Here is a 57,671-nt window from a genome sequence, read left to right on the forward strand (position 1 = left end):
CGCGAGGCGGCCGGGGAGGTACAGACGCCGCTGCGCGGTTCGGCAGCAGATCGCCTCTCCATCGGGGACCGGGTCTGGTTCCGGCACACCAAGTCCGGTGAGACCAGTGAGCACACAGCCGAGATCGTCATCGTCGACGACGGCACCGTCGTCGACTCCGTACCGACCTACCGAGGTGAGGGACAGTGTTTTCTGTGAGCAGTGGTCGAGGCACCGATCGCCGCGCCGACCGAGCTGGCCGGTGGGAGAACTGGGGTCGTACCCAGTCGGTCGTCCCACGCGAGGTGGTCGCGGTCGGAGACGCCGACGACGTGGTGGCCGCGGTCCGGCGGGCGCGGTCGGAGGCGGTCACCGTCAAGGCGGTGGGCTCGGGACACAGCTTCACCGGTATCGCGGTGGCGCCGGGCATCCAGATCGACACCAGTGCCATGACCGGCCTCGTGCACGCCGATCCGGCCAACCGACGGGTGACCGTCAGAGCCGGCACCCGACTGCACGAGATGCCCGCGATCCTCGAACCGCTCGGACTCGCGATGCCCAACCTCGGCGACATCGACCGCCAGAGCATCTCCGGGGCCACCTCCACCGGCACCCACGGCACCGGGCGGAACTTCGGCGGGCTGGCCACGCAGATCGTCGGGGTGCGGATGGTGACGGGGACCGGCGAGACGCTGACCGTGACCGACGCCGACCGCGCGACCCTCGAGGCGACCGCCCTGGGACTCGGTGCGCTGGGCATCCTCACCGAGATCACCCTCGCGTGCGTACCGGCGTTCGCGATCGAGGCCACCGAACGCGCGATGTCGGTGGACGACGCGATCGCCGGGTTCCTCGACGCCGTCACAACGCACGACCACCACGAGTTCTACTGGTTCCCGCACACCGATGTCGCGTTGAGCAAGACCAATCGCAGGCTGCCCGCCGACACCGCCGCCACCGGCCCCGGCCGATTGCGTCGGGTGATCGACGACGAGATCCTCAGCAACGGCATCTTCGGGGTGATGTGCGCTGCGGGTGCCCGTTTCCCCTCGGTGACAGCGCCGTTGGCGCGGGTGGCCGGCGCGGCGTTGTCGTCGCGACAGATGGTCGAGGCGTCGCACGACGCGTTCGTCTCCGCACGGCGGGTGCGATTCCGCGAGATGGAGTACGCGATCCCCCTGGCCGAGATCCCCGACGCGATCGGCGAGATCCGCAGGCTGATCGCCGACTGCGGGCATCGGGTGTCGTTCCCGATCGAGGTGCGCGCCGCCGCCGCCGACGAGCTCATGCTGTCGACCGCGTCCGGGCAGACCACCGGGTACATCGCCGTGCACCGCTATCACGGGGACCGACCCGACAACTACTTCACCGACATCGAGGAGATCCTGTTCCGGCGGGGTGGTCGGCCGCACTGGGCCAAGATGCACACCCGTACCGCCGACGACCTCCGCGAGGTGTACCCGCGTTTCGACGAGTTCCTCGCGCTCCGTGACGTTCTCGACCCCGACCGGGTGTTCGCGAACGACTACCTCACCACCGTGCTCGGAAGGTGATCACCGCGGAGTTCACCGCGGCGTGGCCCGTCGTTCGCCGAGGGCCCCTACTGTGCCGGGAATGCGTCTCCGACACCTCGCAGTCCTGCTCGTCGCCTTCGGTTGCGTGCTGTCGTCGATGACCGGCGTTCCCACCGCGTCCGCGGCGCCCGGGTTCGGTTCGTCGGGCGGAAATCCGACGGTCCGGGTCGCGACGTTCAACGCGAGCCTGAACCGGCCGGCCGCCGGTGCGCTGCTCACCGACCTGCGTTCCGGGGTCGACCCGCAGGCGCGGACCATCGCGCAGATCGTTCAGATGAATCGCCCGGACATCCTGCTGCTCAACGAGTTCGACTACTACCCCGATCAGGCCGCAGCGAAACTGTTCGCCCAGAACTATCTGGCGCGTTCGCAGCGTGGGGCCGCACCTATCGACTACCCGTACATGTTCACCGCCCCGGTCAACACCGGCGTGCCGACCGGGCGAGACCTCAACGGTGACGGGACGACCGACGGACCCGACGACGCCTATGGGTTCGGCGCCTTCCCCGGCCAGTACGGGATGCTGGTGCTGTCGAAGTACCCGATCGACACCGCACACGCGAGGACCTTCCAGAAGTTCCTGTGGAAGGACCAGCCGGGCAACCTCATCCCCCGGGACTACTACGGCGGGAACGCCGATCTGCTGCGCCTGTCGAGCAAGTCGCACTGGGACCTGCCGATCACCATCGGGCGTCGTACCGTGCACCTGCTCGCATCGCATCCGACGCCGCCGAGTTTCGACGGCCCGGAGGATCGGAACGGGCGGCGCAATCACGACGAGATCCGGCTCTCGGCCGACTACATCGCGGGCGGATCGCGTGCCGACTACATCTACGACGACTCCGGACGACGTGGCGGACTCGCCCCGGGGTCGTCGTTCGTCATGCTCGGTGACCAGAACAGCGACCCCGCCGACGGCGGCCCGCCCGGACCCGGTGTCGGAGCGATCAACCAGGTGCTGACGCTGCCCCGCGTCCGCGACACCCTGCCGACGTCGCGGGGTGCGGTGGCCGACAGCGCCGCGGCAGGCCAGACCGGCCATCGGACGCCGTCGAAGTACTTCACGGCCGACTTCTCCAAGCCGGTGCCCGGGAACCTGCGCGTCGACTACGTCTTGCCGTCGCGCGATCTACCGGTCACCGGGGCGCGGGTGTTCTGGCCCGCTCCCGGAGAACCGGGCCACGAGCTCCTGCCGCCGAGCACCAGCAGCGATCATCGCCTCGTCTGGGTCGATCTCCGCCCCTGACGCATTGGGCCCTCGTTCCTCCGTGTTGGGCCCTCGTTCGCCGCTGTTGGGCCGTCGTTCGCCGCTGTTGGGCCGACATCGCGATGTGTTGGGCCGACGACGCGGTCACCGTTCGACGAATGCCGCTACGAAGGCACGGGGCTCGTCCACTGTGACGTCGATGAAGTCGACCTCGACGCCGCGCAGTTCGACACCGGACAGATTGATTCGGACGGTCGTGTCACCGTGACCGAGCACCGCCGACCGTCCGTCCGCATCGGTTCTCAGTCCCGACAGACCAGTCCTGGCGGCGCGGAATGGTCTCACCGACTCGACGCACTCCATCGGTAGCGTGATTCCCGCGAAGACGGTGTTACGCAACAGCAGATCGTCACCACGGATCTCGTGCGGCAGTGTTCGGAACGACGCGAGGAGGCCTAGAATCCAGCACAACGCGTACACGCACGCGAAGCTGACCGCCGTAACCGAATCGGCGAATGCCGTCCGGCCGCGGAGTACGAGCCCATCGAGCCAGTGAACGCCACACCCGCCCCTCGACCGCGAGCGGTCTCACTTACCGGCGTGCATGGCGCGGCGCCGACCGGTGAGCAGGAAGTACCCGATGGTCACACCGGCGAACCACACGGCTCCGACCACGACCGCGATCCGACCCGACTCGCTGAAGAAGAGCAGGACGATCACCATCGCGAAGAAGGCAAGCGCGATCGCGGTGGTGATCGGTGCACCCGGGAGGCGGTAGTCCGACGCAGGCAACGCACCGGCGGCCACCCGCCTCCGATAGATGAAGTGACTGACCAGGATCGAACTCCACACGAAGATGATGCCGACCGTCGACACCGAGGTGATGTAGGCGAACGCGTGAGCGGGGTCGATGATGTTGACGACGACGCCGAGCACCATGACGCCCGCCGACAGCACGATCCCGGCGACCGGCACGTGGCGCGACGACAGCGTCGTCAGCTTCTTCGGGGCGTCGCCGCGCTGGGAGAGGCTGCGGAGCATGCGGCCGGTGGAGTAGATGCCGGAGTTGCACGACGACAGGGCCGCGGTCAGCAGGATGAAGTTGACGATGCCGGCGGCACCCGGGATGCCGATGTAGGCGAACACCTCGACGAACGGGCTGTTGCCCTCGGAGTAGTTGCGCCACCCGCGCACCGACAGGATGACGATCAGTGCGCCGACGTAGAACAGTCCGATACGGAACGGCAGGGTGTTGATGGCCTTGCGCAGGGTGACCTTCGGGTCGGCCGCCTCCCCGGCGGTCACGCCCACCAACTCGACACCGACGTAGGCGAACACGACGATCTGCAGGCTGAGCAACGCGGAGTTGAAGCCCGTCGCGAAGAAGCCGCCGTCGCCGTACAGGTTGGTCAGCGAGGGGCCGGCGTCCGGGCCGATGCCGGCGATGGGCAGCAGCACCAGGGTGCCGATCAGGATCATGCCGATGATGGCGACGACCTTGATCATGGAGAACCAGAACTCGGCCTCGCCGAACACCTTGACCGAGATCAGGTTCGCGACGAACAGCACCAGCAACACGACGAGCGCGGTGACCCACACCGGGATCGACGGGAACCAGTAGTTGATGTACTTGCCGGCGACGGTGATCTCGGCCATGCAGGTGGTGGTCCACACCGCCCAGTAGGTCCACCCGTTGGTGAACCCGAGGTACTTGCCGAGGAACTCGTCGGCGTACTCCGAGATCGAGCCCGCGACCGGTCGGTAGATCAGCAGCTCACCGAGCGCGCGCATCACGACGAAAATGGCGAGTCCGGCGACCAGGTACGCCAGGATCAGGGCCGGGCCGGCCTGCTCGATGGCGCCGCCCGCACCGTAGAAGAGTCCGGTGCCGATCGCACCGCCGATGGCGATCATCTGCACGGTTCGCGCCGACAGCCCCCGCTGGTATCCGTCCTCGACGACGTCGGTGGTCTCAGAAGTCATTGCGCGAGACTAACGCCGTGGTGACTCGGGTCACCCCGCGGGTCGTACGCCGGTGTAAACACCCTCGGGTCGGTACCGCAGCCGCGGCTCGTGATACTCCTCGATCGCGTGTGCGACCCACCCCGCGATGCGCGCGACCGCGAAGATGGTCTCGGCCGCGTCGTCGACCATGCGGTAGCGCAGGGCGATCGCGGCGAGCGCGAGGTCGGAGTTCACGAAGCCCCCACCCGAACCGCTGACACCGGCGCGAACCGCGTCGACCGCGGCGAGCACATCGCGACCGCCGCTGTCTCCGGCCAGGCCCTGCAGCAGCGCCTCCCCGCGTGGATCGCGGTGTCGGTAGATGACATGGCCGCAGCCGGGTGGACGGTCGTGCTCGCGCAGATACGAGGCAACCGCGGCGTCCGGGCCGGCGGCATCCGCCAGCACCGACGAGAGGAAGCCGTAGGCGAGGGTCGTCGCGCCGCCGTGCAGCGGGCCGTCGAACGCTCCCAGCCCGGCCGAGATGACCGCGTAGATACTGCCGCGTGCGCTCGCGGCGACCCGCGCGGCGATGGTTCCCGCCGCCAGGTCGTGGTCGGCCAGGAGCACCAGGGCCGCGTTGAGGAGTGTCACACGCCGTGCGGACGGCGCCATGGGGCTCAGCCGCGGCCACAATCGTCGGGCGATGGAGGCGTCGGCGGGCGGCGTCGCGCCGAGCACAGGGAGAGCGTCGACGACGGCGTCGAGAACGTTCAGCGCCCTCCTTGCGACGCCCTCGGTCTCCTGATCGTGTCGCTGCGGATCGCCGGCGCCGAGCAGGTCCACCACCACCCGGATGGTGTCGATTCGTCGACCCGGGACACGTGGCACACGGACCGCCGGGGTAACGCGTGACGAGGACACACCTGATGTACCCCAGAGCATCTGGGCGACATCGACGAAGTCGGCGGACCGGGCGAGGTCGGTGGCGTCGGTCCCCCGGTAGTACAGGTGCTCGCCCGCGATCAACGTGATCTCGGTGTGAATGCGTTCGACGATCCCGGCGGGCGGGCGTCGTTGGGTTCGGCGTCGAAACGCCTCGACCTCACCGACGGCGAACAGGCTCCCTCGGACACCCGCGATGCGCACGCTGTTCAGTTGCCCGCGGCTGACGTAGGCGTACACCGACTGCGCCTTGACCCCGAGAACCCGCGCCACCTGCGCGGTGGTCAGGAAGTCACGACCGTCATGACGCAGCGCCTTCGGCCACCGATGCGGGTGCCCGGATGTTGATCGGATCAACATTGACTCCTCTCATTCCACCGTCGAATGTAGGCCGAAAGTCAACGCATCACAGCGAATCGAGGCACAGCATGTCCGTGATCGAGGCCGACCCGGGGTTGTCGAACGTGTCGGTGGCCCACACCGAGATCGGCGATGTCCGTGGCGAGGAGGGTTTCTACCAGTACCGACAGTTCTCGGCGATCGACCTCGCGCGTCACCGCACGTTCGAGGAGGTCTGGTTCCTGTTCGTGTACGGTCGGCTCCCCGATGCCGCCGAACTGGCGGAGTTCTCCGCGGAGGTCCGGTCGCTGCGGGCGGTGGACGACGAGTTGATGACCGTGATCCGGGTGGTCGCGACGACCGGCAGCGATCACCGTTCGCTCATCGACCTGCGGACCGTGCTGTCGGCGCTCGGGCAGCTCGAAGGGATGTCGCCGTTGTGGGACAGCGACGAGTCCACACGGGCACGGCACGCACTGCGGGTCAGCGCGGTCACACCCACGATTCTCGCTGCGCTGCATCGACTCTCGACGGGTGTCGAACCCATGCCGGCACGTGCGGACCTGGACACCGCGGCGCACTGGTTGTACTCGATCACCGGCGAGGTGCCTGCACCCGAATACGCCCGCGCCGTCGAGCAATACCTGATCGCGACGATCGACCACGGGTTCAACGCATCGACGTTCACCGCACGGGTGATCGCATCGAGTGGCGCCGATCTGGTGTCGGCGATCTGCGGCGCGATCGGCGCGTTCTCGGGCCCGCTGCACGGCGGGGCGCCGGATCGGGCGTTGGATGCGCTCGACGAGATCGTCGCCGCAGGTGGCACCGCGGCCGCGGGCGAATGGGCGCGCGAGCAACTGGCGTCGGGCCGTCGCATCATGGGGTTCGGTCACGCGGTCTACCGAACCGTCGATCCACGCTCGGAGCTGTTGCGCGAGATAGCGATAGGTCTCGGTGGCGAATTGGTCTATCTCGCCGTCGACGTCGAGCGCGAGGTCGTGGCGGTCCTCGAGCAGGCCCACCCCGATCGGCCGCTGTACGCGAACGTCGAGTTCTACGCCGGGGTGGTGATGGACCGGTGCGGCATCCCGAGATCCATGTTCACGCCGACCTTCACCGTGAGCCGAGTCGTCGGATGGTGCAGCAACGTCCTCGAACAGGCACAGAGTCGACGGATCATCCGGCCGCGTGCGCGCTACGTGGGACCAGATGTGGTCGAACTGGTGAGGTGAGGACGGGCCGCTATCATCCGGCCATGGACTTGCCGCGCCGCGTCAGCGCAATTGTTTTCGACTGCGACGGGTTGCTTCTGGACACGGAGACGTGCTGGTCACGTGCCGAGGCCGCGCTGTTCGCTGATCACGGGTTCGAATTCGGTCCCGCTGAGAAAGATCTACTCATCGGGCGGTCAGTGCCTGCGGCGTGCGCGAACATGGCCCGTCATTTCAGCCGGCCGGGTGACGGCCCGGCACTGGCGGCCGACCTTCTCGCTCGCGTCGAGGCGGAGCTCGCCCGAGATGTGGATCCCATGCCTGGTGCCCGGGGTCTGCTCGACGCGCTCGGAGGGCGGGTCCCGATCGCAGTTGCGACCAACAGTCCCCGAGCCATGCTCACGGCAGCGTTGCGGTCGTCCGGTTTCGACCGCTACTTCGAGACCTCGGTCGCCGCAGACGAAGTCGATCATCCGAAGCCGCACCCGGAGCTGTATCTCGCGGCGTTCGCGAAGCTGGGTGCCGACCCGACCGATGGTGTTGCCCTCGAGGACTCGGCCACCGGCGTCACCGCCGCGAAGGCTGCAGGGACGTTTCTGATCACCGTACCGTCGCAGCCGGGCAAGAACCTGAGCGGCGACCTCGTGACGACATCGCTTGCGGATCCGCTCCTCGTGGCGTGGGCGACGAATGTCGCCGTCACCTAGTGCTGCTCACGGTGACGACCGGATGTTCACCCGAAAAAGTGTCGAAATTGTTGCGGCTGAGGGGAACCGCCAGTGTCGTACCTGCGTCTTATAGTTCGTACAGGCGAGACGACGAACGACGGGGGTGACCGTGAGCGCAGGGCTGCTGGATCTGGATGCGGCGATTGCCGACGACGTCACGCGCCCCGCGGATGAGGTCATCGAACTCATCGCCCACTGCGCAGCCACCGTCGCCGCCGCGCAGTTCCGGATGATGCATCTGATCAATCGGCTACACGACGTGCGCACCGACGACTGGGTCGAGGACATGGCCGAGCGATTCGCCGACGATCCCGCAACCCAGTTGACGCCCAACGGGACCGAGCAGACCATCGCCGAGGTCGGAGCCGTCGCCAACGTGCCCGTCGGTACAGCGCGCGCGACGGTGCAGACCGCGTTGCGAATGCACTCCAGGATGCCGTTCACCGGACAGGTGTTGGGGACCGGACGGATCAGCATGAGCGACCTGCGCCTCATCCTGGATCGCACCGCGGGACTGTTCGATGACGCCCAGTGCGATCAGCTCGACCGTCGATTGGCCGCCGAGCTGTCGGCACGCCCGCCGATGTCGCGGACGCGCCTGCGAGCTCTGGTGGATTTCTTGATCGGCCAGATCGACGCGGAGGCGTTGCGCCGTCGCCGCGAGCGCGCCGAACAGGACCGTTCGATGGACATCACGCCGGATCGCTTCAACCCCGGGATGTCCCGCCTGTCCGGCTCGCTGGCCGCCGCCGACGCCGCGGTCGTCAACGCCCGACTGACCGACATGGCACGGTCGGTGTGCAGCGCCGACCCGCGGACCATGAGCCAGCGGCGTGCCGACGCCCAGGTCGTTCTCGCTGCCACCGGACTCGGCCCCGACGCGACCCTGCCGTGCCGCTGCCCGCGATGCACGACGCCTGCCGACGACGCTCTCGACGCGCCGGCCACCGCGGACAACGCCTCGGCCCCCGGTCCGGCACCCGTGTCCTCGGTCGTGAACGTGCACGTCGTGGTGAATCTGTCGACGCTCGTGGGTCTCGACGAGCAGCCGGGATACCTCGACGGCCACGGCGTTCTCGATGCCGACGCCATCCGTCGCCTGCTGGCCGCGGCGAAGATCAGCATGATCAACCCCACTGATCCCACAGTCGGCGAGCATCGGTATCGACCTGGTTCGTCACTCGATGCCCTCTGCCGCGCCCGCGGCATGTGCTGCGATTTCCCGGGATGCACCGCGCCCGCGTGGCGGGGCGACCTCGACCACACGAACCGTTTCGACCGGCGCCACCCGGGATCCGGTGGCGCCACCGTCGGCGAGAACCTCAAACCCCTGTGCCGGTTCCACCATCGGATCAAGACCTTCACCGCCTGGCGTGACTTCCAGGGGGAGTTCGGCGCGATCGTGTTCGAGTCGCCGACCGGGCACCGGTTCCTCGGCAACGCGTTCGACGGCGCGGACCTGTTCCCGTCGCTACGCCTGCCGTCGCGACGAGCCCGTCCGCCCACGGCCACCGACGAGCGTCGACGCACACGGATCCTCGCCGAACGCGAAGAGTACGAGGCCTGGGCGAATCAGCCGCCACCGTTCTGAAGTAGCTCACTCAGCCGACGCTGCGCGAACCGGTCGTAGGCATCCGCATCGAACAGCACTGCATTCGCCTCACCCACGAATCCACTCCGCACGGAGAGGTCCCTTCGCTCGAATTCGGCCCCGACTGTCGGAAAGAACGTGTCGTTGTCGTCTCCAACATCCGGCACCTCGACCCAGGAGATCTGTCCGTCGCCGCGAACAGGGAACTGTCGGGTCTTGCGCCGATGGTTGGCGATCTTGGACTCGGAGTGGTGCAGCATCGAGCTGCGGTTGTGCCCTACCCCCATGAGCAGGATCCGGCCATGACGGCGAACTATCTCCTCGAACGGTGACCCCGGGCCCAGCGCATAGGCCATCGGTTGACGCTCGCAAATCGGGGCTGCATCCAGCCCGACAGCGGCGACCGATGCCTGCGGGTGCGGGCTGCGCCGGCGGCCCGGCCAGGCCAAAACCGCGGTCGGGATCGCTCCCATCGTCGTCGGCGTCCCAGCGGTGAATGGCTCCGTGATTGCGCCGGTAAACGCAGGTGTGACAAGAGTTCCGCCGTAACCGACGACGTCGAGGAGCGCGGCAACGACGGCAGCGGCACCGCCGTCCACATGACCAATTCTGGACAGCGACGAGTGACACAGCACCACGTCGTCTCGACGGAGTCCGAGCTCGATCAAATCGGTCGACATCTCGTCGCGCGAGATGCCCGAGGGCGCAACCACCACCGGAGCGTAGCGTCGGATCCGTGACAGCCGTATCCGATCTCGCGACCCTTGACTCGCTGATCTGCGAGTGCCGGGCGTGTCCCCGGCTGGTCGAATGGCGGGAGCGGGTCGCCCGCGAGAAACGCCGCGCCTACGCCGACGAGACCTACTGGGGACGGCCCGTTCCTGGTATCGGACCCGCGGATGCGTCATTGCTCATCATCGGGCTGGCCCCCGCCGCACACGGCGGTAATCGGACCGGGCGGATGTTCACCGGCGACCGCAGCGGCGACGTCCTGTTCGCGGCGCTGCACGCGGTCGGGCTGGCCAATCAACCCACGTCGGTCTCGGCCGACGACGGCCTCACGCTGCGGGGTACCCGCATCACCGCACCGGTGCACTGCGCTCCTCCTGCCAACAAACCGACGCCGGCCGAACGCGACGAGTGCTCGCACTGGCTGCAGCGCGAACTCACCCTGCTGACCCCGACCGTCAAGGCAGTCATGTCTCTCGGCGGGTTCGGGTGGCAGGCGGCGTTGAACGCGCTCGAGACGCACGGCCGCGCGATCCCCCGACCACGCCCCAAGTTCGGGCACGGCGTGCACGTCGACCTGCCGATGAGCGATCGTGGCGACGTCACCGCCGCGCCGATCCGACTGTTCGGGTCGTACCACGTGAGCCAGCAGAACAGCTTCACCGGCCGATTGACCCCCGCGATGCTCGAGGCGGTACTGACCGAAGCGTCCGACTTCGCCGGGTTGTGACGTTCCACATACGCGAGTCGGTGACAATAGACAGATGCCGTCCGACAGTCCCGGGTTCGACCCGATCGCCAAGGCGCGCGACAACTGGGAGGACGCGGGCTGGGGCGAGGTCGCCGACGGGATGGTCGCGGTCACCTCGGTCATGCGCGCACACCAGATCCTGCTCGCCCGCGTCGAGGCAGCACTACGGCCGTTCGACCTGAGCTTCTCCCGTTTCGAACTCCTCCGACTGCTGGCGTTCAGCCGCACCGGCTCGCTGCCGATCACCAAGGCGAGCGTCCGCCTGCAGGTGCACGTCACGAGCGTCACCCACGCGATCCGGCGCCTGGAGTCCGCAGGCCTCGTCACCCGGGTCCCGCACCCGACCGACGGGCGCACCACGCTGGTCGAGATCACCTCGATCGGCCGCTCCACCGTCCAGGAGGCAACGGTCACCCTCAACCGGACCGTGTTCGCCGACATCGGCATACCGCCCGAGCAGGCCCGCTCACTCGTCGAGACGATCGAGACCCTCCGCCGCAGCGCCGGCGACTTCTGACCGCGGCGCCGCGGTTCTAGCGCAGTGTCTCGATGATCGCGCTGAAGTCCTTGGCGCCGTTGTCGGCGGCGAACGCGCGGTACAACTCGGCCGCATGTGAACCCAGCGGCGCGGTGGCGCCGGTGGATTCGACCGCGGCCATGGCCAGCCCGAGGTCCTTGTTCATCAGCGCGGTGGCGAATCCCGGGGTGAAGTCGTTGTTCGCCGGTGAGGCCGGTAGCGGCCCGGGGACCGGGCAGTTGGTGCTGACCGCCCAGCAGTTCCCGGTGGCGCCGGTGATGACGTCGAACAGCGACTGCGCCGACAGCCCCAGCTTCTCGGCCAGGACGAACGCCTCGCCGATCGCGATCTGCTGCACGGCGAGCACCATGTTGTTGCAGACCTTCGCCGCCTGTCCGCTGCCCGGCCCGCCGCAGTGGATGACCTTGCCCGCCATGGGTTCCAACGCGGGTTGCACCGCGGCGAACGCGGCGTCGACGCCACCGACCATGAACGCCAGGGTTCCCGCCGTCGCGCCTTTGACGCCACCGGAGACGGGCGCGTCGACCTGCGCGAAACCGAACTTCGCGGCCAACGCGTTCATGTCCCGCGCGTCGTCGACGGAAATGGTGGAGCTGTCGATGAAGACCGCACCGTCCTGGGCGACGGGAAGGATCTCCGCGTACGCCGAACGGACCAGAGCACCGCTGGGCAGCATGGTGATCACGACCTCGGCGCGCTCGACGGCCTGGATCGCCGTCTCCGCGACGAGCACTCCGGTCGCAGCGGCAGCGTCCGCGGCGGCGGGGACGGGGTCGTATCCGGCGACGGTGTGGCCGGCGGCGACGAGGTTGGCCGCCATCGGGCCGCCCATGTTGCCCAGTCCGAGAAATCCGATGGTGCTCATCTGACGCCTTTCGCCAGCGCGCGGCCCACGACCACGCGCATGATCTCGTTGGTGCCCTCCAGGATCCGGTTCACCCGCAGGTCGCGCACGATCTTCTCCAGCCCATAGTCGTGCAGGTACCCGTACCCGCCGTGCAGCTGCAGGGCCTGGTCGGCGATCGCGTGACAGTGGTCGGTGACGAATCGCTTCGCCATCGCGCACAGCGTCACCTTGTCGGGGTCGTCGGCGTCGAGGGCGGCGGCGGCGCGCAGCAGCAGACCGCGGGACGCCTCCAGATCGGTCGCCATGTCGGCGAGCGCGAACCGGATGGTGGGCTCGTCGATCAGTTTGCCGCCGAACGCCTCCCGCTCGTCGAGGTAGCGCAGCGACCGGTCCAGAGCCTCCTGCGCGCCCCCCAGCGAGCACGCGGCGATGTTGAGGCGACCACCGTTGAGGCCGTTCATCGCGATGCGGAAACCGGTACCCACGGCATCGGGTCCACCCACGAGGTTCGCGGCGGGCACGCGCACGCCGTCGAAGATCACCTGCGCGGTGGGCTGGGCGTGCCAGCCCATCTTGCGTTCCTGCGCGCCGAACGACAGACCCGGCGTGCCGTTCTCGACGATGAACGTCGAGATCCCCCCGGCGCCGTCGGAACCGGTCCGCGCCATCACCACGTAGACGTCGGATGTGCCTGCGCCGGAGATGAACTGCTTCACCCCGGTGAGCACGTACTCGTCGCCGTCGGCGACCGCTTTCGTGCTCAGCGCGGCCGCATCCGACCCCGCCGCCGGTTCGGTGAGGCAGTAACTCGCGATCAGCTCCATCGACGCCATCCGCGGAACCCACTGCGCACGTTGCTCATCGGTCCCGTAGCTGTCGACCATCCAGGTCGCCATGTTGTGGATCGAGAGGAACGCTGCCGTCGTCGGATCGGCCGCGGCCAGTGCCGTGAAGATCCGTACGCCGTCGACCCGACTGAGCCCACTGCCACCGAACTGCTCGTCGCAGTAGATGGCGCCCATCCCGAGTCCGGCCGCCTCACGCAGTTCATCGACCGGGAAGTGCTTGCTCTCATCCCATTCCAGCGCGAACGGCGCGATCCGTTTCGCGGCGAACGCAGCCGCGGTGTCGACGATGACCTGCTCGTCGTCGGTCAACCGCTCATCGAGAATCGTCATTCGTCGCCCGTCACTGCATGGTGGGGATGGAGAACTCGGCGCCGTCCTTGATGCCGGACGGCCAGCGAGTCGTGATCGTCTTGACCTTGGTGTAGAACTGGATCGCCGCGGGTCCGTGCTGGTTGAGGTCACCGAATCCGGACCGCTTCCAGCCGCCGAAGGTGTGGTACGCCACCGGAACCGGGATCGGGACGTTGACGCCGATCATCCCGACCTGGACGCGGGCGCAGAAGTCCCGCGCCGCGTCGCCGTCCTGGGTGAAGATCGCGACACCGTTGCCGTACTGGTGATCCGACGCCAACGCCAGCGCTTCTTCGTAGTCGTTCGCCCGCACGATGCACAGGACCGGCCCGAAGATCTCGTCGGTGTAGATCGACATGTCCCGGGTGACGTGATCGAACAGGGTGGGACCGATGAAGTAACCGCCCTCGAGCGCGGCGTCACCGAACGTCAGATCGTCGCTCGCCCGGTCGCGTCCGTCGATCACGAGGTCGGCACCGGACTCGACGCCCTGGCCGATGTAGTCACGCACCCGCTCGAGCGCCGCCGCACTCACCAGCGGGCCGTAGTCGGCCTTCGGATCGAGACTGTGCCCGACCCGCAGGGCGTTGACGCGGTCGATCAACCGGTCGCGCAACCGCTGTGCGGTCTGCTCACCGACGGGAACCGCGACACTGATGGCCATGCATCGCTCGCCCGCGCTGCCGTAGCCCGCGCCGATCAACGCGTCGACCGCCTGGTCCAGATCGGCGTCGGGAAGGATGATCATGTGGTTCTTCGCGCCGCCGAAGCACTGCGAACGCTTGCCGTGCGCAGCGGCGGTCGCGTAGATGTACTGCGCGATGTCCGACGACCCCACGAAGCCGAGTGCCTGAACGTCCGGGTGCTCGAGGAGCGCGTCGACGGCGACCTTGTCGCCCTGCACGACCTGGAACACACCCGCGGGCAGACCGGCCTCGAGGAACAACTCGGCCAGACGCAGTGGCACCGACGGATCGCGCTCGCTGGGCTTGAGGATGAAGGCGTTACCGCACGCCAGCGCCGGGCCGGCCTTCCACAACGGGATCATCGCCGGGAAGTTGAACGGCGTGATCCCCGCGACCACGCCCAGCGGCTGACGCACTGAGTGCACGTCGATGCCGGTGCCCGCGCCCTCGGTGAACTCACCCTTCAACAGGTGCGGGATACCGATGGCGAACTCGATGACCTCGACACCACGCTGGATGTCACCACGCGCGTCGGCGACGGTCTTGCCGTGCTCGATCGAGAGCAGCTCGGCCAACTCGTCGGCGTTCTGGTTCACCAGATCGACGAACCGCATCATCACCCGCGCACGTCGCTGCGGATTCCACGCACCCCAGATCTGCTGCGCCGCGACCGACGACGCGACCACGTCGTTCACCTCGTCGACCGAGGCCAACGGCACCGTCGCCTGCACCTCACCGGTGGAAGGGTTCATCACGTCGGCGCTGCGGCCGGACGTCCCGGGACGGCGCAGGCCGTCGACGAAGTGCGGAATCTCTGTGGTCATGGTGTACCCCAAACTCAACGATTAGTGGTGGCCGTCACGCTATAGTTGCATATCCTAGCTTCTGCACCCACCGAAGACCACCACGGAGAGGATCCGATGACCGGCGAAGACACGGCGACCGCGCAGTTCCGGGCCGCACGGGACCTGTTGCTCACCCATTCCGACGACTACGACGCCGCCGTCGCGCAGTTCACCTGGCCCGTTCTCGACGAGTGGAACTGGGCGAGGGACTGGTTCGACGTGGTCGCCGCCGGCAACGACAGCCCCGCGTTGTGGATCGTCGAGGAGGACGGCAGCGAGGCCAAGGTCAGCTACGCCGAGATGAGTGCGCGGTCGGATCAGGTCGCGGGATGGCTCCGCGACACCGGCATCGCGCCGGGCGATCGCATCCTGCTGATGCTGGCCAACCAGGTGGAGCTGTGGGAGGTCATGCTCGCGGCGATGAAGCTGGGCGCGGTGGTCATCCCCGCGACCACCCTGCTGGCCGAGGCCGACATCGCCGACCGCATCGAGCGCGGCGGCGTCTCCCACGTGATCGCGCGCAGTGAGTTGGCCGCGGCGTTCGACGCCGTGGGTGCCCGACACACCCGCATCGCCGTCGGCGAGCCGGTGCCGGGATGGACCGACTACGCCGATTCCCGTTCGGCTGACACAGAATTCGTCGCCTCACACACCACACGCGCAGACGACACCCTGCTGCTCTACTTCACCTCCGGCACCACCTCGAAGCCGAAGCTGGCCGAGCACACCCACGCGTCGTACCCCGTGGGTCATCTGTCGACGATGTACTGGATCGGCCTTCGCCCCGGCGACATCCACCTCAACGTGTCCTCGCCGGGGTGGGCCAAGCATGCGTGGTCCAACGTGTTCGCGCCGTGGAACGCCCAGGCGTGTGTCTTCATCTACAACTACGCCCGGTTCGACGCCGCAGCTCTGATGGCGCAGATGCAGCGCTGCGGGGTCAGCAGTTTCTGCGCCCCGCCGACCGTGTGGCGCATGCTCATCCAGAGCGACCTCGGCCTGCTGACGACCCCGCCGCGGGTGGCGGTGGGCGCCGGCGAACCGCTGAACCCCGAGGTGATCGAGCGGGTGCGGGCGCAGTGGGGTGTGACCATCCGGGACGGCTTCGGTCAGACCGAGACCACCGTGCAGATCGCGAACTCACCCGGTCAGCCGCTGAAGTCCGGCTCGATGGGACGGCCGTGTCCGGGGTACGTCATCGAGTTGGTCGATCCGGCCACCGGCGAGGCGGGTGTCGCCGAGGGCGAGATCTGCATCGACCTCGCGCACCGACCCCTGGGCCTCATGACCGGCTATCACGGGGACGCCGAGAAGACCGCCACCGCGATGGCCGGCGGGTACTACCACTCCGGCGACGTGGGCAGCCGGGACGACGAGGGGTACATCACCTACGTCGGCCGCACCGATGACGTGTTCAAGTCCAGCGACTACCGGATCAGCCCGTTCGAGTTGGAATCGGTTCTGCTGGAACACGATGCGGTGGTCGAGGCCGCGGTGGTCCCGGCGCCGGACGCACTGCGCCTGTCGGTACCGAAGGCCTACATCGTGCTCGCGCCCGGATGGGACGCGACGCAGGAGACCGCACGCGCGATCTTCGAGCACAGCCGGACGCACCTCGCCGGCTACAAGCGCGTCCGCCGGATCGCGTTCGCGGAACTGCCCAAGACGATCAGCGGCAAGATCCGACGGGTGGAACTGCGCAACGCGCCGGTCACCGACACCGAGTTCCGCGAGGAGGACCTGACGCAGCGAGCGTGAGAACCGCTAGACGCTCTTGCGCCGGAACTGCTGCTGGTGCGACCTGTTGCCGCGGGACCCGGCGGCCTTCGATCCGGCGTCGAGGTGCTCCTCGCTCAGATGGTTCGCGTTCTTCTTGCGCTCCAAAGCCTCTCGGAACGCCTTGCGCTGATCGGACTCTCCTGCGTCGGGTTCGTGAGACATGCGCTCATCGTAGGCCTTCCCGTGACCGTGTCATCCCATTTTTCCGCAGCACCCACCACGCCCGCGGTTACTCTGGTGTGATGGCCGACACCCTCACTCTCGACGGACTGATCGCGGCCCTGCCCGCCGACACCGTCGTCACCGACCCGGACATCATCGCGAGTTACCGCCAGGACCGCGCCCTCGACCCCGAGGCGGGACTGCCGATGGCGGTGGTCCGCGCACGGAGCACCGCCGACGTGGTCGCAGCGGTCCGATGGTGTGCGGACAACAGGGTGCCGATCATCCCCCGCGGGGCGGGGAGCGGGCTGTCCGGCGGGTCGGGCGGCGTCGTCGGCGCCATCACCATCTCCACCGAACGCATGCGCGAGATCTCCATCGACCCGGTCATGCGGGTGGCCGTCGTGCAGCCCGGCCTCCTCAACGCCGAGGTGAAATCCGCTGTGAAGCAACACGGTCTCTGGTATCCACCGGACCCGTCGTCGTTCGAGATCTGCTCCATCGGCGGCAACGCCGCGACGAACGCGGGCGGTCTGTGCTGCGTGAAGTACGGCGTCACCACCGATTACGTCCTCGGCATGCAGGTGGTCCTCGCCGACGGCCGGGCAATCCGGCTGGGCGGCCCACGCCTGAAGGACTCCGCGGGCCTGTCGTTGACGAAGCTGTTCGTCGGCAGCGAGGGGACGTTGGGCATCATCACCGAACTGACCCTGCGACTGCTGCCGCCCCAGCCCCCGGCGTCGACGGTGGTCGCGAGCTTCGCCTCGGTGCACCACGCGACCGAGGCCGTCCTGGCGATCACCGATCAGATCCGTCCGGCGATGCTCGAGTTCATGGACGCCGTCGCGATCAACGCGGTCGAGGATCACCTGAAGATGGGCCTCGACCGGACCGCGGGAGCGATGCTGGTGGCACAGAGCGACGCCCCCGGCGCGGCGGCTGCCGACGAGATCGCCATCATCACAGCCGCTTTCGAGGCCAATGGAGCGTCGGAGGTCTTCTCGACCGATGACGTCGCCGAGGGTGAGGCCTTCACCGTCGCGCGCCGCATGGCGATTCCCGCGGTGGAGAAGCTGGGGTCGCTGCTGCTCGAGGACGTCGGCGTACCGCTGCCCAGCCTGCCCGCACTCGTCGACGGGATCGCGGCCATCGCGGAGCGACGGGACGTGATGATCTCGGTCATCGCCCATGCGGGCGACGGCAACACCCATCCGCTGATCGTCTTCGACCCGACCGACACCGAGCAGGCCGCACGCGCCGACCTCGCGTTCGGTGAGGTGATGGATCTGGCCATCGGTCTCGGCGGCACCATCACCGGCGAACACGGCGTCGGTCGACTGAAGAAGGCGTGGCTGCCCGATCAGGTGGGTGCGGACGTGATGGACGTGTCGCGTCGGATCAAGGACGCCCTCGACCCCGACCACCTGCTCAACCCCGGCACCATGTTCTGACGCGGCCGCGCGGGACCCTCAGTAGCCGAAGTACTTCTCCAACAGCCGAAGCCAGATCTCGCTGCCCGTCGGGTAGGACGGGACCGCATGCCAGAGATCGTCGACGGTCACCTTCCCGACGATGGCGATGGTGGCGGCGTGGATCAGCTCACCGGTCTCCGGTCCGACGAACGTCGCCCCGAGCAGCGTCCGGTCATCGTCGTCGATGACGAGCTGCGCGGTGCCGGTCGCGTCGTCGCGCAGCAGCCCGATTCCCGATGCCGCGGTGATCGGCTGCGTCACCACCGTCGTCCGCAAGCCCTTCTCGTCGGCCTCCCGGGCCGTGAGTCCGGTGCTGCCGACCTGCGGATCGGTGAACACGGCCTGCGGGACCGGGACGTCGTCGCGCTCCGGCGGCGGGGTCCGCCCCTGTGCGGCGGCGGAGATCCGTTGTCCGACGAGCCGAGCCTGGTACTTGCCCCAGTGGGTCAGCATCGGTCCATACGACACGTCACCGACCGCGTACAGCCAGTCGTGCCCGCCGGGCTTCGACGCCGACAGCTGCGACGGGTCGTCGATGCCGATCGCGTCCAGACCGAGACCGTCGACGGCGGGCTTGCGGCCCGCGGCGACGAGGATCTCGGCGGCGGTGAGCGGCTCGCCGTCGACGGTGACCGTGACCGGACCGCCGTGCGAGACACCGATGCCGGCGTCGTCGGCGTTCTCGCGCGTCGGCGAGGTGATCGACACCCCGGTCCGCACGTCGACACCTGCCGTCGTCAGGCCCTCGATGACGGCCTCGCCCACGAAATCGTCCAGGGTTCGGAGGACCTTGCCGCGCACGAGCATGGTCACCGTCGACCCCAGTGCGGCCAGCCACGTCGCCGACTCACACGCGACCACACCGCCGCCGACCACGATGATCGACTCCGGGACCTCGCGGATCCCGGTCGCGTCCCGCGAGGTCCACGGCGCGAGATCGGCGTACGGGCCCGGGACGGTCGCGGTGCTGCCGGTCCCGAGGACGACGGCCAGACGTGCGGTCACGGTGCGTTCGGTGCCGTCGTTCGTGACGACCACCGTCTTGTCCCCGGTGATCCGGCCGTGGCCGCTGATGACGTCGATGTCGATGCCCTCGGCCCATTTCCGCTGTCCGGCATCGGAGTAGTTCGACGTCCAGGTGTCGCGCCGGGCGAGCAACTTCGCGGTGTCGATCCCGTCCGCGACGTCCACGCCGTCGAGATTGCGGGCGGTGGTCGCGACCTCGATCGGGCGGAGCAGTGCCTTGCTGGGCATGCACGCCCAGTAGGAGCACTCGCCGCCGAGCAGTTCGGCCTCGATGATGGCGGCGGTGCGATCCGATCCGGCGATGGCGAACTGGGCCGCGACCTCGCCGGCGGGTCCGCCGCCGATGACGATGACGTCGTATGTGTCTGTGGTCATCGGTCCACAGTGCTACCGATGACGCTCCGTGTCACCCCGGGTTGCGCCTCGGGCCGCTGATCACCCCGCACGGCCGACATCCGCGCCAGCGTGATCACCGCACGGACCATCACCGCCAGGGCGATGGCCATGACCGCGGTCTGCCACCAGCCGACCGCCACCGACTCCCCCAGCAACGCGACGCCCAACGCCATCGACACCGCCGGCTCCATCACCGTCATCGCGGGGAACGACGTCTGCAGATCGCCGGCCACGAACCCACGTTGCTGGGCGACGACACCACCCGCCGCGACGACCACGAACAGGTATATCTCGGGCCGCGTCGTCATGTTGATCGGGTCGTGGATGGCCTGGTAGATCACCGCCTTGACCAGCAGCGCGCTGATGCCGAACAACGTTCCGGCGACCAGCCCGTACAGCAGCGCCTGATAGTGCGGGCTGGACCGCTCGGCCGCGACGATCAAGATCGCCACCAGCGCGATGAGCACGACGATGGTCCCGGCGATCAGCTTGTGGTCGGTCTTCCGGTCGACCTCGTGCGGGTCGGCGACGAGGAGGAACACCGCGACGCAGGCGACCAGCACGCCACCCCACGCCCACTCGAACCGACTCGGGTGGCGATGGTCGAGCCACGCCTCGAGGGGGAGCGCGAAGAGCACGGCGAGCACCACGAGCGGTTGCACCAGCAGGATCGAGCCGAGACCCAACGCGGCCGCCTGCAGTCCGAACCCACACAGCGCCACCGCCGCGCCGATGCACCATCCGACGGTCACCCCGCCGCCGGCACACGATTCGCGCTGACGGAGAACGGTTCCGCCGGCGATGAACGCGGCAGCGAACATCGCCAGCAACGCCGGGAGCCAGGTGTGCACGATTTCGAGGCTAGTGCGCGTGATCGCGCTTGGAGTGGGCAGAAGCAGCCGTGGCGCCGACGAGTTCGGGTGGTTGGTCGAACTCCGTCTCGCGGGCAGCGGCGTGCTGTGCGAGCACGAGCACGGCGTAGAACATCTGGACCAGCACGGCTGCGACCACGATGCCCTCGAACCAGTCGACCTGGGCACGCTCGCCGAGCAGCAGGACGCCCAACGCCATCGCGACCGCCGGTTCCATCACCGTCATCGCGGGGAACGAGGTCTGCAGGTCGTGCGCGGCGAACGCGAGTTGCTGCGCGTAGACCGACGCCGCGGCGACGCACAGGATCAGATACAGCTCCGGGTGCAGCAGCGGCTCGTAGATCTTGTCGCCGAGTTGGGTGACGACACCCTTGAGCAGGAACGACTGCACACCGGTGAGCAGACCGGACGCCGACCCGAACAGCAGGGCGCGGTAGTGCGGCGACACCCGTCGGGCGAACACGACCAGGCCACCGAGCACGACGACCACCACCACGATCGTCCCGGCCAGCACCGCGGGTTCGACCTGGTGCTTGCCCGGCTGCGGCATGGTTATCAACACGAACGCCGCGATGCAGAGGGTGAGGACGATGCCCCACTTCCACTCCTGGAAGTTGAGGCGCCGGTGGTCGAGGTAGGCCTCCAGCGGGAGCGCGAACAGCACCGACAACACGATCAGCGGCTGCACCAGCAGCAGGGTCCCCATGCCGAGGGCGACGGCCTGCAGGGCGAAGCCGATCGCGGCCAGGGCGACGCCGTACCACCAGCGTCGGGTGATGCCACCGGTCGCTGTCGACGAGCGCTGACGCACCAGCGTCCCGACCGCTACGAAGAGCGCCGAGACGAGTGCGAGGCTCGCGGGCAGGAACAGGTGCACCGAGCCGACAGTACTTGTCCTACCGCCGTCCGGCGCTGCTCACGGGCATGCGTGTGGAAAGTCTTAGCGAACCCTTGATCTTCCCGGCCACGCCGCTCATCCGACGACCGGCAGCACCGGTAGACACGGCACCGGACGGGGATGTTCCGGGTCCAGCGCATTGAGGACGAACGCCGCGGCCCGACGGGACGCCGCGATGGACAGGTGGTCGGAGTGGTCCTGCGAACACCCTCGTTGGACAACGATGTTGGTCACGCGATCGCCGGGCCGGCCGGCCACCTGACCGGACGTGTACGGCACGACGACCTCGTCGCCGGTCGTCGAGATGTTGGTGTAGGTGATCCCGGGCACGTACGGGCTGCCGCCGGCGTTGACCGTGGCCAGCAGGTCGGACCCGGTCTGCATCTGGCCGCAGGCGCTGCACACGGGCAGGCCGGTCTCGGTGATGCCGAGACGACGCAGGGTGGGGGTGAACGACGCGACGGCGCTGCCCCCGGAGCCGTTCCACAGCGGCGCGATGGAGACGTAGGAGTCGATCGACGTCGCTCCGCCGAGTCGCTTCGCGTAGTAGTCGGGCATCAACGTGCCCTGCGAATGGCCGACGATGTCCACCTTGGCTGCGCCCGTGGCGCGGAGCACCCCTGCGACGAAGGTCTTCAACTGCGCGGCGCTCGTCTCGATCCGGCCCATTCCGCCGATCTGGTTGAACGGGGCCGGCGCCCCCGGCAACGCCCCGTAGGTGAGCGCGAACACGCAGTACCCGTTGTTCTTCAGCAGCGGGACGTAGGTGCCCCAGTTGGTCTGCGCCGAGCCGCCGGTCCCGTGCGCGAGGACCACCGGGTTCGGATGGTCGGCACTCGGGCGACACCGGTAGTCGTTGGATCCGGCCAGGGAGCCGTAGGGGTGCGCGAGGGCGGGACCGATACCGGAGAAGAAGCTGTACGAGACCGGTAGCGGGGCGGCGGCGGCCGCCGGGGCGAGGGCCACGCCCGCGACCCCGACCGCGGCCAGCGCGACGGCTCTGAGCAGGTACGTACGCAATCTGGATCGGGACGACATGGCCGCAACCTAGCACTTGCTTGGTTCCACGGTCTGCTGTTTCCCGACACCCCGGGTGCGGTTCCCACGCGGTGTCGGTGGCCGCGCCTACCGTGAGGGCATGTCCAGTCGATCGTCTGCGCTCACGCGCGAGTTGGAGCAGCTGCTGACGCTGACGCGGGCCGACATCGATCGCGCGACCGAGGACGCCCGGGCCCGCGCGCGGCTCGTCGAGTTCTGCGTCGACGAGGAAATCGAGCTGCGCGAGGAGACCGAGAGCGCCCACGCTCGCGGCGACGAGGAGCACGCGCTGCACTGTGCGCAGGAGGCGTCGGCGTGGCGGCACACCGCACGGATCCTGCGCAGTGCCGATCGTGACGCGGCCGCGGGCCGGGTGCCGACGGGGCGGACCGCTCGACTGGCATGATCGGCCCCATGGCGGGCACCTTGATCTTGATGCGGCACGGCAAGTCCGGCTACCCCGACGGCGTGGCCGACCACGAACGGCCACTGGCCGAGCGGGGCATCCGCGAGGCGGAGCTGGCCGGCGAATGGATGGCCCGCGACGGTCTCGAGGTCGACGCCGTGATCTGTTCGACCGCCACCCGTACCCGGCAGACGCTGCAGCGGACCGGGATCGACGCGGACTCGGTGTCCTATGTCGACGCGGTGTACGGCGGTACCCCTGACGACGTGTTCGAGGCGATTCGCGCCCACGTCGCCGAGGACGCGCAGACCGTGCTCGTCGTCGGCCACGAGCCGGGGATGCCCGCGACCGCGCTCACCCTCGACCCGGACGCCGACATCGACCAGTTCCCCACCTCGGCCTACGCGGTGCTGACCGTCGAGGCGGACTGGGATCAGATCGGCGTCTCGGCCGAGGACACCGCCACCCTCGAAGGGCTGTTCATCCCGCGCTGAGTCATCTGCGGGCGGCGATGATCGCGGCCGCGAGGTCGGCCCCCGATCGCCAGGCGCTCTCGACGCGCGGCGAGCCCTGCGGACACCACTGGTCACCGGCGAGCCCCACCAGCCGGCCGTCCACGGTCGCGAGGTGGTGACTCGCGTCGTGCTGATCCGACGGTTTGGCGAAGGTCCACCGGTGCGCGTGGGTCCAGATCGGCGCGTCGACACCGAGTACCCCGGTGACCGCCTCGGTCACGAAGGGCACCACCGAATCGGGGTCGTCGAGGTGACGCGCGGCGCGATCACCGGTGGTGTGGACGACGAGGACCGGCACGTTGTCACCGCGACGCGCACCGTCGTCGGCGATGAACGCGATGTCGGGGTGGTCGTTGACGAACGCCGCGTCGACGAACGGGAGAGCCGCCGACGCCGATGTCCTCGAGTCGAATTCGCACACCACCGCGATCACGGCCTCGTACTCGACGGGATCGGGGACCGAGGTGATCCGGGCGGCCTGTGGGTCGGGCATCGCGATCACCACGTCGCCGTCGGGGAGGTCGTCGACGTCGACCGTCGTGACCTCGATGTCACCGAGGACGTCACGCACCAGCGACCGCAGACCGCCGGGCGTCGCCCAGCGCATCGGACCGGTCGAGGTCCGGGAACCGCCGTCGGCACCCAGGACCCCGAACGTGTCGGTCCACTCGCGCGCCAGACCGGCCGCCTGCCACCGCCGTACGACGGCGTCGAAACCCTCGTCGCGGACGGTGAAGTAGCCGGCGCCGACATCGACGCGTCGGCCGCGGAGTTCCGGCGACGCCATCCGCCCGCCCGGGGCGCGACCGCGGTCGAGAACCCGAACCGCCACCCCCGCGGCGGCCAACGCCGCCGCGCAGGACGCCCCCGACATACCGGCTCCGACGATGGTCACGGGCTGATCGGTGCTCACCCGTCCGACCCTACGGACTCGACCACACCACCAGTTCCGGCCAGGGGTTCTCCCCGTCGCGGAGCCAGCGCAACGACATCCGCCAGAAGTCGTCGCGGTGTCGGCTGTGGAAGAGCCCGAAGTGACCGATCGAGCCGTGTCCCAGCGCGGCGGGCGGGATCATCACCTGGGTGCGCGGCGCGTCGGGAAGGTAGTCCAGGGGACGTCGCAGCGCGGGGACGGTGCCGTAGTCGTCGTCGGTCGTCGCGACGGCGAGGACCGACGCCTCGATGGCGGCGGCCGTGGCCCGCACGCCCGTTCGTTCGCGGCGGGGGTAGTTGTCCTCCATCCGGCGACGACGCCAAGCGCACTCCCAGGCGACCCCGCGGGGCACGTCCTCCATCCAGCCCAGCCGTTTGGCCGGGAGGTACCCACACACGAGCGCGAGCACCGGTGTGACCACCTTCCATCGCCAGAAGAACGTTCGGCGCGCCGACGGCGCCCAGTCCCGCCACCAGTTGTACTGGCCGCCGACGGTGAGCATCCGGGTGATCTCGACCGACCGACTCGCCCAGAGAGGGACGACCCCTCCCACGCTGTGTCCGACCACCGCGATCTCGGCGTCCGGCCACTGCGAGCGCACGTGTGCGACGACGGCGTCGAAGTCGAGGCGTCCCCAGTCCTGCCACCGACATCGCATGTCGCGCAGACGTTCCGGTCGCGATGCCCCGATGCCGCGGTAGTCGAAGGTGATGACGTGGAAGCCGGCCTCGGCCAAGAACGCGGCGTAGCGGTGGTAGTACGTCGCCACCACGCCGGTCGCGGCGGTCACGATCACCACCCGCAGCGGGCCCTCGTCGGGCCGCTCGGGCGTCCACCGGTGTCCGCCGAGCGGGAACCCGTCGGCGCACTCGATTCTGATCGGCGTGCCGCCCACCTCAGGCACGGACCGCGAGTTCGGGCAGGCCGACGATGATCACCGCGAAGTTGTACCCCGACATCCGCAGCGTCTCGTCACCGCAGGAGCCGAAGGTGCGCGGGTAGTCGGCGTGCCGGGGTGCGCCCTCGCGGTACCGACCGTCCGGGCTCGTGCCCGCCGCGGCGGACAGCGCGACGAAGTGGTCGTCGTAGGGGTCGCCGCCGAAGTAGCCGAGCTCGGCGATGCGGTCCTGCGCACCCTTCATGACGTAGACGTGACCGTCGGTGAGTCCGTAGTCCGACGCCTGTCGGAAATGCTGCGGCGACCACGTCGGGGACAGCCCTGGCGACCCGTAGAAGACCACGTCGTCGACCGACTGACCGCCGTTGCGTCCCAACGCCAGTGAGGTGACCAGTGATCCGTAGGAGTGACCCAGCGCGGTGATGTGCGGGGTGTCGACCTCGGCCGTGGCACGCAATCCACGGTAGAACTCGCTCAGCCGCGGCGCCGATCGGACCGCGACGCGGGAGGTGCCGAGCTCGCCGATGCCGACGAGCCGGGCCAATCGGTTCGGCCCGGTGAGGTTGGGCGGCACGTACCCCAGCCACGCGATGTTCGCGACCACCTGCCGCTCCCGCCCGCCACCGAAGCGACGCAGCTCGGCGACGCAGACCTTCGTCAGTTCCTCGGCCTGCCTGCGCATCCCGTCCAGCGAACCGCTCACCGTGGTCCCCAGACCCGGAGTGGTCACCGAGATGTGCGTCGCCGCATCCGGATCGCCGATGGCGATCGCGGCCAGCCCCCGCTTGGCGCGGCGGACGTCGAGCAGGAGCAGATAGAGGTGCTCGTGGGTGATCTGCTTCTCGATCACCTCGAGGTCACGCAGCTTCTGATCGACGTACCAGCCGTTCTCGTCGGCCGAGGAGAACAGCTTCCGGAGCTTCTGGTGCCACCAGGCCGGTAGTCGAGAGGACTCCAGCCTGCGGGTCAGGCGGTCGCGTTGCGCCTGCAGTTCGGCCCGCTCGCCCGGGATGCGATTGCGGTTGGCGGCGTCGCGGGCCACGGCCGCGATGCCGTCGACTCCCCCGATCCACTCCGGGTGGTCGGCGATGATGCCCGACCGCGCGGCCTCGTCGAGGTCGCGCCAGTACCGCGCCACACCCTCGACGCCGCCGGTGACCGGCGGCGGCGCGAGTTCGCTGCCCGCCGCGGCGACCCTGGTGGCCGCACGACGCAGGGCTGCCTGCACGCTCGCGACATTCACGATTCCCAGGTTATCGACCGGGTGCGGTCGCCAGGGCCGTCAGCACCCGCGCGTCACCGTCGGTGACGGCGATGGTGTGTTCGCTGTGCGCGCCCCGCGAACCGTCGGCCGAGCGGACCGTCCACCCGTCGTCGTCGAACACGACACGATCGGTGGTCGCCACCACCCAGGGCTCGAGCGCCAGGGTCATCCCCGGCTTCAGCGGGATGCCGCGGCGACGTCGGCCGTCGTTGGGGACCGAGGGCGACTCGTGCATCGTGCGGCCGATGCCGTGCCCACCGAATTCGTCGTTGACGGAAAAGCCCCGCGCACGCAGTTCGGCTCCCATCGCCGCCGACACGTCGCCGAGGCGGTTGCCAAGACGCGCGGTCGCGATGCCCGCATCGAGGGCCACCCGCGTCGCCTCGATCATCGCGAGGTCCTCGGCGCGGGCGGTCCCGACGACGACGCTGCGGGCCGAGTCGGCGACCCACCCGTCGACGGACACGGCGAGGTCGACACTGAGCAGGTCGCCGTCGCGCAGCTCGTAGGCGTGCGGCAGTCCGTGCAGCACAGCGTCGTTCACCGACAGGCAGACGGTGTTGCGGAACGGGCCGCGCCCGAAGTCCGGGGAGTAGTCCCAGTAGCAGGACTCCGCACCGCGGTCGGCGATCATCCCGCGCACGATCAGCTCGAGATCACGCAGGTCGACCCCGACCTCGGCGGCGCCGATCACCGCGTCGATGGCCTGCGCCACGAACGTCCCGGCGACGGCCATGGCGTCGACCTCCGACGGCGATTTCAGTTCGATCATGTCCGTGTCCACTCCGCTCGAGATCCGGGCCGTGCCGGTCAGGTATTTTTATACCGGTATAGAAATACCAGAGAGGCTCGATCTCGGCTAATCTGGCCCGATGGTTCGCACACCCCTCACGCCCGAGCAGATCGCCGCCGGCCGACGGCTCGGCGCGCACCTGCGCGCGGCCCGCGGCGACCGTCCCCTCGACGAGATCGCCCGTGCGGCATCGATGTCCGCGGAGACGCTGCGCAAGATCGAGTCCGGGCGCTTGTTCACGCCAGCGTTCGGTTCGGTGGTCGCACTGAGCGTGGCGTTGGGGATCGACGTGCAGGATCTGGCCGACGCGTGGTTGTCGGTCGCCGGGTCGGCCATCGCGCCCGCCTCGTGACGACGGCCCTGTTCCTGGCGCACGAAGACGACCGGTCGCGTGGACGCGCGGAGGCGGGCAGCCTGGCCGTCGCCGCCCGAACCCGCGGTTTCGAGGTCGTCGTCGCGCACCCGTCCGACGACCTCCCCCGTCCCGAGACCGTCGATTTCGTGACCGTGCTGGGGTCCGCCCACGCCGCCGACGACGACACCCTGCCGTGGCTGGCGCCGGAACGGGCCTACATCGCCGAGACGCTCGCCGCGGGTACCCCGATCCTCGGGGTGTGCTTCGGCGGGCAGGTGCTCAGCCGGGTGCTGGGTGGGGTCGTCGACCGGTCGCCGCATCCGGAGATCGGGTTCGTCTCGGTCGACTCGTCCTGCGATTTCATCGACTCCGGACCGTGGATGCAGTGGCACTTCGACCACTTCACCGTCCCGCCCGGCGCGACGCTGGTCGCCGACAACGCCGCCAACGCGCAGGCGTTCGTCTCCGGTCGGAACCTGGGTCTGCAGTTCCACCCCGAGATCACCGCCGGATCGTTCGCGGCGTGGCGGCTGGGATGGACCCCGGAGTCCGAGGTGGAGGTCGCCCGCGATTTCGACATCGACGTCGACGCGCTGGCCCGTCGGATCACTTCCGACGCCGCCGATCTTGAACGCCGCTGCGCCCGCCTGCTGGACGGTTTCCTCGCGCTCTAGATCCGCCGACCGTGCCCTGAATACTCGCCGACCGTGCCGTGATCACCCGTCGAACGGGCCCAACCCACAGTCAGCCGCACGATCGGTGCGTCGTTTCGGCACGCTCGGCGGCTCATGCCGGCCGTCAGGCGAACAGGGCGATGCTGATCCCGCCCGCGACGAGGCAGTAGGCGACGAACGGGTACAGCGACCGGGTGCGGAAGAACCGCGCCAGGAACGCGACGGCGGCGAAGGCGGCCACGAACGCACAGATCGATCCGACGACCACCTGTCCGCCGATCCCGTCGCCCTCGGGGCCGAACAGTTCCGGGATCTTGAGCACCCCAGCGGCGAGGATCACCGGCGTGGCGAGCAGGAACGCGAACTTCGCGGAGTGCTCGTGGTCGAGTCCGCGCAGGATGCCGCCGGAGATGGTCGCGCCCGACCGTGAGATGCCCGGGAGCAGCGCGAGGATCTGGAAGCTACCGATCAGCGCGGCGTCGGGGTAGCTCAGCGACCCGATGTCGCCCTTCACCCGTCGTCGCGCCACCTGGCGTCTGCGCAACGTCTCGGCGGCGAGCAACACCAGCCCGTTGACGAACAGGAAGATCGCCGCGATCAACGGCGTGGCGAAGACCTCCCGCAGGGGTTTCTCCGCGACCAGCCCGACAATTCCGACCGGGATCGTCGCGATGATGATGAGCCACGCCAACTTTCCGTTCGCGGTGTCGATGCGTCGGGTGCGCAGCGTCCCGATGAAACCGCCGACGATCGCGACCCAGTCACGCCAGTAGTAGACGATCAGCGCAAGGGCGGTGGCGACGTGCAGGGCGACCAGGAACGCGAGAAACGGTGTGTGGCCCTTGCTGTTCGACTCGGTGACCAGCTGCTCCCAGCTACCACCGATCCAGGCGGGCACGATCAGGGAGTGCCCGAGACTCGACACCGGGAACAACTCGGTGACCCCCTGTAGGAGTCCCATGACCACCGATTGCGTGTACGTCAGATCGCTCACGCGTCATTGTGACCCGCCCGGTCGAGGTCGACGACGCCGGGGTCGGCGGTGTCCGGAAGGGCCGAATCATTGTCCGTTACAGGTGAATCGGTGTCCGGTACGGGCGATCCGGGGTCGAGCAACTCGAGTCGGACACCGAGCAGCCGTACCGGTCGATCGAGCTCGAACCGGTCGAGCAACACGTGCACGGGCGGTTCGATGACCGCGAGGTCGACGGTCGGCGCCGCCAGCTTCTTCGACTTCGTCCGCGTGTAGAACGTCGACGTGCGCACCGTCACCGCCACCCGGAACACCACCCGCTCCTCGTCGAGGATCTGTCGGTGCAGATCCGCGGTCAGCTCGGTGAGGCGGTCGTGCATCTCGGCGACGTCGGTGAGATCGGTGGCGAAGGTGTGCACCTTCGAATGTGATTTGGCCACATAGGGTTCGACGGTGATGGTCGAATCGCCGCCGCCTCGGGACAGCACGTAGAGCCAGTTGCCCTGATGCGGTCCGAAGACGGCGATCAGTTCGTCGCGGGGCGTCGCGACGAGGTCGGCCACGGTGTCGACCCCGTTCGCGGCCAACTTGTCCGCCGTCTTGGGTCCGACGCTCCACAGCTCCCGGCACCCCAGATCACCCATCACCGACATCCAGTTGTCGTCGGCCAACGTGTAGATGCGGTCGTCGGCCGGGGGCAGCTTCTTGGCGAAGTTGGTGGCCATCTTGGCGCGCTGCTTGTTGTCGCTGATCCCCACCGAACTGCGCAGGCCGGTCTCGTCGGCGATGCGGGCCCGGATGGCGACCGCGAGGGCGTGCGGGTCGTCGGTGTCGGTGCCGACGTACGCCTCGTCCCAGCCCCAGACCTCCACCGGGTGCCCCAGGTCGCGCAGCGCGGTCATGACGCGCTCCGAGGCCGCGTCGTAGGTCGCGTGGTCGGTGGGGAGATAGATCGCGTCGGGCATCTTGCGGTGCGCACTGCGCATCGGCATGCCTGCGCGGACGCCCACCGCCCGCGCCTCGTACGACGCGCATGTCACGACGGTCCGCATCTGGTGTGGGTCCCCGCTGCCGCCGACGATCACGGGGACACCGACCAACTCGGGTGACCGCTGCCGTTCCACCGAGACCTGGAACTGATCGAGGTCGACGTGCAGGACCCACCGACACCGTCGGGCTGCGGGCGCGGTCACGGCGGCCTCCGATCGTGGGCTCACGGGTTCCTTGAACCCACTATGACGACAATCACCCGCGCGCGTGCGTGTCGCGGCGCCACCGACCGCCCGCGGGCGCGGTCTCGGTCAGAGCCCGGACACCCCGGTGCGGTCGTCCTCGGTTGTCGGGTCACCCGAAAAGCCGGTTCACCGGCGAATCGACCGGTTTCGATCACCGGATCCCAACATCTCGGTGTCACTCCGGCATCGATCATCGTCCGACGAGGTCCCCGCCTGCACCGTGTGCGAGGCTGGCCCGAGTCGATCACGCGGAGGACTCGTGAAACGTTCTGTGAACGGCGTCCGATAACCATTTGGTAACGCCATCGTTTATCCTCCTTCAGACCGAACCTCTCGTGCCCTCATCGGGGGCCTGGCTAGTGAATGTGGTGCATCAGATGTTCTCTCTCCGCCGTTCGAACGGGGGCGCTCGCGCTCTCGTGTCGATCGTCCTCAGCGTCGCCGCGGCCACCGCGCTGGTCACGGTCGGCACCGGATCCGCCAACGCATGGGGCCCGGTTCCCGCTCCGACGTTCAAGTCGGAGCAGATCAACGGGTACGGCATGCCGAACCCGGTCGTCCGCAGCTGGGCATCGACGACCACGAACCCGAAGACCGCCCCGACCATCATCTTCCTGGACGGGCTGCGCGCGACCCCGAAGATCAACGGGTGGGAGAGCGAGACCAACGTCGCGTACCTGAGCCGTCGCGGCTACAACGTCGTCATGCCGGTCGGCGGCCAGTCGAGCTTCTACGCCGACTGGGACCGTCCGAGCATCAGCGCAGGCCAGAACTCGGCCTACCGCTGGGACAGCGTCCTGCAGCACAGCCTCCCCGACTACCTGAACAAGCGTGGGTTCTCCAAGAACCGCACCCTCGTCGGCCTGTCGATGGCCGCGAGCCCCGCGATCATGCTGGCCACGCGTCGCCCCGACCTCTACACCCGCGCGGTGTCGATGTCCGGCTTCCCGCACCTGACCGCCCCCGGCATGCAGACGATGCTGCGCGCCGCGGCGTACGACTCCGGTCGCTACAACCTCAACGACATGTGGGGCATCTTCCCCAACGTCAAGGCCTTCCAGAACGACCCCTGGCTGAACGTCGGCGCGATGCGCGGCCGTCACCTCTGGGTCTACGCCGCCGCCGGCGTGTGGAACGGTCTGCCGCCGAACATCGCCACCTTCGGCACCGGCCTGTCCGGCTCGGCGCTCGAGATCGTCTCGATGGAACAGTCGCAGACCTTCTCGCTGCTGGCCCGGGCCGCCGGCGCCAACGTGCGCACCAGCTTCTTCCCCGTGGGCATCCACGCGTGGAAGTTCTGGCAGGACGAGGTCTACCGCATCGACAAGGCCGGCTGGTTCCGCAACGGCTAGTCCCACCGTCACGACCGACGCCCGGGCGTTCTCCGATCGGAGAATGTCCGGGCGTTCGTCGTATCGAGGACAGCCGATGTCCGTATTGGGTGGAATCGTCTCCTGCGGCACCTCCCCTTCGACGAAAGGCAATCCGATGGCCGACACCCTGGACTGGACCCTCGAGCTCGTCATGATCCCCGTCAGCGACGTCGATCGCACCAAGGAGTTCTACACCCGCGTCGGGTTCAACCCCGACCACGACAGCGTCGTCGACGCCGACACCCGATTCGTGCAGATGACGCCGCCGGGGTCGAACGCCTCGATCGCGTTCGGCCGCGGGATCGTCGACGGCGAACCGGGCTCGGTCAAGGGGCTGCTGGTGTGCGTGTCCGACATCGAGGCCGCCCGCACACACCTGCTCGACCGCGGCATCGAGGTGAGCGAGGTCGATGTGCAGCCCTGGGGGCATTTCGTCTACTTCGCCGACCCGGACGGCAACGCGTGGTCGGTGCAATACCTGCCGTATCGCCACGCGTGAGGGGTTCGGCGAGGGCAGACTGTCCCGTATGGCAATCATCCACTCGGACGTCATCGGGCACCTGCACAGCGGCGGCGTCGAGGTCCTGATCGGCACGGTCGTCAACCCGGCCGGACTGATCCACGCCAAGACCGTCGACGTCTCCCGTGTCACGGATTTCGCGCGTACGGGCCTCGGCGTCTCCCCGGTGTGGCACGCGTTCACCATCGACAAGTTCGGTATCGCCTACTCGGACAAGTTCGGCGCGGTGGGTGATCAGCGGATCCGCATCGACCTCGACGCCATCCGGATACTGGGCGACGGTGTGGCCTGGGCGCCGGCCAGCTTCTTCGACCAGGATTCCGAGCCTGTCCCCGCGTGCTCGCGGGGGATCCTGGGCCGCATGGAGAATCGGCTCGCGGCCGCGGGCATCACCGCCCTGGTGGGTCACGAGCTCGAGTTCGTCCTGGTCGATCCGGCGGGCGAGGCGCTGCCGACCACGATGTGGGCGCAGTACGGACTGGCCGGCGTACTCGAACACGAGGGCTTCGTCCGCGAGGTGCTGACCGCGGCCCGCACGGCCGGTATCGGACTGGAACAGCTGCATCCCGAGTACGGCGGCAACCAGTTCGAGGTGTCGCTCGCACCACTGGCACCCGTCGCGGCCGCCGATCAACTGGTGGCCGCGCGCACGGTCATCAGTCGGGTCGCACGTCGGTTCGGCACACGGGCCTGCTTCTCCCCCAAGCCGTTCGCCGACGGTGTCGGGAACGGAGCGCACCAACACTTCTCGCTCACGGGGACGGACGGACCACTGTTGGCCGGCGGTTCGGCGGCGCGCGGGATGACAGCCGCGGGCGCGTCGGCGGTCGCCGGTGTGGTGGCCGGGCTCCCCGAGATCCAGGCGCTGCTGTGCGGATCGATCGTGTCGGGACTGCGGATGCAGCCGGGGTTCTGGGCCGGGGCGTACGCCTGTTGGGGAACCGAGAACCGCGAGGCGGCAGTTCGATTCGTGCTCGGCGGGCCTGCCAATCCGCACGGCGCCAACGTGGAGGTCAAGATCGTCGACCCGTCGGCCAACTCCTACCTGGCCACCGCCGCGATCCTGGGGATGGCCGCCGAAGGCATCGAACGGGAGCTGACCTTGCCGCCGGAGACCCTGGTGGACCCGGCATCGCAGACCGAGGCCGATCGCGCCGCGGCGGGCACCGTCCTGCTGCCGACAGATCAGGCGAGCGTCATCGACGCGTTGGACCGATCCGCCACCGCCCGTACCGCTCTCGGCGACGACGCGGTCGATGCCGTGGTCGCGGTCCGGCGCTACGAGCAGACGTTCGCCGCGCTGCCGCCCGGCGACATCGCCGACATGTTCCGGATGGCCTGGAGTGTCTGAGCTCGCCGACCACGTCGAATCAGCCGTACTGATCGATCATCACGTCCACGGCTGTTGGTCCGCTCAGGGAGACGCGGGCGATCGCATCCGGTTCGAGAGCGCGCTCAACGAGGCCGACACCGCTCCGGTGACCGAGGTGGGCGCCGGGTTCGACTCCCAGGTCGGTGTCGCCGTGCGGGCGCACTGCGCTCCCCTGCTCGACCTCGAACGTCACGTCGGGGCCGACGAATACCTCACCCGCCGTACCGCACTCGGCGAGACCGAGGTGTCGCGACGCTTCCTGCAGGCGGCCGGGGTGTCGGACTGGTTGGTGGACACCGGGTTCTCGGCCGGTCTCGTCGACACCGGCGAGTTGACGGCGGCCTCCGGCGGGTCGACGCACGAGGTGGTCCGACTCGAGGAGGTCGCCGAGCAGGCCGCGGCCGCACCCGGCGACTACGCCGAGGCGTTCGACGAGATCCTCGGCGAGCGGGCCGCGGGGGCCGTCGCGACCAAGTCCGTGCTGGCCTACCGGGGCGGGTTCGCCGGCGACCTCGGCGATCCGCCACCCGCGCTGGTCGACATCGCCGCGCAACGGTGGCGCGAGGCCGGCGGAACCCGTCTGACCGACCGGATCCTGCTGCGATTCGGGCTGCACCGCGCGCTGCGACTGGGCAAGCCGCTTCAGTTCCACGTCGGGTTCGGTGACCGGGACTGTGATCTGTACGCCGCGAACCCGTTGCTGCTCAACGATTTTCTGCGCTCGTCCGGCGACACCCCGGTCATGCTGCTGCACTGCTACCCGTACGAGCGCGAGGCCGGCTATCTCGCGCAGGCTCATCGCAACGTGTATCTCGACGGCGGGCTGAGCATCACCCACCTCGGTGCGCGGGCGACGTCGTTCGTCGGCCGACTCCTCGAGCTGGCGCCGTTCCGCAAGATCCTCTACTCCTCCGACGGCGCCGGGCCCGCGGAGTTCCACTACCTCGGCGCACGACTCTGGCGGAGCGGGATGACCCGTGTGCTCGACGGTTTCGTCGCCGACGGGGAGTGGAGCGCTGCCGACGCGATGCACGTGGTCGACCTCATCGCGCACGAGAACGCCAGGCGCATCTACCGCCTCTAGCGTGTTGGGCTCTTGTTGCGCCGTGTCGGGCCGTCAGATCGGCGCCGGCTTGCCCTCTTCGATGAGACTCGTGGCCGCCTCATAGTCCTCGTCGCGGTCGAGGGTCAGGGCGCCCACCGTCACGCCGTCGGAGTCGAGGTACCAGATGGTGAACGACTCCCCCGGCCCGTCGGTGCCGTGGTCGGAGTGGTGGGTGCGGTCGTAGCCGTCGCCCCACGCGGCGTACTTCACCGTGCGATCGCCGATGGTCGTCCAGAACCCGGGCACCGAGTCCCACTGCGCGCGAACACCTGCGGCTGCGGTGCCCGCGACCGCACCCTGGTCGTCGGCGTCCTGCCAGTGTTCGGTGGGGATGTGCCGGCCGGCGGTGTCGTTGAACGCTGTCGCGACATCTCCGGCCGCGAAGACGTCGGGGGCCGACGTGCGCATCGACGAGTCCACGACGATCCGACCGTCGTCCAGGGTGATGCCGGCGTCGGCCGCCAGGCCGGAGTTGGGCGTGATGCCGACGGCCGCCACGACCAGGTCGACGTCGATCGTGACACCGGAGTCCAGCCGAACCGACCCCTCCGAGACCGACTCGACCTGTGCTCCTGCGGAATAGCGGACGCCCGCCTGCTCGAGCAGCGCCGCGAAGTGGGACCCGGCGTCGGAGCCCAATCGGGTGCTCTGCGGAGCCGGCTCCGGGGCCACGACGGTGGTGGAGACACCGCGCGCGGCGAGCGACGCCGCCGCCTCACATCCGATGAACCCGGCGCCGATGACGACCGCGGACGCCGCACCGTCGGCCGCATCCCGCAACGCGAGCGCGTCGGCGAGCGACCGCAGGGTGAGGACGGTGTCCCCACCGGGTACGGGCAGGGGTGAGGGAGAGGCCCCGGTCGCCAGGACGAGGTGGCGGTAGCCGATGTCGGATCCGTCGGCGGTCGTCACACGATGGCCGTCGGGATCGAGCGCGGTGACCTCGGTGTCGGTGAGCACCTCGACGTCGTGGTCGTCGAACCATTCCTGCGGCTGCAGGTCGATCTCGCCGGGCCCGGACTCCCCCTGCAGCAGGTCCTTGCTGAGCGGCGGGCGCATGTACGGGGCGTGGGCATCCGCGGTGACGAGCAGGACCCGCCCTCGGCCGTCGTTGTCCCGGTATCCCTGTGCCGCCGACACCGCTGCCGGTCCGGAACCGATGATGAGCAGGTCTGTCTCGCGCATGCGTGACTCCTCGAAATTCGAGACGCCACTTTGCTTCACGTCGTTGTCGGTACTCCATCGACCGTACACACGCCGCCAACCGCCCACTCGTCGTCCGCAACCGCCCACTCGACGGGTGTACGTGCCCACCTTCGGGTGCGGATACAAAACGACCCCCACCCGAAGGTGGGGGTCGCTCTGTGGTTCAGCTACCGACTAGCGGTAGTCGCTCGAGAAGCCGTAGTCGTCCAACGGCACCGCAGCACCGGCGGGAGCACCGAAGGTGCCGTCCGGGCTGTAGTAGGTGTCGTCGTACGACGGCACCGCATAGGCCGCGGCACGTGCCTCTTCGGTCGGCTGCACCGTGATGTTCCGGTACCGGTTGATGCCGGTTCCGGCCGGGATCAGCTTTCCGATGATCACGTTCTCCTTCAGGCCCACCAGCTTGTCGCTGCGGCTGTTGATGGCCGCATCGGTGAGCACGCGGGTGGTCTCCTGGAAGGAGGCCGCCGACAGCCACGACTCGGTCGCCAGCGACGCCTTGGTGATACCCATGAGCACCGGACGTCCGGCCGCGGGCTCGTTGCCCTCGGCCACGACGCGACGGTTGGCCGCCTCGAACTCGGCACGCTCGGTGAGCGAACCGGGCAGGAACTCGGTGGCACCGGAGTCGATGATCGTCACGCGACGCAGCATCTGACGAACGATCGTCTCGATGTGCTTGTCGTGGATCGACACACCCTGGCTCCGGTAGACCTCCTGGACCTCGTTGACGAGGTGCACCTGGACCTGACGGGGACCCATCACGCGCAGGACCTCGTGCGGATCGGCAGCACCTTCCATGAGCTGCTGTCCGACCTCGACGTGGTCACCGTCGGTGAGCAGACGCTCCGAGCCGTCCTCGTGCTTGAACACACGCAGACGCTGACGCTTGGAGATCTTGTCGTAGACAACCTCTTCCGAGCCGTCGTCGGGGGTGATCGTCATCTTGTAGAAGCGATCGTCGTCCTCGAGACGGATGCGACCCGAGACCTCGGCGATGGGCGCCTTGCCCTTGGGCACACGTGCCTCGAACAGCTCCTGGACACGCGGCAGACCACCGGTGATGTCGTCGCCGACACCACCCTGGTGGAACGTACGCATGGTCAGCTGGGTACCGGGCTCACCGATCGACTGGGCGGCGATGATGCCGACCGCCTCACCGATGTCGACGAGCTTGCCGGTCGCCATCGAGCGGCCGTAACACGTTGCGCAGACACCGGTTCCGGTGGTGCAGGTGAGCACGGAGCGCACCTTCACCTCGGTGATGCCTGCGGCCAGCAGGGCCTCGATCGCCGGATCGCCCAGGTCACGCCCGCGCTCGATGATCACGTTGCCGCTCTCGTCGAGTGCGTCGGTCGCCAGGGTGCGGGCGTACGTGGAGGTCTCCACGTGCGCGTCGCGGATCAGCGTGCCGTCGGCCTGCTTCTCGGCGATCGTGGTGTTGATGCCGCGCTCGGTGCCACAGTCGGTCTCGCGAACGATGACGTCCTGCGACACGTCGACGAGACGACGCGTCAGGTAGCCCGAGTCGGCGGTGCGAAGCGCCGTGTCGGCCAGACCCTTACGAGCACCGTGCGTGTTGATGAAGTACTCGGCAACCGTCAGACCCTCACGGAAGGAGGACTTGATGGGACGCGGGATGAACTCACCCTTCGGGTTCGTCACCAGGCCCTTCATGCCCGCCAGCGAGCGGATCTGGGTCATGTTGCCCGCAGCACCGGACTTCACGATCATCGGGATCGGGTTGTCGTCGGGGTAGTGCGCCTCCATGGCCGCACCGACCTCTTCGGTCGCCTGCTTCCAGATCTCGACCAACGCGTCACGACGCTCGTCGGAGGTCAGTGCGCCACGGGCGTACTTCTTCTCCAGACCGTCGGCACGCGCCTCGAAGCCGTCGAGGATCTCCTGCTTGTTCGGCGGGACCAGGACGTCGGTCATCGAGATGGTGACACCCGAACGGGTCGCCCAGTAGAAGCCGACGTCCTTGAGCTTGTCGACGGTCTGCGCGACGACGATCATCGGGTAGCGCTCGGCGAGATCGTTGATGATCACGGCCTGACGCTTCTTCGGCATCTGCTCGTTGACGAACGGGTACTCCTTGGGGAGCAGCTCGTTGAACATGACGCGGCCCAGCGTGGTCTCGGCGATCCACGGCTGCCCGAATTTCCAGGCACCGTCGAACTGCGCGGCCTCGATGTCGGCGGGCGGACGCTGGTCGTCCAGGCGCACCTTGATGGGTGCCTGCACGCTCAACGCGCCACGGTCGAGAGCCATGATGGCCTCGGCCGGGTTCGAGTAGACGCCACGCTCGATGTCGCCGTCGGTCGAGCCGACGAGAGCACCGACCGCTTCCGGCTTCAGGGTCGTGAGGTGATACAGACCCGTGACCATGTCCAGACGCGGCATGGCCAGCGGACGACCCGATGCCGGCGACAGGATGTTGTTCGACGACAGCATCAGGATGCGCGCCTCGGCCTGCGCCTCGGCGGACAGCGGCAGGTGGACTGCCATCTGGTCACCGTCGAAGTCGGCGTTGAACGCCTCACACACCAGCGGGTGCAGCTGGATGGCCTTGCCCTCCACCAGCTGCGGCTCGAACGCCTGGATGCCCAGACGGTGCAGCGTCGGCGCACGGTTCAGCAGAACCGGGTGCTCGGCGATGACCTCTTCGAGGACGTCCCACACGGCCGGGCGCTGACGCTCGACCATGCGCTTGGCGGACTTGATGTTCTGCGCCTGGTTCAGATCGACCAGTCGCTTCATCACGAACGGCTTGAACAGCTCGAGAGCCATCAGCTTGGGCAGACCACACTGGTGCAGCTTGAGCTGCGGGCCGACGACGATGACCGAACGGCCCGAGTAGTCGACGCGCTTGCCGAGCAGGTTCTGACGGAAACGACCCTGCTTGCCCTTGAGCAGATCGCTCAACGACTTCAACGGGCGGTTACCCGGTCCGGTGACCGGACGGCCACGACGGCCGTTGTCGAACAGTGCGTCGACCGACTCCTGCAGCATCCGCTTCTCGTTGTTGACAATGATCTCGGGCGCACCCAGATCGATCAGTCGCTTGAGGCGGTTGTTGCGGTTAATCACGCGGCGGTACAGATCGTTGAGGTCCGAGGTGGCGAAGCGACCACCGTCGAGCTGGACCATCGGGCGCAGCTCCGGCGGGATCACCGGAACGGCGTCGAGGACCATGCCCAGCGGGGAGTTGCCCGACATCTGGAACGCGGCGACGACCTTGAGACGCTTGAGCGCACGGAGCTTCTTCTGCCCCTTGCCACTGCGGATCGTCTCGCGGAGGATCTCGGCCTCGGCGCCGATGTCGAAGGTCTCGAGGAGACGCTTGATCGCCTCGGCACCCATCGCACCGGTGAAGTACTCGCCGTAGCGGTCGATCAGCTCACGGTAGAGCCGCTCGTCGATGATCATGTCCTTCACCGCGAGCTTGGTGAACTTGTCCCAGATCTCCTCGAGGTCGTCGAGGGCACGCTGCGCGGTGTCGCGGATCTTGCGCATCTCGCGCTCGCCGCCGTCCTTCACCTTGCGGCGGGCATCGGCCTTCGCGCCTTCGCGCTCCAGCTCCGCCAGGTCCTCTTCGAGCTTCTTGGCGCGCTCTTCGAGGTCGGAGTCGCGGGTGTCGGCGACACCCTTCTTCTCGACCTCCATCTCGGCCTGCAGCGTCGACAGCTCGTTGTGACGGAGCTCGTCGTCGACCGCGGTGATGACGTACGCGGCGAAGTAGATGATCTTCTCGAGATCCTTCGGCGCGAGGTCGAGCAGGTAGCCCAAGCGCGAGGGAACGCCCTTGAAGTACCAGATGTGGGTGACCGGGGCGGCCAGCTCGATGTGGCCCATCCGCTCACGACGCACCTTGGCGCGCGTGACCTCCACGCCGCAGCGCTCGCAGATGATGCCCTTGAAGCGGACACGCTTGTACTTGCCGCAGTAGCACTCCCAGTCGCGGGTCGGCCCGAAGATCTTCTCGCAGAACAAGCCGTCCTTCTCGGGCTTGAGCGTGCGGTAGTTGATCGTCTCGGGCTTCTTGACCTCGCCGAAGGACCACTTGTGGATGTCGTCCGCGGTGGCCAGACCGATCTTCAGTTCGTCGAAAAAGTTGACGTCGAGCAAGTTGTAACCTTCCTAGCTCTTATCAGGGAAATCAGTTGGCGAGATCGTCGACTGTGGCGGACTCGTTGCGGGACAGGTTGATACCGAGGTTGGCAGCTGCGCGCTCCAGGTCCTCGTCATCGCCGTCACGCATCTCGATCGCCGCGCCGTCACTGGAGAGCACCTCGACGTTCAGGCACAGCGACTGAAGTTCCTTCAGCAGCACCTTGAACGATTCCGGGATACCCGGCTCGGGGATGTTCTCGCCCTTGACGATCGCCTCGTAGACCTTGACGCGACCGACCACGTCGTCGGACTTGATCGTCAGCAGCTCCTGCAGCGTGTACGCCGCGCCGTAGGCCTGCATGGCCCAGCACTCCATCTCACCGAAGCGCTGGCCACCGAACTGGGCCTTACCGCCGAGCGGCTGCTGGGTGATCATCGAGTACGGACCCGTGGAACGCGCGTGGATCTTGTCGTCCACCAGGTGGTGCAGCTTGATGATGTACATGTAGCCGACCGACACGGGGAACGGGAACGGCTCGCCGGAGCGACCGTCGAACAGCGTCGCCTTGCCGTCGCCGTTGACCATCACGTCGCCGTCACGGTTGGGCAGCGTCGAGGACAGCAGTCCGGTCAGCTCCGCATCCGTGGCACCGTCGAACACCGGGGTCGCGGTGTTGGTGTCGGGCCCTGCCGAGAGCATGTCCTCCGGCAGCTTCGACGCCCACTCCGGCGTTCCCTGTGCGACGTCGATGTTCCACCCGGTCTTGGCGATCCACCCGAGGTGGGTCTCCAGGATCTGGCCGATGTTCATACGACGCGGCACACCGTGCGTGTTCAGGATGATGTCGACCGGGGTTCCGTCGGGCATGAACGGCATGTCCTCGGCGGGGAGGATCTTGCCGATGACGCCCTTGTTGCCGTGCCGGCCGGCCAGCTTGTCGCCGTCCTGGATCTTGCGCTTCTGCGCCACGTACACGCGCACCAGCTCGTTGACACCGGGGGGCAGATCGTCGTCGTCATCACGCGAGAACACGCGGATACCGATGACCTTGCCGGTCTCACCGTGCGGCACCTTCAGCGAGGTGTCGCGGACCTCACGGGCCTTCTCACCGAAGATGGCACGCAGCAGACGCTCTTCCGGGGTCAGCTCGGTCTCGCCCTTGGGCGTGACCTTGCCGACCAGGATGTCGCCGTCGCGGACCTCGGCACCGATGCGGATGATGCCGCGCTCGTCGAGATCGGCCAGCACCTCGTCGGAGACGTTCGGGATGTCCCGGGTGATCTCCTCGGCACCGAGCTTGGTGTCGCGGGCATCGATCTCGTGCTCCTCGATGTGGATCGAGGTGAGGACGTCCTCCTCCACGAGGCGCTGCGACAGGATGATCGCGTCCTCGTAGTTGTGGCCCTCCCACGGCATGATCGCCACGAGCAGGTTCTTGCCGAGGGCCATCTCACCGTCGTCGGTGCAGGGGCCGTCGGCCAGGACCTGTCCGACCTCGACACGCTGTCCCTCGTCCACGATCGGACGCTGGTTGGCGCAGGTGCCGTGGTTCGAGCGGGCGAACTTGCGCATCCGGAACGTGTCCCGGGTGCCGTCGTCGGCCATCACGGTGATGTAGTCCGCGGAGACCTCCTCGACCACGCCGGCCTTCGCCGACAGGATCACGTCGCCCGCGTCGATGGCGGCACGCAGCTCCATGCCGGTACCGACCAGCGGGGCCTCGTTGCGCACCAGCGGCACGGCCTGACGCTGCATGTTCGCACCCATCAGGGCGCGGTTGGCGTCGTCGTGCTCGAGGAACGGGATCATGGCCGTGGCCACCGACACCATCTGGCGCGGCGAGACGTCCATGTAGTCGACGCCCGTCGGTCCGACGAACTCGACCTCGCCGCCCTTCTTGCGGACGAGGATGCGCTCCTCGGTGAACCGCAGGTCGGCGTCGAGGATGGCGTTGGCCTGAGCCTTGACGTACCGGTCCTCCTCGTCGGCGGTCAGGTAGTCCACCTGGTCGGTGACCTGGCCGTCGATGACCTTGCGGTACGGGGTCTCGATGAAGCCGAACGGGTTGACCCGTGCGTAGACCGACAGCGACCCGATCAGGCCGATGTTCGGGCCCTCCGGGGTCTCGATCGGGCACATGCGGCCGTAGTGGCTGGGGTGCACGTCGCGCACCTCGAGGCCGGCACGCTCACGGGACAGACCACCGGGGCCCAGCGCCGACAGGCGACGCTTGTGGGTCAGACCCGACAGCGGGTTGTTCTGGTCCATGAACTGCGACAGCTGGGAGGTTCCGAAGAACTCCTTGATCGCGGCCACGACGGGACGGATGTTGATCAGGGTCTGCGGCGTGATCGCCTCGACGTCCTGGGTCGTCATCCGCTCGCGGACCACACGCTCCATGCGGGACAGGCCCACGCGGATCTGGTTCTGGATCAGCTCGCCCACGGTACGCAGACGACGGTTGCCGAAGTGGTCGATGTCGTCGACCTCCACGGGCACCTCGACGCCGCCGGGGACGGTCATCGTCGAGGCGACGTTCGTCTCCGACTCGTGCAGGCGGACGAGGTACTCGACCGTCGCGACGATGTCCTCCTCGGTCAGCACCGACGAACCCGTCATGGGGTTCGCGGCCAGACCGAGCTTCTTGTTGAACTTGTAGCGACCGACGCGCGCGAGGTCGTAACGCTTCTCCTTGAAGAACAGGTTCTCCAGCAGGGTCTGCGCCGACTCCTTCGTCGGGGGCTCGCCCGGACGCAGCTTGCGGTAGACCTCGAGGAGTGCCTCGTCGGTGCCCGCGGTGTTGTCCTTCTCCAGGGTCGACATCATGATCTCGGAGAAACCGAAGCGCTCGGTGATCTGCTCGGTGCTCCAGCCCAGGGCCTTGAGGAGCACGGTGACCGACTGACGACGCTTGCGGTCGATGCGGACACCGACGGTGTCGCGCTTGTCGATGTCGAACTCGAGCCATGCGCCACGACCCGGGATGACCTTCACGCTGTGCAGGGTCTTCTCGGTGGTCTTGTCGATGTTGGAGTCGAAGTACACGCCGGGGCTACGGACCAACTGGCTCACGACGACACGCTCGGTGCCGTTGATGATGAAGCTGCCCTTGTCGGTCATGATCGGGAAGTCGCCCATGAAGACGGTCTGCGACTTGATCTCGCCGGTGTTGTTGTTGATGAACTCGGCGGTGACGAACAGCGGCGCCGCGTACGTCATGTCCTTGTCCTTGCACTCCTCGACGGAGGCCTTGACCTCGTCGAAGCGCGGATCGGAGAACGACAGCGACATGGAGCCGGAGAAGTCCTCGATCGGGGAGAGCTCGGCGAGGATGTCGTCGAGGCCTCCGCTGGGGTTCTCTTCGCCGCGCGCCAATGCGCGGGCGTGCCACTCCGGAGATCCGACGAGCCACTGGAACGATTCGAGCTGCACGTCGAGCAGTCCGGGTACTTCGAGAGGCTCGCTGAGCTTTGCGAACGATGCACGACGCGGGGCGCCGGGAATGGTTGAGGTGGACTGGCGGGTGACTGCCAAGGTGCGTCCTTCCAACACGAAAATCTTTTTTGTGGGCCGAGCTTCTGTGTGCCACGGGGTGGCACATTCTTATCGGTGTTGCCTGTAGGTGCATGCGCCGGAACCGAGAGAACTCGTTCACAGCGATCACCGAACGCAGCACACAGAAGTGGCCGAGAAAGGAAATCGTGATGTGGACAGGAGGCAGCCAGCGCAACGTCCAACTGTATCAGAAAAACTCCTCCCCGTGTCAAGCACGGGGGAACGGGCTCGAGGCCCTACGCGGTGCGATCCAACCAGTGGCTGCCGGTCATCTGTCGCTGGTGACAAGCGTGCAACCAGCGGGCGGGTGAGTCAAGAGGAACGCGCACTTCGGTGTGGAGCAATTCCGTAAAGGGTCTGCGTGGAGGGTCGACTCAGAAGTCGGCGAAGTTGCTGACCAACCACTTGCCGCCGACCTGCTGCATCGACACCTGGTACCGCTTGGTGCCGCTCCCGGAGGCCTGCTGGCCCTGCGTCTGGCTGAGGATCAGGTTCACCACCAGCACCGCGCTGTCGCCGTCGATGGAGCGCACCCCGACCGAGTCGACGCGACAGTCCACTCCCCCGGTGGTGAGTCCGGCCTGTCCGAGCGCATCGCGCACGGCCTTGTCGTACTCGGCGAACCGCTGGGCGGCGGTGCCGGTCACGTTCGACTGGGCGGTCTGCTGCCACTGGTCCAACTTGTCGTACTGCACCCCGAAGATCGTGCAGATGCGCGAGTTGGCCTGCGACGTGACCTCGCTGGTGACCGACGAGTTCACGAACGCCTCGTTCGACGACAGCGACACCCCGGGCTTGATCGCGGCGATCGCGGCGACGATCGCGAACACCACGGCGACCGCGGTGACGATGCCCACGAGCCGCCAGCCGAGCAGCGGACCACGCGGGGCCTTCTGCGACTCGCCCGCGGCCACCGGCGCCGGTGCGGTGGGGCGTGTCGACTGCGGCTTGAGCGTCGAGACCTTCGTCGTCGGTCGGTTCTTGCCGCGCGGACCGTCGCCGGTCGCGGCCGGCGTCTTCTCCAGGCTGGTCGTGGCCGACGCGTCGGCGGCCACGGGTTCGGTGTCCGTCCCGGTGGTGGTCGGATCACTCTGCGTCGGCGTCTCGACCACGGCCGCGGAATCCTCGGCCGGGGTGCCGACGGCTGGGGCGGCGGCGGGCGTGACGGCGGCCGCCGAGTCCTCGGCCGGCGTCTGCACCGGTGCCGTGTCCTCGGCGGGGGCGTCGACCGGCGCGGTCGCGGCGGCGGGCGCCTCGGTCGCAGCGGGCTGCTCCGACTTCGGCTTGCGCGAGAAGCGAGACTTCCGCGGCGGCGAGGTCTGCTCGGCCGGCGCCTGCTCCGGTGTCGTCTGATCCGGGGTCGCCTCGGATGCGGGCGTGCTCGCGGGACGGGCCGGGGTCCGGCCCGCGACCTTGGGCGTGCGACGCGGCGGGTTCGAGCGCGGTGGGCGTGGCGTGGTCATCAGTTACCCGCTCCTGTGGTCGGTGCGGCGGGCGCGGGCGCAGCGGGCGCGGGGGCGCCACTGGCTGCGGGTGCGCCGCTCGCGGCGGGTGCTCCGGTCGTTCCGTCAGCCGTGGGGGCGCTGTTGTCGATCGCGACCGAGTCCAGCGGCTGGATGTTGTTGGCCTTCCACGCCGAACCGTCCTTGGTCACCTGCACCTGGAAGCCCATGGTCTGACTCGACGACGCCTCGTTCGGACGCGAAGAGGTCACCACGAGGAACACGAGGGTCTTGGCCGTGTTGTCGTCGGTGTTGAGTTCGACGACGGCGCTGCGGGCGAGCTTGGCGGTCAGAGTCGCGGCCTGGCTGGGATCGCCTGCGGCCTTCTGCAGCTCACCGAGACCCGAGCTGCCGAGCAGCTGGGTGCGTGCGGCACCGGTCACCGAACCGGACAGCCGGTCCTGGTAGGCCTTGCTGTCCTTGAGGTCGATGTTGAGCACGTTGAGCATCGCCTGCTCGGCGCCACCGAGGGCGTCGTCGCGGGCGGTCTGGACCGGCTCCTTGTTGAATGCGTCGTCGTACCACCGGTATCCGTAGAGGCCGGCGAACACGATCGCTGCGATGAGGGCCGCCACGGCGAGCGCTGCCGCGACCGGCAGAGCCGCGGGAGCGATCCTGGTCCGCCACGTCGGTGTGGTGTCGGCGACGTTCTCCGGCCGACTCGGTTCAGGGGTAGTCATCGGAGGCCACTGTAGTCATCGAAGCTGTGGGCGCCATCACCCCGGTGAGTCCAACTCACCGGGGCGAGGCGCGTCACGCTACTTCGGGAAGACGCCCAACAGGTACGACAGCTGGGTGACCAGCGGGTTCAGATCCAGCTTGTCGGGATCCTTCTTGGGGTTGCGGTCCCACGGCTGCGGGATGTACTTGTCCGCGAACTTGGCGTTCTGCGCGCCACGGACCGCAGTCGGATTACCCTGCGCCACGGTGCAACTCGCCTTGGTGTTGAACGGGAAGTCGTCGTAGTTCAGGTCGAAATCCGGGTTCTTCTTCTTGATCGCGGCTATCTCGGCCTGGGTGCTCTCGTAGCCCTGGGTACACGAGACCGGGTTGTTGGTCTCGAGGACGACACCGAAGTGGATCGTGCCGTCGCCGGGTGCAGGCGTGTAGCTGCCGCTCGACAGGGCCGACAGCATCGCCAGGGCCGGCGAGATCGCCTGATAGGTCCCCTTGACGTTGCGGACATCCTTGGCGAGGTTGCGGACCACGGTGGTGACGTCGCCACCGTTGCGGGTCAGCAGCGCCGAGATCTGCGTGGCCGACGCGGTGCCGGTGGTCAGCAGACGCCGGATGTCGGGGTCACTGGTCGCCAACTGGTTGGTGATCAGGCCCAGGTTCTTCGACCAGTCCAGGATCGCGTCGGACTGATCGGCCTGGGTGCCCAGCACCGTGTCGGCGTTGCGGATCAACGAGATCGTCTGGGGCAGGTTGTCGTTGCCGGTCTTGGCCAGGTTCGACAGCGAGTCCACGAGGACCTTGAGGTTCTCGCCGTTGCCGTTGAAGGCCTTGCCCAGCTCGGTGACCACCGTGGTCAGATCATTCAGCGGAACCGATCCGGTGAAGTCGACCGCGCTGGAGATGACGTCCTGGACCGGGGTCGGGATCGACGTGTCGGAGATGACGGAGTCGTTCTTCAGGTACGGACCGCTCGCGGACGCCGGACGCAGATCGACGAACTGCTCACCGATCGCCGACCGGTTGGCCACCACCGCCTGCGAGGACGCCGGCACCTTCGGGCCGCCGGAGTCGAGCAACAGGTTCACCCGGACCCCGTCGGGGCGCAGCTCCAACGAGCCCACCCGGCCGACCGGGACACCCTGGTAGGTGACCTCGGCGTTGGTGAAGATGCCGCCGGAGTCCTTGAAGTCCGCGTGCACGGTGTACTGACCGATGCCGACGAGCTTGTCGAGACGGGCGTAGGTCGCACCCACGTAGACGATCGCGACGACACCGACGATCACGAAGACGATGAGCTGCCACTTGACGAGCTTCGACATCATCGGCCGGTCCCTCCGTTCGCTCCTGCGGCACCGGTCGCGCCCTGCAGCATCGCCATCGGGCCGGTGAGGGCCGTCTGACCCTGCTTCGGCGACGGCAGCAATGTGTACTGACCACCCGACGGCGGGGTGTTCGGCCCCGGCCGTGCGTTGAGCAGCGGCAGCAAGGTCACCGTCGGCAGTCCGGCACGCGGGCCGTTGCCGTTGGTGTACGGGTTACGCGGGTCCAGCCTGGGTGCAGGACCCGAACCGACCGGCTGGTAGCGCGGCTGCGGCTGACCCACACCGAGTGCCTCGAGCTGGTTGAGCAGGCGCAGGTCCAACGTGGCGAACAGGTTGGTCGAGTCGCCGCGCACACCCGGCAGCAGGGCATCCGGGAACGGATACGTCGGCAGCAGCGGGAGCGCGGTGATCAGGTCCGGCGCGGCGTTCGCGAGCGACTGCAGCGTCGGACGCAGGGCACGGAGATCGGTGACGATCTCGGTGCGTGCACGACCGAGGATGTCGACACCCACCTGTCCGAGACCGTCCAGCTTCTGCAGGAGGGTCACGAACTGCGGGCGCTGGTCCTCGAGGACCTTCACGCCGGCGGGCAACTGATCGAGGATCCGGTTGATCTGCGCCGTCTGCTTCTCGGTCCGGTCCGACAACACCGCGAGGCCGTCGATGGCCCGGGTGATGTTGGCCTTCTGGTCGTCGAGCGTCTTGATCAGGCGACCGGTCTGGTTGAGCAGCGACTTCACCTTGCCGGTGCGGCCGTCGAGCGCGGTGTTGAGCTCGTCGACGATCGGCTTGATCTGCGCGATGCCACCGCCGTTGAGCAGCAGCGACAACGCGCCGAGGACCTGCTCGATGTCGGTGGACGTCTTGGTGCGCGCCATCGGGATCGCGACGTTCGACGGCTGGCGCGCTGCGCCCGCGTTCGAGTTCGGATCCACCAGGGAGACGAACTTCTCACCGAGGAGGTTGGTCTGCGAGATGTCGGCCGTGGCCTTGTCGGACAGATCGATCTTGTTCTTGACCTCGACGGTCACCTCGGCCGACCACTGGTCGGGCGCGATGGCGATGTCGGTGATGCTGCCGACCGTGACGCCGTCGACCTTGACCGCGGACTGCGGGACCAGGTCGAGGACGTCGGCGAACTGCAGCTTGTAGGTGCGCGGGCTGGCACCCGTGTCGGCCCCTCCGGGCAGCGGGATCGACTGGATGCTGATCCCACAACCGGTCAGGCCGATCAGCGACACCAGCGACAGCGCGCCGATCGACGTCGCCGTTCGTCGGGTCAGGCGTGCGGGGGCGAACCCGCGCAGCCCGGAGTTCCAGCGCCTCATCAGTTGCCACCACTCGTCAGGCCGGGCGACGGGGTGCCGGGGACAGTCCCGGGAACCGCGCCGCGCTTCTGCTGGTTGGTACCGCTCATGATCCCGAACGGCAGGTTCAGCGTCGGGGTCGTGAGGCCCTTGTTGATCTGATCGGTGATGTTGCCGCACTGATCGAGCAACGGCCGCAGCGTCTTGCTGAACTGCGTGAACGCGGGGTCACCGGGCTTGAGCTTGCCCAGGTCGAGCAGCTTGCAACCGGCGCCTGCGAGGTTCTGCAGTTCGGGCAGGACCACGCGCAGGTCGAGGGTTCCGGACTCCGCGTTGTAGGCGTTGATCAGGTTGTTGATCGTCACCGGGAGCACCGTCAGCAACTCTTTCTGCTGGTCGGTGGTGTCGGCGAGCGTCTTCGACGTCGGGATGAGCTCCTGGACACGGTCGCCGAGGGCGATGCGGTTGTCCTGGACGAATCCGGCGACGTCACCGAGTGCGACCGACAGCTTGTTCAGGGCCGCGCCGAGCTGGGTGCGCTCGCCGGCCAGGAACGAGGAGAACGAGTCGAGCTGGGTGTTGAACTGCCGAACCTGGTCGTCGTTCTCGGCCAGCGCACCGACGAACACGTCGAGGTTCTTGACCGTGTCGACGATGTTGCCGCTGGAGTCGCTCAGGGTCTGCGACGCCTTGGACAGCTGCTCGATGGTCTGACCGAGCTTCTCGCCGTTGCCCTTCAGGTTGGCCGCACCGGTCGTGATGACCTGGCTCAGCGCACCGTCCTTGTTGGCACCGTCGGGACCGAGCGACTTCGACAGCTTCTGGACGCTGGAGTAGAGCTGGTCGATCTCCACCGGGACCATCGTCTGGTTCAGGCTCAGGGTGATGTCGTCGCCCGCCTTGGGCTGACCCTTCTGGTAGGTCGGGGTCAGCTGGATGTAGCGGTCGGCGACCACCGACGGGGTGATCTGCACGGCGCGCACGTCCTTGGGCAGGTCGTGACCGCCCTTGACGGTGAACTTCACGCGCACCTTGTCGCCCTGCGGGGTGACCTCGTCGACCTTGCCGACCTCGACACCCATGATGCGGATGTCGGTGCCCTTGTAGATGCCGACGCTGGACTTGAAGTAGGCGGTCACCTTGGTCTGGTTGAGCGAGGTGAACAGCCACCACAGCGAGCCGGCGACGACGAGCGCCACCACCAGACCCACCACCAGGAACACGATGTGGCGCGGGGTGAACCAGCTGCCCGGGCCGCGGGAGTCGCGGAGGTCGTGACGAGGTCCGCTTGTCGTGGTCATCATCCGGTTGCCTCCCCTCCGCCGTTGTTGAGCTGCCGTGTCTTGTTCGGCGGTCGTGTCGTGTTCTGCGCCGGGAGTCCGGGCGGCAGGATGTTGGTGATCACCGAGTCGAACCAGCGACCGCTGCCGAGCACGTTCGCGTAGAGCCGGTAGAACGGCGCGAGATTGGTGATGGAGGCACGGATGTTGTTGTCCTGCTTCTGGAGTATGTCGGTGACGCCCTTGAGGTTCTCCAGGGCCGGACCGATCTGCTTCTCGTTGTCGCGGACGATGCCCGTCAGCGTGGTCGAGAGCTGCGTGGTGCTCCGGAGCAACGTCGAGATCGCCTGCTGGCGCGTGTTGAGCTCGGAGAGCAGATCACCGGCACCGGCGATCAGGCGGGTGAACTCCTGGTTGCGATCGGCCAGGATCTTCGACGTCCCCTTCGTCGCGTCGAGGAGCTTGCGCACCTCCTGATCGCGACTGGCGATCGTCGTCGACAACCGGGTCAACCCGTCGAGCGAGTTCCCCAGTTCCTGCGGCGTGCCGGAGAACGCCGACGACAGGGTCCGGAAACTCGTCGCCAACTGGTCGGTGTCGATGTTCTCGATGTTCGACGACGCGTCGTTGAACGCCTCGATCACGTCGTACGGCGACGTGGTCTGGGTGATCACGTCCTTCGGATCGGCCAGCTTGTCGCCGCGCGGATCGATCTGCAGGTACTTCTGGCCCAGGATCGTCTTGATCTGGATCGACGCGCTGGTCTGGTCGCCCACCCACGTGTTGTTCACCGCGAACGAGACCCGGACCTTGTTGTCGACGATCTCGACCTTCTCCACCTGACCGACCTTGACGCCCGCGACACGGACCTCGTTGCTCGGCTTGAGGCCCGCGGCCTCGGTGAAGTCGGCCTTGTAGATCGTCCCCGCGCCCACCAACGGCAGGTTGGCGAGGAAGAACGCGGAGAGCGCGGCCATGATCAGGATCATCAGACCCATGGCGCCGATCGTGATCGGACTCCGTCGTGGTTGGTCCGGTCGTTTGTTCTGCTTCTGCGTGTCAGCCATGTCGCCCCCCTCAGCCCGGCGGATCATCGTTGGCCCAGCACCGTGTCGCGCTGTTGGTGTAGAGCACATGGTTGATATCGGGCAGCGGGATCAGCGGCTGGGAGAGCAGGGTGCTCTTGCCGTTGCCCGCGGTGATGTCGAGGCCGCACAGATAGAACTGGAACCACGACCCGAAGGTCGCCGCCCGGCCGATCTTGGCCGCCTTGATCGGCAGGTTGGTCAGGGTCTTCTCGACCTCTCCACGACGCTCGTTGATCCGCTGCGACAGCTGGTTGAGACCCGCGATGGATCCCTGCAGCGCCGGCCGCGTCGGGGTGAGGATCGAGTTGGTGACCGCGGTCAGGTTCGACACCGACGTGATGGCCGATCCGACGGAGTTCTTCTGAGCGGCCAGGCCGGTCACGAACTTCTCGGTGGTCGTCAGCAGCGATGTGAGCTGATCGTCGTGTCGATTGATGTTGTCGAGCACCGTCGTCAGGTTGGTGATCAGCTCGCCGATCACCTTGTCCTTGTCGGCGATGGTGTTCGTCAGGTCCGCGGTGTCGCTCACCAGATCGGTGATCGTCCCGCCCTCGCCCTGGAAGACCTTGATGATCTCGTCGGACAGCTTGTTGACGTCCTCGGCGGTGAGCTGCTGGAACAGTGGCCGGAACCCGTTGAACAGGTCGGTGAGGTTGACCGAGGGGTGCGTGTTGGCCACCCCGATGGTCGCGCCCTTGCTCAGCGTCGCCCCGCTGTCGCCCGGCCCGCGTTCCAACGAGAGGTAGCGGAGGCCGGTCAGGTTGCGGAACTTGATGTAGGCCTGGACGCCGTCGGGCAGCCGGTCGCGCTCGATGGAGAAGCTGACCCGCGCCTTGTCCTTGTCGTAGACCTCGACCTTGGAGACCTGACCGACGCGCACACCGGCGATCCGGACGTCGTCGCCCTGGTTCAGCAGCGAGGCGTCGGTGAAGATCGCCTTGAAGTCGTTGCTGCCGCCGGCACCGGAGTTCGCGATGGTGACGCCGAGCAGCGCGGTCAGGATGACGGTGATCACCGCGAACACGATCAGCTTGATCAGCGGCGAGTAGAAGTTGTTCTTCACTTGATCGTCACCTGCGCCCCCTGGAGTCCGGGTGCGACGAGCTGAGCGATCCAGCCCGGGACCTGATCGGGGGTCGTTCCGGCCTCGGCCGCCATGATCGCCTGCAAAGCCACCTTGTTCTTCGGGTCGTCGTAGACGCTCGGGTTGATGGTTCCCGCGGGCTTGCCGGAGTAGTCCGGTGCGGGCAGCTCCTGGACCGTGCGCGGGCCGGGGTTACGCGACGGCGGCTGGTAGGAGCCGTCGTTGAGCGATCCGCCCGGGTACTGCGGGAACGGCCGACCCTGCTCGTAGTGCAGCGGGTAGCACTTCGGTCCGCGGTCCTCGAGCAGTCGCGGCTCGTCCTGGTTGGGCAGGTACCGACCACGCGGGTTCGAGAACGTCAGCGTCACACGGACACCGGGGTTCTTGGTGCCCGCGCCGACGATGTTGCCGACCTCGGGGACGAGGCCCGCGAAGTTCTTGAACGTGCACCCGAAGGCGGGCGACTGCTTGGCCAGTGCGGACAGCAGCGGCTCGGAGTCGATCGCCAGGGTCAGCAGATCCCGACGGTTGGTGGCCAGGAAGTCGGTGGCCTGCACCGCGGTGTTGGTCAGCGTCGAGAACAGCGTCCGCAGATCGCCCTGCTTCTCCACCACCGTGTTGGTGGTGGTGCGCAGCGTGTCGAGTGCGTCGACGATGTCGGGCAGCGCCTCGGAGTAGGTCTCCGAGAAGCTGGCCAGACCACGCAGCGTTCCCTGCAGTTCGGGCATGTTCTGGTTGAACTTGCTGAAGATGTTGTTCAGGTTGTCCAGGCTGGTGCCGAGCTTCTCACCGTTGCCGGTGAGCGCCTTCGACAGCGACCCGAGCGTGACGCTGAGATCCTGCGGGGGGATCGCCTTGAGAACCGGCAGCAGCTTGTCGAACAGGTCCTGCAGCTCCATCGCGTTGCCGCTGGTGTCGGTCTTGATCGTCGAACCCGCGGTGAGCGTGGCACCGCTGGGGTTCTCCGGGACCTGCAGCGCGACGTAGCGCTCACCGAACAGGGTCTTGGGGAGGATCCGCGCGGTGGTGCCCTGCGGGATCATCTTCGCCTTGTCGGGCTGGAGACCGAGTTCGACGGTGACGGCACCGTTCTCGTCGGCGACCACCTTGTTGACCTGGCCCACGATGAGGCCGCGGACCTTGACGTCGGCCTTGTCGGGCAACGCGTTGCCCGCCGAGTCGGTCGTGAGGTTCACGTCGGTGAACGACTGGAAGGTCTGGTTGAACTTCAGGATCGTGCCACCGATGAAGAGGATGACGACCAGGAAGAACACCAGTCCGAGGAAACGTCTACGAAGGGAAGCCATGGATCAGCCCGCCACCCTGACTGTCGTGTCGGTGCCCCAGATGGCGAGACCGAGGAAGAAATCGAGCACGGCGATGAGGACCAACGCCGATCGGACCGCGCGACCCACGGCCACGCCGACGCCGGCCGGGCCGCCGCTGGCGTTGTAGCCGTAGTAGCAGTGCACCAGGATGATCACGAAGGCGAACACCAGCACCTTGCCGAAGGACCACAACACGTCTGCCGGTGGCAGGAAGAGATTGAAGTAGTGGTCGTAGGAGCCCGTCGACTGCCCGTTGAACTGGGTGTTGACGACTCTCGTCGCGAGATAGGCGGCCAGTAGGCCGAGCACGTAGAGCGGGATGACGGCAATGAAGCCGGCCAGCACGCGGGTGGTGACGAGGAACGGGACCGACGGGACGGCCATGACCTCGAGCGCGTCGATCTCCTCGGAGATCCGCATGGCACCGAGCTGGGCGGTGAAGCCGCAGCCGACGGTGGCCGAGAGCGCGAGGCCGGCGACGAGCGGCGCGACCTCACGGGTGTTGACGTAGGCCGAGAGGAAGCCGGTCAGTGCCTGCGACCCGATCTGGTCGAGGGCCGCATAGCCCTGCAGACCGACCACGACACCGGTGAAACCGGTGAGCAGGACCATGACGCCGATCGTGCCGCCGATGACGGCGAGACCGCCGGCACCGAAGGCGACCTCGGCGAGCAGCCGCAGCAGCTCCTTGGGGTAGTGCTTGATCGTCCGGGGCGCCCACCCGACGGCGCGTCCGTAGAACGACATCTGGTCGCCGGCACCGTCGAGCACCTGAAGCGGTGCCTTGGCGACCTTCTTGAGCCGATAGTTGAGCTCGTCGGCCCTGCTCTTTGCGATGGTCATCGATTCACTCCCCTACGAACCCTTGGCGGGGACGATCTGCAAGTACACGGCCGTGATGATCAGGTTGGCGAAGAACAGCAGCAGGAAGGTGATGACGACGCTCTGGTTGACGGCCTCGCCCACACCCTTGGGTCCGCCCTTGGGAGACAACCCCTTGAAGGAGGCGATGACGCCGGCGATCGCACCGAACACGATGGCCTTGAGTGTCGCGACGTAGAGGTCGGGCAGCTGGGCCAGGGCGCTGAACGATGCGAGATACGCACCGGGCGTGCCGTTCTGGACGACCACGTTGAAGAAGTAACCACCGCCGATGCCGACGACGCAGACGAGGCCGTTGAGCAGGGCCGCGACCAGGATCATCGCGAGTACACGGGGGACGACGAGCCGTTGGATCGGGTTGATGCCCAGTACCCGCATCGCGTCGATCTCCTCGCGGATCGTCCGCGAGCCGATGTCTGCCGCGACGGCCGATCCGGCCGCACCTGCGATCAGCAGTGACGTCACCAGGGGCGCGCCCTGCTGGACCACCACCAGGACGCTGGCGGCGCCGGTGAACGACTCCGCGCCGAGCTGCTTGATCAGCGATCCGGTCTGCAGCGACACGATGGCGCCGAACGGGATGGCGACCAGCGCGGTCGGAAGGATCGTGACGCTGGCGATGAACCACGCCTGCTGGATGAACTCTCGGAGCTGGAACGGGCGCACGACACTCTGGCGAGCGACATCCACGAAGAGCTGGACGATGTTGCCCGTCTGCGTGAGTGCAGATGTTCCGGCCTGAGTCACCCGATCGACGCCACGTGTGGTGGCTCCGCTCATTTAGTGGCCTCCACGGCTGTGATCATGATCAGGAATTGCCGGCGGGGTTGCCGCCGGCACGGTAGGCGGGGAACTGCTCGGTGTTGTCGTTGGAACCGGCGTACTGCTTCTCGGTGTTCACGCCACCGTTGTTGCCGTTGCCGCCACCGTTGTTGCCGTTGCCGCCCTTGTTGTTCTGGCGGTCCATGCCCTCGGCGTTCGCACGACGGATGTCGTCCTCCTGCGCCTGGGATTCCCGGATCGCCTGCTGGGCGTTCTCGGGCAACTCGTGCAGCATCTCCTCGACGCGCTCGCGGTGCCGCGCCGACGCCTTGCGCTCGGGCATACCCGGGTTGGGCTGCACCTGCGGGATGATCTCGGAGAAGTCGTCCTTCGTGCCGCCACCACCGATACCGGCGTCCTCGAGTTCCTTCTCCTGCGCGGCGGTCGCGTCGTCCTTCTCCTCGGACATGCCGATCGGACCGAAGCGGTCACCGGAGAGGAACTGCTTGACCGCGGGCTCCTCGGAGGTCAGCAGGACCTCACGAGGACCGAACATGACCAGCTCCTTGCGGAAGAGCATGCCGATGTTGTCCGGGATGGTCCGGGCGATGTTGATGTTGTGCGTCACGATCAGGATCGTCGCGTCGATCTCGGCGTTGATGTCGATCAACAGCTGCGAGATGTAGGCGGTACGCACCGGATCCAGACCGGAGTCGGGCTCGTCGCACAGGATGATCTGCGGGTCGAGGACCAGTGCACGGGCCAGACCGGCGCGCTTGCGCATACCACCGGAGATCTCACCGGGCAGCTTGTCGCCGGCGTCGGACAGGCCGACCAGGTCGAGCTTCTCCATCACGATCGAACGGATGTCGGACTCGGACTTCTTGGTGTGCTCACGCAGCGGGAAGGCCGTGTTGTCGAACAGGCTCATCGAGCCGAACAGCGCGCCGTCCTGGAACAGCACACCGAACAGCTTGCGGATCTCGTAGAGCTCTTTCGACGAGCACTTCGTGATGTCGGTGCCATCGACGATCACCGACCCCTGCTCCGGGTGCAGCAACCCGATCAGAGCCTTGAGGAACACCGACTTACCGGTACCCGAGGGACCCAGCAGAGCCGAGACCTCCCCCTCCGGGAGCGTGAGAGTGACATCTCGCCAGATGTTCTGAGAACCGAAAGACTTCGTGAGTCCCTCGACACTGACCTCAACACCCACGTTTGACTCCTCTAGATGACCCGCCCCGGCTTGTGGTTCGAGTCACTCTAACCCACGGTTCGCCATCGACGAACATCAACTCCACATTTCTTAAATTTGGATAAAAAAACGTCTTGGACCTGGAGATATAACAAGGACCACCCCGCGTGCGGGGTGGTCCTTGCGGTCAACCTACCGAAAAGTAGGTTAACGATCCAACGGTGCGTCTTACTTGACGGACACCTTGGCGCCGGCCTCTTCGAGCTTGGCCTTGGCAGCCTCGGCAGCGTCCTTGTCGATCTTCTCGAGGATCGCCTTGGGGGCGCTCTCGACGAGATCCTTGGCCTCCTTGAGGCCCAGTCCGGAGACGACCTCGCGGACGACCTTGATCACCTGGATCTTCTTGTCGCCGGCGCTCTCGAGGACGACGTCGAACTCGTCCTGCTCGACAGCGGCCTCGGCGGCAGCCGGGGCGCCTGCGGCGGCAACGGCGACCGGGGCGGCCGCGGTGACCTCGAAGACCTCTTCGAACTTCTTCACGAAATCGCTGAGCTCCAGCAGGGTCAGTTCCTTGAACTGATCGATGAGCTCGTCAGCACTGAGCTTCGCCATGGTGGCGTCCTTCCTGTTGTCCCCCGGAACGGGGGAATGTATCTGGGGTGGTGATGGGCGCGGGTGCGCTTATTCGGCAGCCTCGGTCGGTGCGTCGGCTGCGGTGTCCGCCGCCGGTGCGCCGCCCTCGGCGGACTTCTTCTCCTGCAGGGCCGCGGCGAGACGCGCGACCTGCGATGCGGGCTGGTTGAACAGACCCGCGGCCTTTGCCAAGTTGCCCTTCATGGCACCGGCGAGCTTGGACAGCAGGACCTCTCGGGTCTCAAGGTCGGCGATCTGCTCGATCTCGGCCACGGACAGCGCGCGGCCGTCCATGTATCCGCCCTTGATGATGAGAGCCTTGTTGTCCTTGGCGAAGGTCTTGATCGCCTTGGCGGCGTTGACCGGTTCACCCTCGATGAAGGCAATCGCGGTCGGGCCGACGAACAGCTCGTCGAGTCCAGCAACGCCCGCATCAGCTGCGGCGCGCTTGACCAGGGTGTTCTTGGCGACGGAGTAGGTTGCGCCCTCGCCGAGTGAACGACGCAGGTCAGAGAGCTGCTTGACGGACAGACCACGGTATTCCGTGATGACTGTT

General features: G+C 67.7%; 51 protein-coding genes (2 of these 51 running past the window's edge). 18 read left to right on the top strand and 33 right to left on the bottom strand.

All coding sequences use genetic code 11. The features are described 5' to 3' along the window. The 3 genes from LX13_RS17990 to LX13_RS18000 all read left to right on the top strand — a co-directional run. A protein-coding gene (locus LX13_RS17990; RefSeq protein WP_253662624.1) for an alanine racemase crosses the window boundary here: on the top strand, window positions 1-198 show its end. 1,005 nt of this gene lie to the left of the window's left edge; 198 of the gene's 1,203 nt are visible here — the last part of the coding sequence; its start codon lies off the left edge, out of view; it ends in the stop codon at window positions 196-198. Beyond that, window positions 195-1,532 carry a D-arabinono-1,4-lactone oxidase gene (locus tag LX13_RS17995; RefSeq protein ID WP_253662625.1) on the top strand — a complete coding sequence of 446 codons (1,338 nt, stop codon included), beginning with the start codon at window positions 195-197 and terminating at the stop codon, window positions 1,530-1,532. Before LX13_RS17990 ends, LX13_RS17995 begins: the two co-directional genes overlap by 4 nt. A gap of 61 nt (window positions 1,533-1,593) precedes the next feature. Next, window positions 1,594-2,799 carry an endonuclease/exonuclease/phosphatase family protein gene (locus LX13_RS18000; protein ID WP_253662626.1) on the top strand — a complete coding sequence of 402 codons (1,206 nt, stop codon included), beginning with the start codon at window positions 1,594-1,596 and terminating at the stop codon, window positions 2,797-2,799. A gap of 549 nt (window positions 2,800-3,348) precedes the next feature. On the opposite strand, the gene LX13_RS18005 is transcribed toward LX13_RS18000, so the two are convergent. Both LX13_RS18005 and LX13_RS18010 read right to left on the bottom strand, forming a co-directional pair. Further along, window positions 3,349-4,743: an amino acid permease gene (locus LX13_RS18005; RefSeq protein WP_253662627.1), complete on the bottom strand. Its 1,395-nt coding sequence runs from the start codon at window positions 4,741-4,743 to the stop codon at window positions 3,349-3,351. Between the two features lie 30 nt (window positions 4,744-4,773). Continuing rightward, window positions 4,774-6,009, bottom strand: a complete 1,236-nt coding sequence (locus tag LX13_RS18010; RefSeq protein WP_253662628.1) for a citrate synthase — start codon at window positions 6,007-6,009, stop codon at window positions 4,774-4,776. Window positions 6,010-6,077: 68 nt separating this feature from the next. On the opposite strand from LX13_RS18010, the gene LX13_RS18015 reads away from it, so the two are divergent. From LX13_RS18015 to LX13_RS18025, 3 genes are all read left to right on the top strand, one after another. Next, window positions 6,078-7,223 (top strand): citrate/2-methylcitrate synthase, encoded by a 1,146-nt coding sequence (locus LX13_RS18015; protein WP_253662629.1) that lies wholly within the window; start codon window positions 6,078-6,080, stop codon window positions 7,221-7,223. Then, the gene (locus tag LX13_RS18020) at window positions 7,220-7,909 is read left to right on the top strand and encodes an HAD family hydrolase (RefSeq protein WP_253662630.1); all 690 of its coding nucleotides are present in this window, start codon (window positions 7,220-7,222) and stop codon (window positions 7,907-7,909) included. The genes LX13_RS18015 and LX13_RS18020 overlap by 4 nt, the downstream gene beginning before the upstream one ends. A gap of 130 nt (window positions 7,910-8,039) precedes the next feature. After that, on the top strand, window positions 8,040-9,521 hold the full coding sequence (locus LX13_RS18025) for an HNH endonuclease signature motif containing protein (RefSeq protein ID WP_253662631.1): 1,482 nt from the start codon (window positions 8,040-8,042) through the stop codon (window positions 9,519-9,521). Here the strand turns inward: LX13_RS18025 and LX13_RS18030 are convergent. Next, window positions 9,503-10,234, bottom strand: a complete 732-nt coding sequence (locus tag LX13_RS18030) for an AAC(3) family N-acetyltransferase (RefSeq protein WP_253662632.1) — start codon at window positions 10,232-10,234, stop codon at window positions 9,503-9,505. The two genes, LX13_RS18025 and LX13_RS18030, sit on opposite strands and share 19 nt — an antisense overlap. 23 nt (window positions 10,235-10,257) lie before the next feature. Between LX13_RS18030 and LX13_RS18035 the strand changes: the two genes are divergently transcribed. Together LX13_RS18035 and LX13_RS18040 are read left to right on the top strand one after the other, a co-directional pair. After that, entirely contained in the window at window positions 10,258-10,980 is a 723-nt protein-coding gene (locus LX13_RS18035) for a uracil-DNA glycosylase (RefSeq protein ID WP_253662633.1), read from the top strand. A gap of 34 nt (window positions 10,981-11,014) precedes the next feature. Further along, window positions 11,015-11,518, top strand: a complete 504-nt coding sequence (locus LX13_RS18040) for a MarR family winged helix-turn-helix transcriptional regulator (RefSeq protein WP_253662634.1) — start codon at window positions 11,015-11,017, stop codon at window positions 11,516-11,518. 16 nt (window positions 11,519-11,534) lie between these two features. Here LX13_RS18040 and mmsB read toward each other — a convergent pair whose 3' ends face one another. Genes mmsB through LX13_RS18055 form a run of 3 tightly spaced genes read right to left on the bottom strand, consistent with a single transcriptional unit; the run spans window position 11,535 to window position 15,095 of the window. Next, a complete protein-coding gene (mmsB, locus tag LX13_RS18045; RefSeq protein WP_253662635.1) occupies window positions 11,535-12,404 on the bottom strand; it encodes a 3-hydroxyisobutyrate dehydrogenase in 870 nt (289 codons plus the stop codon). Beyond that, window positions 12,401-13,564: an acyl-CoA dehydrogenase family protein gene (locus LX13_RS18050; RefSeq protein WP_253662636.1), complete on the bottom strand. Its 1,164-nt coding sequence runs from the start codon at window positions 13,562-13,564 to the stop codon at window positions 12,401-12,403. Before LX13_RS18050 ends, mmsB begins: the two co-directional genes overlap by 4 nt. A gap of 10 nt (window positions 13,565-13,574) precedes the next feature. Next, on the bottom strand, window positions 13,575-15,095 hold the full coding sequence (locus LX13_RS18055) for a CoA-acylating methylmalonate-semialdehyde dehydrogenase (protein ID WP_253662637.1): 1,521 nt from the start codon (window positions 15,093-15,095) through the stop codon (window positions 13,575-13,577). Between the two features lie 96 nt (window positions 15,096-15,191). On the opposite strand from LX13_RS18055, the gene LX13_RS18060 reads away from it, so the two are divergent. Continuing rightward, window positions 15,192-16,874, top strand: coding sequence for an AMP-binding protein (locus tag LX13_RS18060; RefSeq protein WP_253662638.1), 1,683 nt, complete (start codon window positions 15,192-15,194; stop codon window positions 16,872-16,874). 6 nt (window positions 16,875-16,880) lie between these two features. Here LX13_RS18060 and LX13_RS18065 read toward each other — a convergent pair whose 3' ends face one another. Further along, complete coding sequence (locus tag LX13_RS18065) at window positions 16,881-17,057, bottom strand: DUF5302 domain-containing protein (protein ID WP_253662639.1); 177 nt, start codon at window positions 17,055-17,057, stop codon at window positions 16,881-16,883. 80 nt (window positions 17,058-17,137) lie between these two features. On the opposite strand from LX13_RS18065, the gene LX13_RS18070 reads away from it, so the two are divergent. Continuing rightward, entirely contained in the window at window positions 17,138-18,508 is a 1,371-nt protein-coding gene (locus LX13_RS18070) for an FAD-binding oxidoreductase (RefSeq protein ID WP_253662640.1), read from the top strand. Between the two features lie 18 nt (window positions 18,509-18,526). Here the strand turns inward: LX13_RS18070 and LX13_RS18075 are convergent, their stop codons facing one another. The 4 genes from LX13_RS18075 to LX13_RS18090 form a co-directional block, all read right to left on the bottom strand. Continuing rightward, on the bottom strand, window positions 18,527-19,930 hold the full coding sequence (locus tag LX13_RS18075; protein WP_253662641.1) for a dihydrolipoyl dehydrogenase family protein: 1,404 nt from the start codon (window positions 19,928-19,930) through the stop codon (window positions 18,527-18,529). Continuing rightward, window positions 19,927-20,802, bottom strand: a complete 876-nt coding sequence (locus LX13_RS18080) for a DMT family transporter (protein WP_253662642.1) — start codon at window positions 20,800-20,802, stop codon at window positions 19,927-19,929. The genes LX13_RS18075 and LX13_RS18080 overlap by 4 nt, the downstream gene beginning before the upstream one ends. 10 nt (window positions 20,803-20,812) lie before the next feature. Then, on the bottom strand, window positions 20,813-21,700 hold the full coding sequence (locus LX13_RS18085) for a DMT family transporter (RefSeq protein WP_253662643.1): 888 nt from the start codon (window positions 21,698-21,700) through the stop codon (window positions 20,813-20,815). A 96-nt stretch (window positions 21,701-21,796) separates the two neighbouring features. Continuing rightward, window positions 21,797-22,759 (bottom strand): esterase/lipase family protein, encoded by a 963-nt coding sequence (locus tag LX13_RS18090; RefSeq protein WP_253662644.1) that lies wholly within the window; start codon window positions 22,757-22,759, stop codon window positions 21,797-21,799. Between the two features lie 100 nt (window positions 22,760-22,859). Between LX13_RS18090 and LX13_RS18095 the strand changes: the two genes are divergently transcribed. Continuing rightward, on the top strand, window positions 22,860-23,165 hold the full coding sequence (locus LX13_RS18095) for a hypothetical protein (RefSeq protein ID WP_253662645.1): 306 nt from the start codon (window positions 22,860-22,862) through the stop codon (window positions 23,163-23,165). Between the two features lie 8 nt (window positions 23,166-23,173). Then, window positions 23,174-23,659, top strand: coding sequence for a SixA phosphatase family protein (locus tag LX13_RS18100; RefSeq protein ID WP_253662646.1), 486 nt, complete (start codon window positions 23,174-23,176; stop codon window positions 23,657-23,659). Window position 23,660: 1 nt separating this feature from the next. Here the strand turns inward: LX13_RS18100 and LX13_RS18105 are convergent, their stop codons facing one another. From LX13_RS18105 to map, 4 genes are read right to left on the bottom strand one after another with little or no spacing between them, the layout of a single operon-like run. After that, on the bottom strand, window positions 23,661-24,593 hold the full coding sequence (locus LX13_RS18105) for an NAD(P)/FAD-dependent oxidoreductase (protein ID WP_253662647.1): 933 nt from the start codon (window positions 24,591-24,593) through the stop codon (window positions 23,661-23,663). A 10-nt stretch (window positions 24,594-24,603) separates the two neighbouring features. Continuing rightward, on the bottom strand, window positions 24,604-25,518 hold the full coding sequence (locus LX13_RS18110) for an alpha/beta hydrolase family protein (protein ID WP_253662648.1): 915 nt from the start codon (window positions 25,516-25,518) through the stop codon (window positions 24,604-24,606). Then, window positions 25,511-26,755, bottom strand: a complete 1,245-nt coding sequence (locus tag LX13_RS23550; protein WP_253662649.1) for an alpha/beta hydrolase — start codon at window positions 26,753-26,755, stop codon at window positions 25,511-25,513. Before LX13_RS23550 ends, LX13_RS18110 begins: the two co-directional genes overlap by 8 nt. A gap of 10 nt (window positions 26,756-26,765) precedes the next feature. Then, on the bottom strand, window positions 26,766-27,548 hold the full coding sequence (gene map, locus LX13_RS18120) for a type I methionyl aminopeptidase (RefSeq protein WP_253662650.1): 783 nt from the start codon (window positions 27,546-27,548) through the stop codon (window positions 26,766-26,768). A 100-nt stretch (window positions 27,549-27,648) separates the two neighbouring features. On the opposite strand from map, the gene LX13_RS18125 reads away from it, so the two are divergent. Then, on the top strand, window positions 27,649-27,921 hold the full coding sequence (locus LX13_RS18125; protein WP_253662651.1) for a helix-turn-helix domain-containing protein: 273 nt from the start codon (window positions 27,649-27,651) through the stop codon (window positions 27,919-27,921). Then, on the top strand, window positions 27,918-28,598 hold the full coding sequence (locus tag LX13_RS18130; RefSeq protein WP_253662652.1) for a type 1 glutamine amidotransferase: 681 nt from the start codon (window positions 27,918-27,920) through the stop codon (window positions 28,596-28,598). Before LX13_RS18125 ends, LX13_RS18130 begins: the two co-directional genes overlap by 4 nt. Before the next feature lie 124 nt (window positions 28,599-28,722). On the opposite strand, the gene LX13_RS18135 is transcribed toward LX13_RS18130, so the two are convergent. Next, a complete protein-coding gene (locus LX13_RS18135) occupies window positions 28,723-29,592 on the bottom strand; it encodes an undecaprenyl-diphosphate phosphatase (RefSeq protein WP_253662653.1) in 870 nt (289 codons plus the stop codon). Then, the gene (locus LX13_RS18140; RefSeq protein ID WP_253662824.1) at window positions 29,589-30,764 is read right to left on the bottom strand and encodes a DNA polymerase IV; all 1,176 of its coding nucleotides are present in this window, start codon (window positions 30,762-30,764) and stop codon (window positions 29,589-29,591) included. Before LX13_RS18140 ends, LX13_RS18135 begins: the two co-directional genes overlap by 4 nt. A gap of 419 nt (window positions 30,765-31,183) precedes the next feature. Between LX13_RS18140 and LX13_RS18145 the strand changes: the two genes are divergently transcribed. From LX13_RS18145 to LX13_RS18160, 4 genes are all read left to right on the top strand, one after another. Then, a complete protein-coding gene (locus LX13_RS18145; RefSeq protein WP_253662654.1) occupies window positions 31,184-32,158 on the top strand; it encodes an alpha/beta hydrolase in 975 nt (324 codons plus the stop codon). 148 nt (window positions 32,159-32,306) lie between these two features. Beyond that, window positions 32,307-32,678, top strand: coding sequence for a VOC family protein (locus tag LX13_RS18150; RefSeq protein ID WP_253662825.1), 372 nt, complete (start codon window positions 32,307-32,309; stop codon window positions 32,676-32,678). Between the two features lie 28 nt (window positions 32,679-32,706). Continuing rightward, complete coding sequence (locus LX13_RS18155; protein WP_253662655.1) at window positions 32,707-34,050, top strand: type I glutamate--ammonia ligase; 1,344 nt, start codon at window positions 32,707-32,709, stop codon at window positions 34,048-34,050. After that, on the top strand, window positions 34,043-35,155 hold the full coding sequence (locus tag LX13_RS18160; RefSeq protein WP_253662656.1) for an amidohydrolase family protein: 1,113 nt from the start codon (window positions 34,043-34,045) through the stop codon (window positions 35,153-35,155). The genes LX13_RS18155 and LX13_RS18160 overlap by 8 nt, the downstream gene beginning before the upstream one ends. A 33-nt stretch (window positions 35,156-35,188) precedes the next feature. Here LX13_RS18160 and LX13_RS18165 read toward each other — a convergent pair whose 3' ends face one another. From LX13_RS18165 to rplJ, 16 genes are all read right to left on the bottom strand, one after another. Then, window positions 35,189-36,361, bottom strand: coding sequence for an NAD(P)/FAD-dependent oxidoreductase (locus LX13_RS18165; RefSeq protein WP_253662657.1), 1,173 nt, complete (start codon window positions 36,359-36,361; stop codon window positions 35,189-35,191). A gap of 195 nt (window positions 36,362-36,556) precedes the next feature. After that, the gene (locus tag LX13_RS18170; RefSeq protein WP_253662658.1) at window positions 36,557-40,513 is read right to left on the bottom strand and encodes a DNA-directed RNA polymerase subunit beta'; all 3,957 of its coding nucleotides are present in this window, start codon (window positions 40,511-40,513) and stop codon (window positions 36,557-36,559) included. 31 nt (window positions 40,514-40,544) lie between these two features. Continuing rightward, a complete protein-coding gene (rpoB, locus tag LX13_RS18175) occupies window positions 40,545-44,033 on the bottom strand; it encodes a DNA-directed RNA polymerase subunit beta (RefSeq protein ID WP_253662659.1) in 3,489 nt (1,162 codons plus the stop codon). A gap of 395 nt (window positions 44,034-44,428) precedes the next feature. Then, window positions 44,429-45,517 carry a hypothetical protein gene (locus LX13_RS18180; RefSeq protein ID WP_253662660.1) on the bottom strand — a complete coding sequence of 363 codons (1,089 nt, stop codon included), beginning with the start codon at window positions 45,515-45,517 and terminating at the stop codon, window positions 44,429-44,431. Then, entirely contained in the window at window positions 45,517-46,236 is a 720-nt protein-coding gene (locus LX13_RS18185; RefSeq protein WP_253662661.1) for a hypothetical protein, read from the bottom strand. Before LX13_RS18185 ends, LX13_RS18180 begins: the two co-directional genes overlap by 1 nt. 78 nt (window positions 46,237-46,314) lie before the next feature. Further along, the gene (locus LX13_RS18190) at window positions 46,315-47,556 is read right to left on the bottom strand and encodes an MCE family protein (RefSeq protein WP_253662662.1); all 1,242 of its coding nucleotides are present in this window, start codon (window positions 47,554-47,556) and stop codon (window positions 46,315-46,317) included. Continuing rightward, a complete protein-coding gene (locus LX13_RS18195; RefSeq protein ID WP_253662663.1) occupies window positions 47,553-48,884 on the bottom strand; it encodes an MCE family protein in 1,332 nt (443 codons plus the stop codon). Before LX13_RS18195 ends, LX13_RS18190 begins: the two co-directional genes overlap by 4 nt. Beyond that, window positions 48,884-50,167, bottom strand: coding sequence for an MCE family protein (locus LX13_RS18200; protein ID WP_253662664.1), 1,284 nt, complete (start codon window positions 50,165-50,167; stop codon window positions 48,884-48,886). The genes LX13_RS18195 and LX13_RS18200 overlap by 1 nt, the downstream gene beginning before the upstream one ends. After that, entirely contained in the window at window positions 50,164-51,210 is a 1,047-nt protein-coding gene (locus LX13_RS18205) for an MlaD family protein (RefSeq protein ID WP_253662665.1), read from the bottom strand. The genes LX13_RS18200 and LX13_RS18205 overlap by 4 nt, the downstream gene beginning before the upstream one ends. 10 nt (window positions 51,211-51,220) lie before the next feature. Further along, window positions 51,221-52,294 carry an MCE family protein gene (locus LX13_RS18210; protein WP_253662666.1) on the bottom strand — a complete coding sequence of 358 codons (1,074 nt, stop codon included), beginning with the start codon at window positions 52,292-52,294 and terminating at the stop codon, window positions 51,221-51,223. Continuing rightward, the gene (locus LX13_RS18215) at window positions 52,291-53,622 is read right to left on the bottom strand and encodes an MCE family protein (RefSeq protein WP_253662667.1); all 1,332 of its coding nucleotides are present in this window, start codon (window positions 53,620-53,622) and stop codon (window positions 52,291-52,293) included. The genes LX13_RS18210 and LX13_RS18215 overlap by 4 nt, the downstream gene beginning before the upstream one ends. Before the next feature lie 3 nt (window positions 53,623-53,625). After that, window positions 53,626-54,486 carry an MlaE family ABC transporter permease gene (locus tag LX13_RS18220; protein WP_253662668.1) on the bottom strand — a complete coding sequence of 287 codons (861 nt, stop codon included), beginning with the start codon at window positions 54,484-54,486 and terminating at the stop codon, window positions 53,626-53,628. 12 nt (window positions 54,487-54,498) lie between these two features. Further along, the gene (locus LX13_RS18225) at window positions 54,499-55,305 is read right to left on the bottom strand and encodes an MlaE family ABC transporter permease (RefSeq protein WP_253662669.1); all 807 of its coding nucleotides are present in this window, start codon (window positions 55,303-55,305) and stop codon (window positions 54,499-54,501) included. Between the two features lie 28 nt (window positions 55,306-55,333). Beyond that, window positions 55,334-56,503, bottom strand: coding sequence for an ABC transporter ATP-binding protein (locus LX13_RS18230; protein WP_253662670.1), 1,170 nt, complete (start codon window positions 56,501-56,503; stop codon window positions 55,334-55,336). Between the two features lie 207 nt (window positions 56,504-56,710). Continuing rightward, window positions 56,711-57,094, bottom strand: a complete 384-nt coding sequence (gene rplL / locus LX13_RS18235; RefSeq protein ID WP_188489057.1) for a 50S ribosomal protein L7/L12 — start codon at window positions 57,092-57,094, stop codon at window positions 56,711-56,713. Window positions 57,095-57,163: 69 nt separating this feature from the next. Then, window positions 57,164-57,671, bottom strand: the 3' portion of a protein-coding gene (gene rplJ / locus LX13_RS18240; RefSeq protein ID WP_253662671.1) for a 50S ribosomal protein L10. Its footprint extends 65 nt past the window's final position; 508 of the gene's 573 nt are visible here — the last part of the coding sequence; its start codon lies off the right edge, out of view; it ends in the stop codon at window positions 57,164-57,166.

This window comes from Williamsia maris, assembly GCF_024171815.1.
Classification (GTDB): domain Bacteria; phylum Actinomycetota; class Actinomycetes; order Mycobacteriales; family Mycobacteriaceae; genus Williamsia_A; species Williamsia_A maris.

Excerpts from the sequence above, each read along its gene's own strand:
- LX13_RS18125 (WP_253662651.1), top strand. The coding sequence starts at position 27,649 with ATGGTTCGCACACCCCTCACGCCCGAGCAGATCGCCGCCGGCCGACGG.
- LX13_RS18180 (WP_253662660.1), bottom strand. The coding sequence starts at position 45,517 with ATGACCACGCCACGCCCACCGCGCTCGAACCCGCCGCGTCGCACGCCC.
- LX13_RS18050 (WP_253662636.1), bottom strand. The coding sequence starts at position 13,564 with ATGACGATTCTCGATGAGCGGTTGACCGACGACGAGCAGGTCATCGTC.
- LX13_RS18040 (WP_253662634.1), top strand. The coding sequence starts at position 11,015 with ATGCCGTCCGACAGTCCCGGGTTCGACCCGATCGCCAAGGCGCGCGAC.
- LX13_RS18075 (WP_253662641.1), bottom strand. The coding sequence starts at position 19,930 with ATGACCACAGACACATACGACGTCATCGTCATCGGCGGCGGACCCGCC.
- LX13_RS18215 (WP_253662667.1), bottom strand. The coding sequence starts at position 53,622 with ATGGCTTCCCTTCGTAGACGTTTCCTCGGACTGGTGTTCTTCCTGGTC.
- rplL (WP_188489057.1), bottom strand. The coding sequence starts at position 57,094 with ATGGCGAAGCTCAGTGCTGACGAGCTCATCGATCAGTTCAAGGAACTG.
- LX13_RS18145 (WP_253662654.1), top strand. The coding sequence starts at position 31,184 with ATGTTCTCTCTCCGCCGTTCGAACGGGGGCGCTCGCGCTCTCGTGTCG.
- LX13_RS18200 (WP_253662664.1), bottom strand. The coding sequence starts at position 50,167 with ATGATGACCACGACAAGCGGACCTCGTCACGACCTCCGCGACTCCCGC.
- LX13_RS18000 (WP_253662626.1), top strand. The coding sequence starts at position 1,594 with ATGCGTCTCCGACACCTCGCAGTCCTGCTCGTCGCCTTCGGTTGCGTG.
- LX13_RS18070 (WP_253662640.1), top strand. The coding sequence starts at position 17,138 with ATGGCCGACACCCTCACTCTCGACGGACTGATCGCGGCCCTGCCCGCC.
- LX13_RS18090 (WP_253662644.1), bottom strand. The coding sequence starts at position 22,759 with ATGTCGTCCCGATCCAGATTGCGTACGTACCTGCTCAGAGCCGTCGCG.
- LX13_RS18060 (WP_253662638.1), top strand. The coding sequence starts at position 15,192 with ATGACCGGCGAAGACACGGCGACCGCGCAGTTCCGGGCCGCACGGGAC.
- LX13_RS18185 (WP_253662661.1), bottom strand. The coding sequence starts at position 46,236 with ATGACTACCCCTGAACCGAGTCGGCCGGAGAACGTCGCCGACACCACA.
- LX13_RS18005 (WP_253662627.1), bottom strand. The coding sequence starts at position 4,743 with ATGACTTCTGAGACCACCGACGTCGTCGAGGACGGATACCAGCGGGGG.
- LX13_RS18195 (WP_253662663.1), bottom strand. The coding sequence starts at position 48,884 with ATGAGGCGCTGGAACTCCGGGCTGCGCGGGTTCGCCCCCGCACGCCTG.
- LX13_RS18095 (WP_253662645.1), top strand. The coding sequence starts at position 22,860 with ATGTCCAGTCGATCGTCTGCGCTCACGCGCGAGTTGGAGCAGCTGCTG.
- LX13_RS18165 (WP_253662657.1), bottom strand. The coding sequence starts at position 36,361 with ATGCGCGAGACAGACCTGCTCATCATCGGTTCCGGACCGGCAGCGGTG.
- LX13_RS18055 (WP_253662637.1), bottom strand. The coding sequence starts at position 15,095 with ATGACCACAGAGATTCCGCACTTCGTCGACGGCCTGCGCCGTCCCGGG.
- mmsB (WP_253662635.1), bottom strand. The coding sequence starts at position 12,404 with ATGAGCACCATCGGATTTCTCGGACTGGGCAACATGGGCGGCCCGATG.
- LX13_RS18220 (WP_253662668.1), bottom strand. The coding sequence starts at position 54,486 with ATGACCATCGCAAAGAGCAGGGCCGACGAGCTCAACTATCGGCTCAAG.
- map (WP_253662650.1), bottom strand. The coding sequence starts at position 27,548 with ATGATCGAACTGAAATCGCCGTCGGAGGTCGACGCCATGGCCGTCGCC.
- LX13_RS18155 (WP_253662655.1), top strand. The coding sequence starts at position 32,707 with ATGGCAATCATCCACTCGGACGTCATCGGGCACCTGCACAGCGGCGGC.
- LX13_RS18225 (WP_253662669.1), bottom strand. The coding sequence starts at position 55,305 with ATGAGCGGAGCCACCACACGTGGCGTCGATCGGGTGACTCAGGCCGGA.
- LX13_RS18100 (WP_253662646.1), top strand. The coding sequence starts at position 23,174 with ATGGCGGGCACCTTGATCTTGATGCGGCACGGCAAGTCCGGCTACCCC.
- LX13_RS18010 (WP_253662628.1), bottom strand. The coding sequence starts at position 6,009 with ATGTTGATCCGATCAACATCCGGGCACCCGCATCGGTGGCCGAAGGCG.
- LX13_RS18190 (WP_253662662.1), bottom strand. The coding sequence starts at position 47,556 with ATGATGTCGAAGCTCGTCAAGTGGCAGCTCATCGTCTTCGTGATCGTC.
- LX13_RS18015 (WP_253662629.1), top strand. The coding sequence starts at position 6,078 with ATGTCCGTGATCGAGGCCGACCCGGGGTTGTCGAACGTGTCGGTGGCC.
- LX13_RS18065 (WP_253662639.1), bottom strand. The coding sequence starts at position 17,057 with ATGTCTCACGAACCCGACGCAGGAGAGTCCGATCAGCGCAAGGCGTTC.
- LX13_RS18205 (WP_253662665.1), bottom strand. The coding sequence starts at position 51,210 with ATGGCTGACACGCAGAAGCAGAACAAACGACCGGACCAACCACGACGG.